This is a genomic window from Achromobacter sp. K91 (assembly GCF_003576205.1).
Lineage (GTDB): Bacteria > Pseudomonadota > Gammaproteobacteria > Burkholderiales > Burkholderiaceae_B > Achromobacter > Achromobacter aegrifaciens.
The window spans coordinates 166,850-217,266 of the sequence record NZ_QWFB01000086.1; the positions used below are offsets into that span (position 1 = coordinate 166,850).

General features: G+C 67.5%; 49 protein-coding genes (1 of these 49 cut by a window edge). 21 read left to right on the forward strand and 28 right to left on the reverse strand.

Features of this window, described 5'->3' with window-relative positions; all coding sequences use genetic code 11:
• Positions 1–1,875 carry the final stretch of a methionine synthase gene (metH, locus tag DXK93_RS31485; protein WP_119452179.1) on the forward strand. It extends 1,899 nt beyond the left edge of the window, so the window shows 1,875 of its 3,774 coding nt (coding positions 1,900–3,774); its start codon lies off the left edge, out of view; the stop codon is at positions 1,873–1,875.
• A gap of 62 nt (positions 1,876–1,937) precedes the next feature.
• On the opposite strand, the gene DXK93_RS31490 is transcribed toward metH, so the two are convergent.
• Genes DXK93_RS31490 through DXK93_RS31500 form a run of 3 tightly spaced genes read right to left on the reverse strand, consistent with a single transcriptional unit; the run spans position 1,938 to position 5,231 of the window.
• Positions 1,938–2,723 carry a citryl-CoA lyase gene (locus DXK93_RS31490; RefSeq protein WP_054454971.1) on the reverse strand — a complete coding sequence of 262 codons (786 nt, stop codon included), beginning with the start codon at positions 2,721–2,723 and terminating at the stop codon, positions 1,938–1,940.
• A complete protein-coding gene (locus tag DXK93_RS31495; RefSeq protein ID WP_119452180.1) occupies positions 2,720–4,237 on the reverse strand; it encodes a class I adenylate-forming enzyme family protein in 1,518 nt (505 codons plus the stop codon). Before DXK93_RS31495 ends, DXK93_RS31490 begins: the two co-directional genes overlap by 4 nt.
• Before the next feature lie 10 nt (positions 4,238–4,247).
• On the reverse strand, positions 4,248–5,231 hold the full coding sequence (locus tag DXK93_RS31500) for a tripartite tricarboxylate transporter substrate binding protein (protein WP_119452181.1): 984 nt from the start codon (positions 5,229–5,231) through the stop codon (positions 4,248–4,250).
• Positions 5,232–5,333: 102 nt separating this feature from the next.
• Here DXK93_RS31500 and DXK93_RS31505 point away from each other — a divergent pair, with 102 nt between their 5' ends.
• Complete coding sequence (locus DXK93_RS31505) at positions 5,334–6,131, forward strand: IclR family transcriptional regulator (RefSeq protein WP_054454964.1); 798 nt, start codon at positions 5,334–5,336, stop codon at positions 6,129–6,131.
• Here the strand turns inward: DXK93_RS31505 and DXK93_RS31510 are convergent.
• From DXK93_RS31510 to DXK93_RS31525, 4 genes are all read right to left on the reverse strand, one after another.
• Positions 6,128–6,673, reverse strand: coding sequence for a DUF934 domain-containing protein (locus DXK93_RS31510; protein ID WP_119452182.1), 546 nt, complete (start codon positions 6,671–6,673; stop codon positions 6,128–6,130). The genes DXK93_RS31505 and DXK93_RS31510 overlap by 4 nt on opposite strands.
• Positions 6,666–8,408, reverse strand: a complete 1,743-nt coding sequence (locus DXK93_RS31515; RefSeq protein WP_119452183.1) for a nitrite/sulfite reductase — start codon at positions 8,406–8,408, stop codon at positions 6,666–6,668. The genes DXK93_RS31510 and DXK93_RS31515 overlap by 8 nt, the downstream gene beginning before the upstream one ends.
• Before the next feature lie 239 nt (positions 8,409–8,647).
• Positions 8,648–8,839, reverse strand: a complete 192-nt coding sequence (locus DXK93_RS31520; protein ID WP_013391270.1) for a DUF2970 domain-containing protein — start codon at positions 8,837–8,839, stop codon at positions 8,648–8,650.
• Positions 8,840–8,915: 76 nt separating this feature from the next.
• Positions 8,916–9,851 (reverse strand): LysR family transcriptional regulator, encoded by a 936-nt coding sequence (locus DXK93_RS31525; RefSeq protein ID WP_119452184.1) that lies wholly within the window; start codon positions 9,849–9,851, stop codon positions 8,916–8,918.
• Between the two features lie 291 nt (positions 9,852–10,142).
• Here DXK93_RS31525 and DXK93_RS31530 point away from each other — a divergent pair, with 291 nt between their 5' ends.
• Positions 10,143–11,480, forward strand: a complete 1,338-nt coding sequence (locus DXK93_RS31530; protein ID WP_054454954.1) for a DUF3100 domain-containing protein — start codon at positions 10,143–10,145, stop codon at positions 11,478–11,480.
• Between the two features lie 55 nt (positions 11,481–11,535).
• Here the strand turns inward: DXK93_RS31530 and DXK93_RS31535 are convergent, their stop codons facing one another.
• The 11 genes from DXK93_RS31535 to DXK93_RS31585 all read right to left on the reverse strand — a co-directional run bounded on the left by DXK93_RS31535 (position 11,536) and on the right by DXK93_RS31585 (position 21,620).
• Complete coding sequence (locus tag DXK93_RS31535; protein WP_054454952.1) at positions 11,536–12,042, reverse strand: hypothetical protein; 507 nt, start codon at positions 12,040–12,042, stop codon at positions 11,536–11,538.
• A gap of 200 nt (positions 12,043–12,242) precedes the next feature.
• Positions 12,243–12,842, reverse strand: a complete 600-nt coding sequence (locus DXK93_RS31540; protein ID WP_054454949.1) for a glutathione S-transferase — start codon at positions 12,840–12,842, stop codon at positions 12,243–12,245.
• Positions 12,843–12,867: 25 nt separating this feature from the next.
• Entirely contained in the window at positions 12,868–14,574 is a 1,707-nt protein-coding gene (locus tag DXK93_RS31545; RefSeq protein WP_119452185.1) for an FAD-binding protein, read from the reverse strand.
• 5 nt (positions 14,575–14,579) lie between these two features.
• A complete protein-coding gene (locus DXK93_RS31550; RefSeq protein ID WP_054454945.1) occupies positions 14,580–15,308 on the reverse strand; it encodes an SDR family NAD(P)-dependent oxidoreductase in 729 nt (242 codons plus the stop codon).
• A 9-nt stretch (positions 15,309–15,317) separates the two neighbouring features.
• Positions 15,318–16,070 carry an SDR family NAD(P)-dependent oxidoreductase gene (locus tag DXK93_RS31555; RefSeq protein ID WP_119452186.1) on the reverse strand — a complete coding sequence of 251 codons (753 nt, stop codon included), beginning with the start codon at positions 16,068–16,070 and terminating at the stop codon, positions 15,318–15,320.
• A gap of 19 nt (positions 16,071–16,089) precedes the next feature.
• Positions 16,090–16,809: an ABC transporter ATP-binding protein gene (locus tag DXK93_RS31560; protein ID WP_119452187.1), complete on the reverse strand. Its 720-nt coding sequence runs from the start codon at positions 16,807–16,809 to the stop codon at positions 16,090–16,092.
• The gene (locus DXK93_RS31565; protein WP_054454939.1) at positions 16,802–17,566 is read right to left on the reverse strand and encodes an ABC transporter ATP-binding protein; all 765 of its coding nucleotides are present in this window, start codon (positions 17,564–17,566) and stop codon (positions 16,802–16,804) included. Before DXK93_RS31565 ends, DXK93_RS31560 begins: the two co-directional genes overlap by 8 nt.
• Positions 17,563–18,561 carry a branched-chain amino acid ABC transporter permease gene (locus tag DXK93_RS31570; protein WP_054454937.1) on the reverse strand — a complete coding sequence of 333 codons (999 nt, stop codon included), beginning with the start codon at positions 18,559–18,561 and terminating at the stop codon, positions 17,563–17,565. The genes DXK93_RS31565 and DXK93_RS31570 overlap by 4 nt, the downstream gene beginning before the upstream one ends.
• Complete coding sequence (locus DXK93_RS31575; protein WP_054454934.1) at positions 18,558–19,460, reverse strand: branched-chain amino acid ABC transporter permease; 903 nt, start codon at positions 19,458–19,460, stop codon at positions 18,558–18,560. Before DXK93_RS31575 ends, DXK93_RS31570 begins: the two co-directional genes overlap by 4 nt.
• A gap of 67 nt (positions 19,461–19,527) precedes the next feature.
• Positions 19,528–20,742 (reverse strand): ABC transporter substrate-binding protein, encoded by a 1,215-nt coding sequence (locus DXK93_RS31580; RefSeq protein ID WP_054454932.1) that lies wholly within the window; start codon positions 20,740–20,742, stop codon positions 19,528–19,530.
• 83 nt (positions 20,743–20,825) lie between these two features.
• Positions 20,826–21,620 (reverse strand): SDR family NAD(P)-dependent oxidoreductase, encoded by a 795-nt coding sequence (locus DXK93_RS31585; RefSeq protein WP_119452188.1) that lies wholly within the window; start codon positions 21,618–21,620, stop codon positions 20,826–20,828.
• A 204-nt stretch (positions 21,621–21,824) separates the two neighbouring features.
• On the opposite strand from DXK93_RS31585, the gene DXK93_RS31590 reads away from it, so the two are divergent.
• Positions 21,825–22,502, forward strand: coding sequence for a GntR family transcriptional regulator (locus DXK93_RS31590; protein ID WP_013391284.1), 678 nt, complete (start codon positions 21,825–21,827; stop codon positions 22,500–22,502).
• A gap of 20 nt (positions 22,503–22,522) precedes the next feature.
• Here the strand turns inward: DXK93_RS31590 and DXK93_RS31595 are convergent, their stop codons facing one another.
• Entirely contained in the window at positions 22,523–23,176 is a 654-nt protein-coding gene (locus DXK93_RS31595; RefSeq protein WP_054455866.1) for a carbonic anhydrase, read from the reverse strand.
• Positions 23,177–23,373: 197 nt separating this feature from the next.
• Positions 23,374–23,712: an FxLYD domain-containing protein gene (locus DXK93_RS31600; RefSeq protein WP_119452189.1), complete on the reverse strand. Its 339-nt coding sequence runs from the start codon at positions 23,710–23,712 to the stop codon at positions 23,374–23,376.
• 364 nt (positions 23,713–24,076) lie between these two features.
• Between DXK93_RS31600 and DXK93_RS31605 the strand changes: the two genes are divergently transcribed.
• Complete coding sequence (locus DXK93_RS31605; RefSeq protein ID WP_059377545.1) at positions 24,077–24,412, forward strand: PsiF family protein; 336 nt, start codon at positions 24,077–24,079, stop codon at positions 24,410–24,412.
• 80 nt (positions 24,413–24,492) lie between these two features.
• Here the strand turns inward: DXK93_RS31605 and iaaH are convergent, their stop codons facing one another.
• Both iaaH and DXK93_RS31615 read right to left on the reverse strand, forming a co-directional pair.
• Positions 24,493–25,968 (reverse strand): indoleacetamide hydrolase, encoded by a 1,476-nt coding sequence (gene iaaH, locus DXK93_RS31610; protein WP_119452190.1) that lies wholly within the window; start codon positions 25,966–25,968, stop codon positions 24,493–24,495.
• Between the two features lie 93 nt (positions 25,969–26,061).
• Positions 26,062–26,832: a class I SAM-dependent methyltransferase gene (locus DXK93_RS31615; RefSeq protein WP_054459418.1), complete on the reverse strand. Its 771-nt coding sequence runs from the start codon at positions 26,830–26,832 to the stop codon at positions 26,062–26,064.
• 115 nt (positions 26,833–26,947) lie between these two features.
• Here DXK93_RS31615 and DXK93_RS31620 point away from each other — a divergent pair, with 115 nt between their 5' ends.
• Positions 26,948–27,772, forward strand: coding sequence for a helix-turn-helix transcriptional regulator (locus DXK93_RS31620; RefSeq protein WP_119452191.1), 825 nt, complete (start codon positions 26,948–26,950; stop codon positions 27,770–27,772).
• A 4-nt stretch (positions 27,773–27,776) separates the two neighbouring features.
• Here DXK93_RS31620 and mutY read toward each other — a convergent pair whose 3' ends face one another.
• Positions 27,777–28,847 carry an A/G-specific adenine glycosylase gene (gene mutY / locus DXK93_RS31625; protein ID WP_199728357.1) on the reverse strand — a complete coding sequence of 357 codons (1,071 nt, stop codon included), beginning with the start codon at positions 28,845–28,847 and terminating at the stop codon, positions 27,777–27,779.
• A 168-nt stretch (positions 28,848–29,015) separates the two neighbouring features.
• Between mutY and DXK93_RS31630 the strand changes: the two genes are divergently transcribed.
• Positions 29,016–32,627 carry an indolepyruvate ferredoxin oxidoreductase family protein gene (locus tag DXK93_RS31630; RefSeq protein ID WP_119452193.1) on the forward strand — a complete coding sequence of 1,204 codons (3,612 nt, stop codon included), beginning with the start codon at positions 29,016–29,018 and terminating at the stop codon, positions 32,625–32,627.
• A gap of 16 nt (positions 32,628–32,643) precedes the next feature.
• Here DXK93_RS31630 and DXK93_RS31635 read toward each other — a convergent pair whose 3' ends face one another.
• Positions 32,644–33,630: an AraC family transcriptional regulator gene (locus tag DXK93_RS31635; RefSeq protein WP_119452194.1), complete on the reverse strand. Its 987-nt coding sequence runs from the start codon at positions 33,628–33,630 to the stop codon at positions 32,644–32,646.
• Between the two features lie 280 nt (positions 33,631–33,910).
• Between DXK93_RS31635 and DXK93_RS31640 the strand changes: the two genes are divergently transcribed.
• Genes DXK93_RS31640 through DXK93_RS31665 form a run of 6 tightly spaced genes read left to right on the forward strand, consistent with a single transcriptional unit; the run spans position 33,911 to position 39,667 of the window.
• Positions 33,911–35,089, forward strand: a complete 1,179-nt coding sequence (locus DXK93_RS31640; RefSeq protein WP_054459409.1) for an ABC transporter substrate-binding protein — start codon at positions 33,911–33,913, stop codon at positions 35,087–35,089.
• A 28-nt stretch (positions 35,090–35,117) separates the two neighbouring features.
• A complete protein-coding gene (locus tag DXK93_RS31645; protein WP_054459407.1) occupies positions 35,118–36,362 on the forward strand; it encodes a dienelactone hydrolase family protein in 1,245 nt (414 codons plus the stop codon).
• Positions 36,363–36,371: 9 nt separating this feature from the next.
• A complete protein-coding gene (locus DXK93_RS31650; RefSeq protein WP_054459406.1) occupies positions 36,372–37,715 on the forward strand; it encodes an aromatic ring-hydroxylating dioxygenase subunit alpha in 1,344 nt (447 codons plus the stop codon).
• Positions 37,706–38,239, forward strand: coding sequence for an aromatic-ring-hydroxylating dioxygenase subunit beta (locus tag DXK93_RS31655; protein ID WP_054459404.1), 534 nt, complete (start codon positions 37,706–37,708; stop codon positions 38,237–38,239). Before DXK93_RS31650 ends, DXK93_RS31655 begins: the two co-directional genes overlap by 10 nt.
• Complete coding sequence (locus DXK93_RS31660) at positions 38,236–38,847, forward strand: cysteine hydrolase family protein (protein ID WP_054459402.1); 612 nt, start codon at positions 38,236–38,238, stop codon at positions 38,845–38,847. The genes DXK93_RS31655 and DXK93_RS31660 overlap by 4 nt, the downstream gene beginning before the upstream one ends.
• A 13-nt stretch (positions 38,848–38,860) precedes the next feature.
• Positions 38,861–39,667, forward strand: a complete 807-nt coding sequence (locus DXK93_RS31665; RefSeq protein WP_054459400.1) for an SDR family oxidoreductase — start codon at positions 38,861–38,863, stop codon at positions 39,665–39,667.
• A gap of 18 nt (positions 39,668–39,685) precedes the next feature.
• Here the strand turns inward: DXK93_RS31665 and DXK93_RS31670 are convergent, their stop codons facing one another.
• Positions 39,686–41,428: a DUF342 domain-containing protein gene (locus tag DXK93_RS31670; protein WP_119452195.1), complete on the reverse strand. Its 1,743-nt coding sequence runs from the start codon at positions 41,426–41,428 to the stop codon at positions 39,686–39,688.
• Between the two features lie 266 nt (positions 41,429–41,694).
• Here DXK93_RS31670 and DXK93_RS31675 point away from each other — a divergent pair, with 266 nt between their 5' ends.
• Complete coding sequence (locus DXK93_RS31675) at positions 41,695–42,447, forward strand: lytic transglycosylase domain-containing protein (protein WP_054459396.1); 753 nt, start codon at positions 41,695–41,697, stop codon at positions 42,445–42,447.
• 34 nt (positions 42,448–42,481) lie between these two features.
• Here DXK93_RS31675 and hemL read toward each other — a convergent pair whose 3' ends face one another.
• The 3 genes from hemL to DXK93_RS31690 are packed head-to-tail and all read right to left on the reverse strand — an operon-like array spanning position 42,482 to position 45,236.
• Positions 42,482–43,759 (reverse strand): glutamate-1-semialdehyde 2,1-aminomutase, encoded by a 1,278-nt coding sequence (hemL, locus tag DXK93_RS31680; RefSeq protein WP_054459395.1) that lies wholly within the window; start codon positions 43,757–43,759, stop codon positions 42,482–42,484.
• A 5-nt stretch (positions 43,760–43,764) separates the two neighbouring features.
• Positions 43,765–44,430: a thiamine phosphate synthase gene (gene thiE, locus DXK93_RS31685; RefSeq protein ID WP_054459393.1), complete on the reverse strand. Its 666-nt coding sequence runs from the start codon at positions 44,428–44,430 to the stop codon at positions 43,765–43,767.
• The gene (locus DXK93_RS31690; protein WP_119452196.1) at positions 44,427–45,236 is read right to left on the reverse strand and encodes a bifunctional hydroxymethylpyrimidine kinase/phosphomethylpyrimidine kinase; all 810 of its coding nucleotides are present in this window, start codon (positions 45,234–45,236) and stop codon (positions 44,427–44,429) included. Before DXK93_RS31690 ends, thiE begins: the two co-directional genes overlap by 4 nt.
• Before the next feature lie 155 nt (positions 45,237–45,391).
• Here DXK93_RS31690 and DXK93_RS31695 point away from each other — a divergent pair, with 155 nt between their 5' ends.
• From DXK93_RS31695 to DXK93_RS32070, 7 genes are all read left to right on the forward strand, one after another.
• Positions 45,392–45,556: a rubredoxin gene (locus DXK93_RS31695; protein WP_003814980.1), complete on the forward strand. Its 165-nt coding sequence runs from the start codon at positions 45,392–45,394 to the stop codon at positions 45,554–45,556.
• Positions 45,557–45,708: 152 nt separating this feature from the next.
• Entirely contained in the window at positions 45,709–46,296 is a 588-nt protein-coding gene (locus tag DXK93_RS31700; RefSeq protein WP_054459390.1) for a YqgE/AlgH family protein, read from the forward strand.
• Positions 46,289–46,690, forward strand: coding sequence for a Holliday junction resolvase RuvX (gene ruvX, locus DXK93_RS31705; protein ID WP_054459420.1), 402 nt, complete (start codon positions 46,289–46,291; stop codon positions 46,688–46,690). Before DXK93_RS31700 ends, ruvX begins: the two co-directional genes overlap by 8 nt.
• 21 nt (positions 46,691–46,711) lie before the next feature.
• Positions 46,712–47,644, forward strand: a complete 933-nt coding sequence (locus DXK93_RS31710) for an aspartate carbamoyltransferase (protein ID WP_054459388.1) — start codon at positions 46,712–46,714, stop codon at positions 47,642–47,644.
• Positions 47,641–48,930 (forward strand): dihydroorotase, encoded by a 1,290-nt coding sequence (locus tag DXK93_RS31715; protein ID WP_119452197.1) that lies wholly within the window; start codon positions 47,641–47,643, stop codon positions 48,928–48,930. The genes DXK93_RS31710 and DXK93_RS31715 overlap by 4 nt, the downstream gene beginning before the upstream one ends.
• Positions 48,927–49,667, forward strand: coding sequence for a 1-acyl-sn-glycerol-3-phosphate acyltransferase (locus DXK93_RS31720; protein ID WP_119452198.1), 741 nt, complete (start codon positions 48,927–48,929; stop codon positions 49,665–49,667). The genes DXK93_RS31715 and DXK93_RS31720 overlap by 4 nt, the downstream gene beginning before the upstream one ends.
• A 428-nt stretch (positions 49,668–50,095) precedes the next feature.
• Positions 50,096–50,254 carry a hypothetical protein gene (locus DXK93_RS32070; protein ID WP_158598603.1) on the forward strand — a complete coding sequence of 53 codons (159 nt, stop codon included), beginning with the start codon at positions 50,096–50,098 and terminating at the stop codon, positions 50,252–50,254.
• Positions 50,255–50,417 lie beyond the last annotated feature (163 nt).

Sequence of the window (50,417 nt, forward strand, 5' to 3'; positions counted from 1 at the left end):
CGCGCCGAGCCCGTGGGCAAGACGGAAGCCGACGACGAGCGCACCCCGACCGAGCGCCTGGTGCAGTTCGCCGACAGCGTGAAGGGCTCTGGCGCCAAGAAGGAAGAGGACCTGACCTGGCGTAATGCCGAGGTCGAGGCGCGCCTGTCGCATGCGCTGGTGCACGGCATCACCGCCTTCATCGTCGAGGACACCGAGGAAGTGCGCCAGAAGATCGCCGCGCGCGGCGGCCGTCCGATCGAAGTGATCGAAGGCCCGCTGATGGACGGCATGAACGTGGTGGGCGACCTGTTTGGCGAAGGCAAGATGTTCCTGCCGCAGGTGGTGAAGTCGGCCCGGGTCATGAAGCAGGCCGTGGCCCACCTGATTCCCTTCATCGAGGAAGAAAAGCGCCAGATCGCGGCCGCGGGCGGCGACGTGCGCGCCAAGGGCAAGATCGTCATCGCCACCGTCAAGGGCGACGTGCACGACATCGGCAAAAACATCGTATCGGTGGTCCTGCAGTGCAATAACTTCGAAGTCGTGAACATGGGCGTGATGGTGCCCTGCGCCCAGATCCTGGAAAAGGCCAAGGAAGAGAACGCCGACATCGTCGGCCTGTCCGGCCTGATCACGCCCAGCCTGGAAGAAATGGCCTACGTGGCCAGCGAAATGCAGCGCGACGAGTACTTCCGCAGCCGCAAGCTGCCGCTGATGATAGGCGGCGCCACCACCAGCCGCGTGCACACCGCCGTCAAGATCGCGCCCAACTACGAAGGCCCGGTGATCTACGTGCCGGATGCCAGCCGTTCCGTGGGCGTGGCGACGAACCTGATGTCGGACCAGTCCGCAACGTATCTGGCGGAGTTGGCCGAGGAATACGAAGAGGTGCGCCGCCGCCACGCCAATCGCAAGGCCACGCCCATCCTGCCGCTGGCGGAAGCGCGCGCCTCGCGTCCCGCGATCGACTGGGACAACTACACGCCGCCGCGCCCGAAGTTCATCGGCCGCCGCACATTCAAGAGCTACGACCTGGCCGAAATCGCCAAGTACGTGGACTGGGGCCCGTTCTTCCAGACCTGGAGCCTGTTCGGCCCGTTCCCCGCCATCCTGGACGACAAGGTCGTGGGCGAGCAGGCGCGCAAGGTCTACGCCGACGGCCTGGCCATGATGAAGCGCATCATCGAAGGCCGCTGGCTCACCGCCAACGGCGTGGTGGGCTTCTATCCGGCCAACAGCATCAACGACGAAGACATCGAGGTCTACAAGGACGAGACCCGCAGCGAAGTGCTGTTCACCTACCGCAATCTGCGCCAGCAGGGCGCCAAGCGCGAAGGCGTCAGCAACAAGTGCCTGTCCGATTTCATCGCGCCCAAGTCCAGCGGCAAGCTGGACTACATCGGCATGTTCGCCGTCACGGCGGGCCTGGGCATCGAAAAGAAGGAGGCGGAATTCGAAAAGGCCCTGGACGACTACTCCAGCATCATGCTGAAGTCGCTGGCCGACCGCCTGGCCGAAGGCTTCGCCGAATGCCTGCATGCCCGCGTGCGCCAGGATTTGTGGGGCTATGCGCCCGACGAAGCCCTGTCCAACGACGACATGATCGCCGAGAAGTACGTGGGCATCCGCCCCGCGCCCGGCTACCCGGCCTGCCCCGAACACGTCATCAAGACCGACATGTTCCGCGTGCTGGACGGCGCCGATATCGGCATGATGCTGACCGACAGCTATGCCATGTACCCGGCCTCCAGCGTGTCCGGCTTCTACTTCAGCCACCCGCAGTCGCAGTACTTCAACGTGGGCGTGATCGGCGAAGACCAGTTGCAGGACTACGCCGCCCGCAGTGGCCGCAGCATCGAAGACCTGAAGCGTACCCTGGCGCCGAACCTGGGTTGAGCGCTGCGGGGGAGCGGTCAGGCGTACTCGCTGGCCATTCCCCCGTCCATGCGGCTGCGCCGTTACGCCTGCTCTCCGTCTTGATGCGTCTTGCCTTTGCCCACATAGGGAATGGCCTGGTCTATGGTTTCCCAGATGTAGCGTCCCGATGGACTTTGCTGTTCCTCGGCCACGTGCGACACCAGGCCGGCCGCGCGCGAAATGACGGCGAAGCCGCGCATCAGTTCGGTCGGCACGCCGATCTCGCTGAGCAGCGCGGCCACCGCGCCGGTGGCGTTGATGGTGATGTGCTTGCCGTAGGTCTCGTCGATCGCGGCCGAGAGCAGGCGCAGCGCCTTGAGCGAGTCGCCCTTGAGTTCCGGTTCGGCCTCGGCCAGCGCCAGCAGCTTGATCGAGCGCGGGTCGTCGGGCTTGTGCAGATGGTGGCCGAAGCCGGGTAACGCGCTGCGCGATTCACGGAACTCGCGGGCGATCGCCAGGGCTTCTGCGCGGCCGTCGTCGGCCTGGCGGATGCGGTCCAGCAGGCGCGAGCAGTTTTCCATGGTGCCGACGAACTGGCTGCCTACCGCCATGAGGCCGGACGCCACCGCGCCCTGCAGGTTTTCCGGCGCGCTCATGTAGATCAGCCGGGTGGCGATGGCGCTGGGCGTCAGGCCATGCTCCATCAGCGTGACCAGCACCGCGTCGACGATGCGCAGGTCCACTGGGCGCGCCTCGCGGCCCAGGATCTGCATGATCATGACTTCGGTGAAGGTCTTCTTGCCGATCAGGTCTTCGACCAGATCCACGTCGCGGTAGGACATGCCGGTAAGGTGATGCGCGCAGAGGCGGGTTTCGGGCGTTTTCATGAGGTCTCCTTCAGGGCCGCGTCGCGCACGGCGTTTTTCAGTACCTTGCCCACGCTGGAGCGCGGCAAGCTGTCATGGATGTGGAATTGCTTGGGCGTGGCCACGGGGCCGAGCAGGGCGCGCACGTGCGCTTTCAACTCGTCCGCGCTGGCCTGCGCGCCGGGATGGAACTGCACGGCGGCATGGACCGCTTCACCCCACTTGTCGTCGGGCAGTCCGAACACCGAGCACTCGTAGACGGCGGGATGCGCGGACAGCGCGTTCTCCACGTCCACCGGGTAGATGTTGAAGCCGCCGGTGATGATCACGTCGCGCAGCCGGTCCTTCAGGAACAGATAGCCGCGCGCATCGATCAGGCCGGTGTCGCCGGTATGCAGCCAGCCGTCCACCACCGTTTCGGCGGTTTTTTCGGGCAGGCGCCAGTAGCCCGACATGACCAGGTCGCCCTGCACCACGACCTCGCCGATCTCGCCGCGCGGCAGCAGCGCGCCGTCGGGCGACATGATGGCCACGTCGCTGAGCCAGGTGACGCGTCCGACTGAGGCGCGGTTCTCCGGCGCTTCCAGGTCGGCGGGGCGCAGCACCGTCATGATCTGCGGCGCCTCGGTCTGGCCGTAGGTGGTGCCCAGCACAGGGCCGAAGAATTCGCGCGCCCGATCGATCTTTTCCACGGGCATGGGCGCGCCGCCGTAGATCAGGTTGCGCAGCCGCGGGAAGTCGGTGCGCGAGACGCCGGGCTGCGCCATGATCATGTAGATCAGGGTAGGCGGCATGAAGCTCAGCGTGCCGCCGCGCTCGCGGAAGGCGGCGGTGATGCTGGCCGGCGTGACGCCATCCAACAGCAGATGGGCGCCGCCGCGCGCCAGCACCGGCAAGAGGTATGTGCCGGTGCCGTGCGTGATGGGGGCGGCCACGACATAGCGGTCTTCGTGGGTCAGGCCCCAGCTCATGATCTGGTTGATGATGCCCGCGTTCCACGCGTGGTACGGCTGCATCACGCCCTTGGGCAGGCCGGTGGTGCCGCCTGTGAACTTGATGGCCTGGGTGGCGTCGCGCGGTTGCGCGTGGCGCTGCGGCTCGCGTCCGGCGCAGCGGGCCAGCAGCTCATCCAGCGCCAGCGGCGCCGATGCGTCGTCCAGATGGATGTGGCGGCGGCCTTGCGGCGCCTGGGCCGGAGGCGCCAGCGGCGCGCCCACGCCGTCCACGATCACGATGGACGGCTCGGTGGCGTCCAGGATGCGCCCGATCTCGCGTTCCGTGCTGCGGTAGTTGAGCGGCACCCACACCTTGCCGCTGGCCAGCACGGCCAGCAGCGCCAGGATGTGCCGCGCGGAGTTGCCGGCGCAGATCGCCACCCGCGTCTGCGGCGCGGGATCCAGTTCTTGCAAGGCCGCGGCCAGCGCCCGCGTATCGGCGGCCAATTGCGAGTAAGTGACCTGGCCTTCGGGACCGTCCAGCGCGATGCGCTCCGGATACTGCTCGGCGGCGCGGAAGAAGAAATCTATCGGGTACATCCTGGTGTTCCTAGTTGGCTTTGAGGTTGGCGCTCTTGACGACCTTGCCCCATTTGTCGATCTCGCTGGCGATCTTCTGGGCGTAGGTCTCGGGGGTGTTGGGCTGCTGTGGCGCGTAGAAGCCGGATTGCTGGTAGGACGCCTGCAGCGCCGGGCTGGCCAGCGCCTTGTTGATGGCCTGGTTCAAGCGCTCGACGACGGGCTTGGGGGTGCCGGCCGGCGCCATCACGCCGAACCAGGATTCCACCTCGAAGCCGGGCAGGCCGGATTCGGCCAGCGTGGGCGTGTCGGGCGCGGAGGGCAGGCGCTGCGGCGAGGTCACGCCGATGGCGCGCAGCTTGCCGGCCTGCACGTGCGGCAGCGACGAGGGCAGGTTGTCGAACATGGAATCCACCTGGCCGCCCAGCAAGTCGGCCACGGCCGGGCCGCTGCCGCGGTACGGCACGTGCAGGATGTCGGTGCCGGTCTGCATCTTGAACAGCTCGCACGACAGGTGGATGGACGAGCCGCTGCCGGAAGAGGCGCAGGTCAGCTTGCCCGGATTCTTCTTCGCGTAGGCCACGTATTCCTGCACGGTCTTGATCGGCAGCTTGGGGTTGACGACCAGGATGTTCGGAATGGTCGCCAGCAGGCCCACGGGCTCGAAGCCCTTCACGAAGTCATAGTTGAGCTGGCTGTACAGCGTGCGGTTGATGGTGTTGGCGATGGAACCCACATACAGCGTGTAGCCGTCTGGCGCGGCGCGCGAGACGATTTCCGCGCCTATGTTGCTGTTGGCGCCGGTCTTGTTCTCCACCACGATGGTCTGGCCCAATTCTTCCGAGAGGGACTTCGCCATCAGGCGCGCCACGATGTCGGTGGCGCCGCCCGCCGCGTAGCCGACGACCAGCGTCACGGGACGCTCGGGATAGGGCTTGGCCGCCAGGGCCGGGGCCGCGAGCAGCGCACCCAGGGCGGCCGCCGCGGCGGCCCACCGCTTGCTTTGCATCTTCATTGTTGTCTCCGTCCTGTTTGTCTAATATTTGGACAGCTCTGCGTCTGCCCGGATTCATATTGGGCTTTGATAGGGGCCTCATCAACGTAAGCTGTCCAAAAAATGAACAAACCAGAATCCGAAGGCTCGGGGCCGCGCGTATTGCGCCGCGGGCTGCGCGTGCTGGGCGTGCTGCGGCAGGCGGGGGCGGCGGGCATGCACGTGGTCGACATCGCGCGCGCTGCGGGCATGCAGCGGACCACGGCCTATCGCTATCTCGACGTGCTGGTGCAGGAGGGCTACGCCTTGCGCGAGTCCGAGGCGCCGCGCTGGCGCGTGGCCGAGCTGGGCGTGATGATGGCGGGCGATCCGCATGCGCAGGCTGTGCGCGACCTGCGGCCGGTGCTGCGCCAGATCAGCGACGTCAGCGGCGATTCCGCTTTTCTCATCTGCCGCGCGGGCAACGATTCGCTTTGCCTGCACCGTGAAGTGGGCAACTATCCCGTGCAGGTGCTGGCGGTCACGGTGGGCCACCGCCAGCCGCTGGGCGTGGGGGCGGCCGGGCTGGCGCTATTGGCCGCGCTGCCGCCGGACGAGTCGGAAGAGGTGATTGCGCAGAACGAGCAGGCGCTGCGCGCCTACGGCGGCATGACGGTGGCGCAGATGCGGCGCCTGGTGGAGAACACGCGCGGGCGCGGCTGGTCGGTGGTGGGCAACGCGGCGGTGCCGGGCGTGTTGGGGGTGGGCGTGGCCTTGTGCGACGCGGGCGGATATCCGCGCCTGGCCGTCAGCGTGTCCAGCCTGATCGGCCGCATGCAGGCGGCGCGCCAGCGCAATATCGCCGACCTGATCCGCGCCCAGTTGGCGCAGGATGAGGTCAGGACGCAGCGCTGGGCGCTGCCGGGATTTCCCGCGGCTTAGGCGGCTGCCGGCGTCGGCACGCGGTAGGTCTTCTGGTAATGCACCGTGAAGGTCTTGAACGCGTCCAGAGCCTTGTGCGGATCGTGGCCGGGCTTGACCAGGAAGCTGTCGAAGCCGACGCGCGCCTGGTAGTGGATGGTATCGATCATCACGTCGCCGACCGCGCGCAGTTCGCCTTGCCATTGGTAGCGCGTGCGCAGCAGCTGCGCCAGCGAATAGCCTCGGCCATCGGTGTAGACCGGGAAGTCGACGGCGATGAAGGCGATGCCGGCGGGGTCCAGCGTGCCGCCGGCTTCTGCCAGGTCGCGCAGGTCGGCGTCGGGGTCAAGCAGTACCGCGACCGGATGCTGGTGGCGGCGCAAGGTGGCGCGCGAGGTCTTCCAGATGGAAAGCGGCACGATCCAGCCCGGCGCGTCGCCAGGCACCTGGCCTTCGGCGGGGACCTCGGGTTCAGGCGTGAAGACGCGCGAGGCGTCGGCTTCCAGGCGGCCGTTGCGGATCAGGTGCGGGCCGGGGGCGTCGTGCGGATAGATTTCAGACATGGGCGGCCTCGGCTTGCTGCGCGGGTTTGGCGAAGGCGGGATCGGAGTAGACGTCCTGCTTGAAGGGGTCGATGCCGACCCGGTCCACCACGTCGATGAAGCGTTCCTCTTCGCTGTCGCGCAGGCCCAGGTAAGTGCGGATCAGGCGGTCCACCACGCCAGCGACCTGCTCGCGCGCGAACGACGGGCCGATGATGCGGCCGATGGCGGCGCCGCCGCCGCGCGTGGATTCGATATCGGGCAACGGCTTGGCGGCGCCGTTCTGGCGTCCGCCGATGGTGACCTGGTACCACTCTTCGCCGGCCTTATCGACCCCGAGGATGCCGATGTGGCCCACGTGATGGTGGCCGCAGGAGTTGATGCAGCCCGAGATGTTCAGGTCCAGCTCGCCGATCTCGAAGAGATAGTCGAGATTGTCGAACTGGCGCTGGATGGCTTCGGCCACGGGGATGGAGACGGCATTGGCCAGCGCGCAGAAATCCCCGCCCGGACAGGCGATGATGTTGGTCAGCAGCCCGATGTTGGGCGTCGCCAGGTTCAGCGTCTGCAGCGTGGTCCAGAGCTCGTGCAGGCGCGCGCGGCGCACGTCGGCCAGGATCAGGTTCTGCTCGTGCGAGACGCGCAGTTCGCCGAAGCCATAGTCGTCGGCCAGGTCGGCCACCGCGTCCATCTGGTCGGCGGTGATGTCGCCCGGGGGCACGCCGGTGGGCTTGAGCGACACGGTGACTGCGGCATAGCCGGCCACCTTGTGCGGGTGCACGTTGGTGCGCAGCCAGCGCGCAAAGCGCGGATCGGCGGCGGCCAGCGCGGCGGTGTTGTCCACGTCCTGCGCGGCAGCGGCATCGTATTGCGGCCAGACGAAACGGGCCTTGATGCTGTCGACGAATTCCTGGGTGATGGTGTCGGGGCCGCCCTTGATGAGCTGCCACTGTTCATCCACCTGCTGCGCATAGACTTCCGGCGTCAGGTCCTTGACCAGGATCTTGATGCGCGCCTTGTACTTGTTGTCGCGGCGGCCGTGCAGGTTATAGACCCGCAGCGCGGCCTGCAGATAGGTCAGCAGGTCCTGCCATTCGACGAAGGGATTGATTAGCTTGCCGACGATGGGCGTGCGGCCCAGCCCGCCGCCCACCCAGACGCGAAAGCCCAGCTTGCCGTCGCGTTCGACGGCTTGCAGGCCGATGTCGTGCACGCCCACGGCCGCGCGGTCCTGCACGGCGCCGCTGACCGCGATCTTGAACTTGCGCGGCAGGAAGGCGAACTCCGGGTGCAGCGTGGACCACTGGCGGATGATCTCGCACCAAACCAGCGGATCCACCAGCTCGTCCGGCGCGACGCCGGCGAAGTGGTCGGTGGTGGTGTTGCGGATGCAGTTGCCGCTGGTCTGGATGGCATGCATCTGCACCGTGGCAAGTTCGGCCAGGATGGCCGGCACGTCTTCCAGCTTGGGCCAGTTGAACTGGATGTTCTGGCGGGTGCTGAAATGGCCGTAGCCGCGGTCCCATTTGCGGGCGATGTGCGCCAGCGTGCGCAATTGGCGCGACGCCAGGATGCCGTAGGGAATGGCGACGCGCAGCATGGGCGCGTGGCGCTGGATGTACAGGCCGTTCTGCAGGCGCAAAACGCGGAATTCATCTTCCGTTAGTTGGCCATCGAGGAAGCGGCGCGTCTGGTCGGAGAATTGCGCCACGCGTTGCTCGACTAGCTGCTGGTCGACGGGGTCATACACGTACATGTCTACTGCCCTTGAAGTCTTCTCGGTCTGGATCCCGGCGGTCGCCCGGCGCAATGCGGCAGGAGAAAGGGGTTCATAACCGTAACAGGCAGCTGTAGCGACCGTCTAAGTCATTCTGGTAATAAGATAATGGGGCCCCCACGCTGCACGCGCTTGCGCGCGCTTGCTGCCCCCCGAGGGGGCTGTCCCGCCTTGGGGCGGCCCGGCGGCGGGACGGCCATTCTTGCGGGACGGTGGATTTACAACGCGGCGTTCACCGCCCAGCGCGCGACCAGCACCAGAATGACCACCAGACAAGCCGCCATCAGCAGCCCGGTCAATATCAATGGCGCCGGCTTGTTGTTGGCGATGTCGGCATCGTAGCCGCGCCCGCGGCGCACGCCGAAGAATCCCCACAGCACGGATTTGACCGTGCGCAAGAAACTCAGCATGTTGTCTCTCCTGGCGTCGTGGCGGATAGCGCCAATGTAGGCTGCCGGACGTCGGGGAAACAGATGCAGATCCGCCTTACCTGACCGTATCAGACGCCGAACCGGCCGGGGCGCCGATGCCGCGCACGATGTGGTCCAGCAGTTCGCGCGCGGCGGGGGACACATGGCGGCCGGCGCGGCTCAGCACATGCAGGCTGCCCTGGTTGAGGATGGGGTTGGCCAGCGGCAGGCTGGCCAGGCGCTGGGCGCGCAGGTCGGCCGTGACCGCGATGGGCGGCGTCAGCGCATAGCCGATGCCGGCGGCGGCGAATTGCCACAGTGCCTTGAAGGACGAAGTGGTGAGCACGTTGCGCAGCCTGACCTGTTCGCTGATTTCGGCGGCCTGGATGTGCTGGCGCACGCCGAACCCCTCCTGCATGGACGCGCCGGGATACTCGGCCAGGTCGGTCAGCAGCAGGGGACGGCTCAGCAGGGTCAGCGGGTGGTCCTCGCGCACGATGGCGCGGATGGGTTCGGGCCGCGAATAATGGGTGCGCAGGCGGGCGTCGTTGGGCGGCTGGAACACCAGTCCGATATAGGCGCGGTCATCGACGATGCGCTGCACGATCTCGGACGTGCGCGCGACGTCGATGTCCAGCGTGACCTCCGGGTGGCTGCGCCAGTAGCCCGGCAGCACGCGCTCGAACATCAGCTCCACGAAGCCCTCGCCCAGCACCAGGTCTATGTGTCCCCGTTCGGCCTTGCGCAAGCTGTCGATCTCGGAGAAGAAGCTCTCCTGGATGTCCTGCTGGCGCTTGATGTAGCGCGCCAGGATGTGGCCCGCGTCGGTCGGCACCACGCCCCGTCCGCGGCGTTCGAACAGGGCGATGCCGCAGTCGCGTTCCAGGGCGGCTATGGCACGGCTGACGGCAGACGGGTCCATGTCCAGCACTTCGGCGGCGCCGCGCACCGAGCCGCGGCTCATGACCTGCATGAAATAGTGGGTGCGGCGGGCGTCGAGTTTTTCGTCCATGGCGGGGCTCCGTGGCGGGGAGTGCGGCGGCAGATCCACAGATACAATCTAGGGTTTACCCTTGCATGAATCGAGATCATGCAAAATTTTCCCTGGAAAAGCCTGTCCGTTGCATTTTACGCAACGTTTATGCGCCAGCCCTGTCATGGTTGCGCGCCGGGCCCCCGGCGAAAATCGGCCCTGCTGCGCGCGCCGTCGCCGCCGCCGCGCTGCGACGCCCATTGCGGGCGCCGGCCGGCCGGGATCGCGGCGGGCAGCCACGACGACTATTCACGTACTCAGGGGAATCCGATGTCACACGCCAGCGCCAGCCTGGCCGCGCCTTCCATGCCGCTATCCGGGCGCATCCGCATGCTCGCCGCCATCTTGCTGGTGGTTGTCGTTTCGGAGGCGATCGGCAGCGCCACCTTCAACGTAGGCCCGGGCAAGATCATCCTGCAGCCGATGCTGTGGGCCATCTTCATCGGCGCCATCGTGGCCGCCTTGGGCCAGCGCCTGCCGGCGGGGCTGAACATCGACACCGCCATGCAGACCCGCATCAGCGGCTATCTGCAATACGCGCTGCTGCCCTTCCTGGCCAAGCTGGGCCTGATGGTGGGCGGCGCCTTGCCGCAGGTGCGCGAAGCCGGCTGGGCCCTGGTGTTCCAGGAATTCGGCCACTTCTTCGGCACCATGGCCGTCGGCCTGCCGCTGGCGCTGCTGCTGGGCATCAAGCGCGAGGCCATCGGCGCCACTTTCTCGGTGGGCCGAGAGCCCAGCCTGGCCATCATCGGCGAACGCTACGGCATGAACTCGCCCGAAGGCCGCGGCGTGATGGCCGAGTACATCACCGGCACCGTGATCGGCGCGCTGTTCGTGGCGTTGATGGCCGGCTTCATCACCAGCCTGAACATCTTCGATCCGCGCTCGCTCGCCATGGGCGCCGGGGTGGGCTCGGGCAGCATGATGGCCGCCGGCGTGGGCGCGATCGCGTCCCAGCAGACGCCCGAAGTCGCGCACCAGGTGGCCGCGCTGGCCGCCGCCGCCAACCTGCTGACCACGGTGGTGGGCGTGTACTTCACGCTGTTCATTTCGCTGCCGACCACCATCTTCCTGTACGGCAAGCTGGAACCGGTGCTGGGCCGCTTCTCGCGCGGCAAGGCCGAGACCGTCGCCGCTGATGACGAGGTCACGCAGGACGCGCCCGCGCACGGCGTCAAGATGGGCTTCGGCGATCGCCTGACCGCCTATGTCATCTGCGGCCTGTTCGCGCTGGTGGGCAACCGCCTGGGCTACAACGTGCCGTTTGCCGACGCCTTGCCGGGCATGGGCATCATCATCCTGCTGGTCGTCATCACCGACCTGGTGCTGCGCGTGGTGCCCAAGTTGCCCGCCGTGTTCGTGCTGTCGCTGATCGCCATGACCGCGGGCTGCCCCGGCGTGCTGCCGTACTCGGACCAGATCATCGCCATGGTAGGCAAGGTGAACTTCCTGCCGTTCACGACCGTGATCCTGGCCATGGCCGGCCTGTCGATCCTCAAGGACCTGCCGGCGTTCCGCAAGCTGGGCTGGAAGATCGTGGTGGTATCCCTGGCCGCCAACGCCGGCACCTTCCTGGGCGCGACCATGATCGCGGAATTCTTCCACTGATCGCCGTTCGTTCCCGAATCAAGAACCGCCTGATGCGTCAGGCGGTTTTTTTTGGTCAGGGCGCGAAACCCGGTCGGTAACGCGCGTTGTCAGTGACATTCTCGGTCGCGCCGATGTTGGCGACCTTGGGAACGCCCAGGCCCGCCGCCTTCATGGCGACTGCGGTCTGCAGTTCCTGCACTTGCGGATTGCCCATCGCGACGCGGTAGGCCTGCAGCGGCATCAGGCCTTCGATGGTGCCCAGGTCGTTGGCGGAGCCGGCGCGCTGGGCCGCGGGGTCGGGCTGCGCGGCAAAATCCTCAACGGCGCGGCGCATGCGCGATGCCGCGTGCAGGTCGCGTAGCGCGTCCGCATTCGAGGCGTCAAAGACGGCCAGCGCCAATGGCAGACTGTCGCGGTCGCGTTCGACGCGCAGCGCGTGGGCGGCAGCCGTTGCCCGGGCCGCGTGGACGTGGGCCACGCGTTGGGTTTCGGGAAATGCGCGGGTGGCGTCCAGCGCGGCCGAGCGCGCGGGATAGGGCGCATCAGCCCGGTGGATGGCGGAGATCGCAGCGACGTTCATGCTGGGCCCCTTCTGGTGATGGCCGGCGGATCGGCCCGCCTGCCGACTTCACTGTAACAGCTGGGGGCGATCCGGGCGAAAAAAAGGCCCCTGCACGCGTCAGGGGCCTAGCGACGCGGCTCGGGGCCGCGCCGTACCAGGGCAGGTGATGGCCAGGGAGCCCGGCGGGTTCTCCCGGCCCTGCGCCTGCCCAAACCGGATCAGGGCTTGGTGGCCTGCATGGACGGACGCTGGCTGAAGGTCTCGTACCAGGCGGCGGTGGCCGGATGTTCGGCGCGCCAGTCCAGGTCGGGGAAGCGGAAGTCCAGATAGCCCAGCGCGCAGCCGATGGTGATGGTGCCGATGTCCAGGCGGCCTGCCAGCGCGGCGGCGTTCTTTTCCACCAGCGCGAGGCCGTCGCGGACCTTGCCCAGCTGGCCCTCGACCCAGCCGTCCCAGCGCAGCGCTTCCGGACGCAGCACGGTTTCGTAGCGGGCCAGCAGTGCCGCGCCCAGCATGCCGTCGGCCATGGACTGTTCCGTCAGCACCTGCCAGCGGGTCTTGCCCGACGGGAACAGAGAACCGCCGCCCAGGTCGTTCAGGTATTCGCAGACCACGCGGCTGTCGTACAGCGCCTGGCCGTCATCCGTGATGAAGGTGGGCACCTGGCCCAGCGGATTGGTGGGGATGATGGTCTGGTCGCGGGCCACGGGGCCGGCTGCGCTCGGAAGCTTCTCGATGCGGTCGGCCAGGCCGAGCTCATGGGCGATGACCATGCATTTGCGCACGAAGGGCGAGGCGGGCGAGTAGAAGATTTTCATGGGGATCCTTGTCGGTGGAGAGGCGTCAGTGTTGTGCATGGGCCAGATGTTGTCCAGCGATCCAGCCGAAGGTCAGGGCGGGACCAAGCGTGATGCCGGGGCCGGGATAGGCGCCGCCCATCACCGACTGCATGTCGTTGCCGGCCACGTAGAGGCCAGCAATGGGCGCGCCCGTGGCGTCCAGGGCCTGGGCATGCGGATTGGCGGCGATGCCGCAAGCGGTGCCGATGTCGCCGGGATAGACCTTGACGGCGTAGTAGGGGCCCGCCGCCAGCGGCGCGAGGCAGGGATTGGGAGCGTGTTCCGGATCGCCCAGGTAGCGGTTGTAGGCGGTCGATCCCTTGCCGAAGTCCGGGTCCTGGCCCTGGGCGGCGTGGGTGTTGTAGCGTTCCACCGTGGCCTGCAGCGCATCGGCGGGCACGCCCAGCCGGGCCGCCAGGGCGGCCAGCGTGCCGGCTTGCAGCAGGTAGCCGGCGTCGATCAGATGCTGGCGCGGCCGGCCCCCTGGCAGCGCCAGGCCCAGGCCCCAGGTGTCGATGAAGCGCTGGTCGCAGATCAGGAAAGCGGGAATGCTGGGCGTCGTGCCATGGCTGCGGTACATGGCCTGCACGAACTCATGGTACGAGGCGGATTCGTTCACGAAACGCCGGCCCGCGCCATTGACCGCGATGAGGCCCGGCTTGGCCCGGTCCCACACCAGGTGCGGGTAATGCAGGGGCTTGCCGTCCGCGGATTCCAGCAGCGAGACCGGCGCCCAGAACGCGGGGCTGGCGTGGCCCGAGCCGAGCGCGGCGCCGGCGGCTTCCGACAGGCGGATGCCGTCGCCGGCGTTGTCTCGCGGCGACATGGACCACAGACCCGTGGGCTGAGGATAGCTCTGCGCGCGGCGCGCCGGATCCCAGGGAAAGCCGCCCGTGGCCATCACCACGCCGCGGCGCGCGCGGATGTTCAACGACTTGCCATTGCGCCGGACCGCGGCGCCCAGCACGCGGCCCGCTGCATCGCGGTGCAGCGCCAGCGCCGGCGTGTCCAGCCAGTATTCGATCTTGCGCGCCAGCATGCCGTGGAACAGCTGCGCGGCCAGCGCATTGCCCAGCAGCAGCCGGGTGCCGCGGCGATAGCCGCGCGCGCGGTCGGCGGCATAGCGCAGCACCAGCTTCATGCTGTGGCGCCAGGCCGCGAACGAACGCGTGGCGCGCAGCAGATGGCGCACGTCGGTGATGTTGACCATCATGCCGCCCAGCACCGTGAATTCCTTCAGGGGATCCCGCAGGAAACGGAAATCGCCGCCGAGCTTGCGGCCGTCGAACTCCAGCGGGTCGAGCGAACGGCCGCCCATCGCGGCGCCGGGCAGGTCGGGGTAGTAATCGGGCGAGGCCGTGCGCGCGGCCAGATCCAGGATGCCGCGCGACACCAGGTAATCCATCATGCGCGGGCCGGCTTCGAGATAGGCGCGCTTCATGTCGTCGGGGGCCGCCGCGCCCACGGTCTGTTCCAGATAGGTCCAGACCTTTTCAAAACTGTCCGGATGGCCGGCGGCTTCTGTCTGCGCGTTCAGCGGTATCCACAGCGCGCCGCCTGAGATCGCGGTGGAACCGCCGATGCGGCCGGTCTTTTCCACCAGCAGCACGTCCAGTCCTTCCTCGCGCGCCGTCAGCGCCGCGGCCATGCCGCCCGCGCCCGAGCCGACGACCAGCGCGTCGACTTCCTTGTCCCAAGTAATGCCTTCCATGCTGCCTATGCTCCCGAGCCGCCCAGCGATTTTCCGCCGTCCACGAAGATGACCTGGCCGGTGATGAAGTCCATGTGCGGCGCGGCCAGGAAGGACACGGCATAGGCGATGTCTTGCGGCTGGCCCGCGCGGCCGGTGGGCTGCAGGGCCAGTTGCGCCGCAAGGCGTTCGGGCGTGAGGTTGCGCAAGAGCGGGGTGTCGATGAGGCCGGGGGCGATGGCGTTGACCAGGATGCCGCGCGGGGCCAGTTCCATGGCCGAAGCGCGCGTGTAGCCGACCAAGGCCGCTTTCGAGGCCACGTAGTGCGGGTGGTTCTTTGCGCCCAGGTAGGCGCGCGAGGCGATGTTGACGATCTTGGCGCCCGGCGCCATGTCGCGCGCGGCCTCCTGCGTCAAGGTCGCGACCGCCAGCAGGTTGACGTCAAAGGCGCGGCGGTAGTCGGCGCTGTCCACCTCAAAGAACTTGCGCTCGTCGAAGAGTCCCGCGTTGTTGACCAGCGCGGCCAGCGGCGCAAGCGAACGCGCCAGCGCGCGCGTGGCGGCTTCGTCCGTCAGGTCCACCACGCGGTGTTCCACGTCCAGCCCTTGCGCCCGCAGCGCGTCGGCCTCCTTTTCGGCCAGTTCCGCGTTGCGGTCGGCCATCACGACGCGAAAGCCATCGCGCGCCAGCCGCTCCACGATCGCAAGACCCATGCCGCTAGCGCCGCCCGTAACCAATGCCGTGCCCAGATTCATGATGTTTCCTCACACGGCCAGGTAGCCGCCGTCCACGGGCAGCACCACGCCGTTCACGTAGCTGGCCATGTCCGAGGCCAGGAAAAGGACCGGACCCACGATCTCGTCGGCCCGCCCCGCGCGGGCCATGGGCGCACGCTGCATGTACCAGTCCGTGCCCTGCGCCTGCGCGCGCTGGCCCGCCGTCATCTCGGTTTCCATCAGGCCGGGAGCCACGGCGTTCACGCGCACGCCATGCGGAGCCAGGTCGCGCGCCAGTACCTCGGTGAACGAGCGCACGCCGCCCTTGGACACCACATAGCCGGCGGTCGAGATGCTGCAGCCGTAGGCCACGATGGAGCACAGATTGACGATGGCGCCGCGCGTGGCTTTCAGCTGTTCGACGAAGGCGTGGGTGACGTTGAACGTGCCTTGCAGGTTCACGCTCATCAGACGGTCCCAGATCTCGGGCGTCTTGGGATCGTCGAACGGGGCGCGCGCCGAAATCCCGGCGTTGTTGATCAGGATGTCCAGATTGCCGTGTTCGGTGGCGGACCGTTGCGCAAAGTCGCGCACGGCGGCGGCATCCGTCACGTCCAGCACCGCGTCGGCGGCCTTGCCGCCCGCGGCGCGGATGGCTTGCACCGTGGCTGCGGCCAGCGCCGCATCCACATCTGCGACGATGACGGCAGCGCCTTGCCTGGCGAAGCCTTGTGCGATGGCCGCGCCCAGGCCGCGGCCCGCGCCCGTCACGAGCACCCGCTTGTCTTGCATCGATATCATGGTCGGTCCTTTCGGCGCGTCAGGCGCCCAGATAGGCGCGCTGCACGCCTTCGTCGCTGGCGAGCGCGGCGGACTCGCCTTCCAGCGCGATCTCGCCGTTTTCGAGGATGTACGCATAGCTGGACACCGACAGCGCCAGCTTCACGTTCTGCTCCACCAGCAGGATGGTGATGCCTTGCTCGCGGTTCAGCCGCAGCACGATGTCGAAGATCTGTTCGACCACCAGCGGCGACAGACCCATCGAGGGTTCGTCCAGCAGGATCATGCGCGGGCGCGCCATCATGGCTCGGCCCGTGGCCAGCATCTGCTGTTCGCCGCCGGACAGCGTCGCGGCTTTCTGTTCGTAGCGTTCGCGCAGGCGCGGGAAGGTGTCGCACACCATGTCCAGGTCCTGCCGCACCGCGGCCCGGTCGGTGCGCAGGTAGGCGCCCATCTCCAGGTTCTCGCGCACGCTCATTTCGCGGAAGATCTCGCGGCCTTCCGGCACCTGCACGATGCCCCGTCCGACGATGGCGTCCGCCGCCAGGCGGTGTATGGGTTCGCCCGCAAAGCGCACGCTACCCGCGGTGGGCGCAACCAGGCGCGAGATCACGTTCAGCGTGGTGGACTTGCCGGCGCCGTTGGCGCCCAGCAGCGCCACGATGGCGCCCTGTGGCACTTTCAGCGATACGTCCTGCAGCGCGCGGATATTGCCGTAGGCGGCCGATACCGCATCGACTTCAAGCAAATAATCAGCCACCGGCCGCTCCCTTGCCCAGATAGGCTTCAATGACCCGCGGGTTGCTGCGCACCTCGGCGGGCGTGCCTTCGGCGATCTTCTCGCCAAAGGACATGACGGTGATGCGATGCGAGATCGACATCACCAGCTGCATGACGTGCTCCACCAGCAGCACCGTGATGCCGTCGCGTTCGCACAGTTCGGTCAGCAGGCGGTCCAGCGTTTCGATTTCGCGGTTGCGCAGGCCGGCCGCCGGTTCGTCCAGCAACAGCAGCTTGGGCGATATGGCCAGGGCGCGCGCCAGCTCCAGCATCTTCTGGCGGCCGAAGTCCAGGCTGCACGCCGGCGTGTCCAGGAAGTCGGCCAGTCCGACGCGCTCCAGCAGGTGCTCGACGCGCTCGCGCGTCTGCGCGGCAGCGGGGCGCAGCAGCTTGCCTGCGCTGTCGGCGCCATGCGCATAGGTGCCCAGCAGGGCGTTTTCGCGCACGCTGAGCGCGCCGAACAGCTCCAGGTTCTGGAAGGTGCGGGCCACGCCCAGCGCCGCCATTTCATGCGGCTTCTTGCGGGTGATGTCCGCGCCGTCGAACCGGATGCTGCCGCTGCTGGGACGGTAATAGCGCGAGATGCAATTGAAGGTGGTGGACTTGCCCGCGCCGTTGGGGCCGATCAGCGCGTGGATGCGGCCGCGCTCGACCTGCATGGACAGGCCGTTGATGGCGGTGAGGCCGCCGAACTTGACGGTCAGGCCTTGCACGTCCAGATAGGGATGGCTGCTCATGCGGCGCTCCTTTGGGTCGGTTTGGCCGCAGCCGGGCGCGTGGCGGAAGGCAAGGGCGCAGCCGGCGCCGGTGCCCGTCCGCGCGCGCCGCGGCCGGCGAACAAGCCCTTGGGCGCGAACATCATGAAGCCCATCAGAATGACGCCGTAGATGATTTCCTGGAACGACAGGGCCTGGCGCAGCAGCTCGGAGATCAGGCCGAAGGCCAACGCGCCCGCGATGGCGCCGCGCACCGACCCGATGCCGCCAACCACCACCATCGTCAGGATCAGGATGGTGGTCTGAAAGCCCAGGCTCTCCGGGTGGATGAACGAGGCGAAGGTCGTGTACATGCCGCCGGCGATGCCGGCATAGGCCGCGGACAACGTGAAGGCCGTGCGCTTGATGGCGTTGACGTTCACGCCCATGGCCTGGGCCGCCACGTCGCTCTCGCGCACGGCGCGAAAGGCCGAGCCCAGTTGCGAGCGCGACAGCGCAATGGTGGCCCACAGCAACAGCGCGGCGATCAGCACCACGAAGGGATAGGCCTTGGCGTCCGACACCAGTTCGTAGCCGAACAGCGTGGCCGGCGAGATCCGGAAGCCGTTCGAGCCGTTGGTGACCGATTGCCAGTTCAGGAACACCCACTGCATCGCTTCGCCGAAGGCGAAGGTGGACAGCGCCAGGTAGATGTCGCGCATGCGCAGCGCCAGCGCGCCGATCACATAGCCGAGCACGGCGGCCAGCAGCCCGCCCGCGATGATCGAAATGAAGAAGGGCGGATGCCACAGATTGTTGATGAGGCCCGCGGTATAGATGCCCACGCCGTAGAAGGCGGCGTGCGATAGCGCGAACTGTCCGGTTTCGCCGATGACCAGATGCAGGCCCAGCGCCAACACCACGAACACCATCAGCAGGTTCACCACGTAGATGACATAGCCGCTGGCCGCGAAGGGCAGGATCGCCAGCACGATGGCCATCAGCGCCAGCAGCGCATGGTCTATTTTCTTGCTCATACTTTCTTCACCTGCAGTTTGCCGCCCAAGAGCCCTTGCGGACGCAGCAGCAGCACGACCATGATGGCCACGAAAGGCGCAACCACGATGGCATTGGTCGAAATGAACAGCCCCACCAGGTTCTCGGCCACACCGATCACGAAGCCGCCGACCACCGCGCCAGGCAGGCTGGTGATGCCGCCCACGATGGCCGCGGCGTAGGCCAGGATGGCGATGTGGCCGATGTCGGGGGTGATCAGGATCTTGGGCGTGATGAGCAGCGCCGCGACCGCCGATATCAGGCCGGCCAGCGCCCACACCAGCATGCGGATGCGGGTCAGGTTCACGCCCACCAGCCGGGCGGCCTTGGGATTCATACCCACGGCGCGCATGGCGCGGCCGACCCGGGTATAGGTGAACATGCCGAAAAGCAGCAGCATCACCGTCACGGCGACCGCGAAGATCACAAGGTCCAGCTGGGTCAGCACCGCGTCGCCGATGATGATGGCGTCGGTTGATGCCAGCGGCGGCAACGAGCGCGGCGTGTCGCCCAGGCCGGTCTGGCGCACCAGGCCCTTGAGCGCATAGGCCAGGCCCAGCGTGGCGATCACCATCTGCACGCCCACGCCCTTGGAGGCGATGACGCGCTCCATCACGACGCGCTGGAACAGGCCGGACAGGATGGCCACGGCGGCGAGCGTGATGGGAATGACGACGAGATAAGGCCAGCCCATCACCAGGGTGAGGAACAGGGCGATGTAGCCGCCGACCATGAAGATCTCGCCCTGGGCGAAATTGGGCACGTCGGTGGTCTTGAAAATGATCACTACGGCGACCGCCAGCAGCGCGTACACGCTGCCCGTCACCAGTCCCGACAGCACCCCCTGCTGCAGGAACAGCCAGATATCGGCAAAGCTCATGATGTTCTCCGGCAGCCCGCGCGCTGCTGCGCCAGCGCGCGGGCCAGGCCCAAGGCGGGCCGCTGATTTACTTCTGGTACTGCCAGACGCTCTTGAAGGCGCCGGGCACGAGCGACATGTTGGTGCCGTCGAACTTGATGTAGATGGCGGATTCCTGCGCCGCGCGGTCGTTCGGGCCGAACTCGATCGGACCGGCCATGACGCCGGAGTCGAATTTCATGGTTTCCAGCGCCTGCAGCACTTTTTCGCGGGTGGGCTGCGGGCCGGCGGCCTTGAGCGCGTTGACCACCGCCATCGCGGGCGGCAGGCCGTAAGGCATGTAGGTCTGCGGATGGCCCGGCTTGGCGGCCAGGTCGGGGTAGGCCTGCTTGTACATGTCGTACACCCAGGTCAGCTTGGCGCCGCCCGGCACGTCGGACAGCACTTCCTGGATGTAGACGTTCTTGAAGGCGTCCTTGTTGCCCACGTTTTCCACCAGTTGCTTCAGGTCGGCCGTGCCGTTCACCGCCAGGACGATAGGCTTGTTCCAGCCCAGTTCCTGTGCCTTCTTGATGATGAGCGCGGCGGGGCGGGCGTATGTCGTCAGCAGAAGCACGTCGGCGTTGGCGGCGCGGATCTTCAGCATGGGCGCGGTCACGTCGGTGATGTTCGGGTTCACCGACTGGACTTGCAGCGATGCGTCGCCCAGCTGCTTGACCTGGGCCTGCGCGGCCTCCAGGTTCCAGCCGCCGTAGGCGTCGTCATGGTTGATGTAGCCGATCTTCTTGGCCTTAAGGTGCTCGGCGGCGAACTGCACCATCGAGCCGCCCACGGCGTGCTGGGAGATGGAGAAGGCGCCGTAGATGTATTTGGACGGCGGATACAGCGCGCCGTCGCCCGAGGCGTTGAGCATGACCAGCGGCACCTTTTCGCGTTCCACGTATTCGCGCGAGGCCACCACCGCGGCCGAGCAGGAACCGCCGTTCAGCAGGAACACCTTGTCCTGTTCGTTCAGCTTCTTCACCGCGGCGACCAGGTCGTTGGCGTTGCAGCGGTCGTCCTCGATCACCAGTTCGATCTGGCGGCCGTGCACGCCGCCTTCCTTGTTGACCTTGGCGTACCACATCTTGGCGGCGTTCAGCACGTCAAAGCCGTAGGCCATGCCGCTGCCGGACAAGGGCGCGAACAGACCGATCTTGATGGTCTTGTCGGTGATGCCCGGTTCCTGCTGCGCTTGCGCGCCCGTGCTCAGCGCCCATGCGCATAGCGCGGCGGCGGCTGCGTAGCGACTGCTTTTCTTCATCTTTGTCTCCCGTTCTTTTTTGATGCGCGCCTTTGTTTGGGTGTGGCGCTTTGCTGCGTTGCCGGCCTGGCCGCCGGAATGCCTTACTGCATGCGGTAGCCGCCGTTGACGTCGATGACGCTGCCGGTGATGTAGCCGGCTTCTTCGGACGCCAGGAAGCGCACGGCGGCCGCGACATCGTCCACGGTGCCGATGCGGCCCAGCGGAATGGCCTGCGCCGCGGCGGCCAGCGCGCCGCTGCTTGTGACGGTGCTGCGCAGCATGTCGGTGTCGATGAGGCCGGGGGCAATGCCGTTGACCGTCACGCCCAGGTGCGCGGATTCGCGCGCCATGGCCTTGGTCAGGCCCAGCACCGCGGACTTGGCCGCGATGTAAGACGCGCTGGAGCGGTAGCCGCCCAGCTGCGCCGCAACCGAGGTGAACGTGACGATGCGGCCGTGCGCCAGCGGCGCGGCCTCGCGCCGGCGCAGGTAGGCGCGGCCGCACAGGAACACGCCGCGGGCGTTGACGGCGAAGCTGCGTTCCCAGATGTCCAGCGAGGTGTCCTTGATGAGCGGGCGTTCGCCGTTTTCCTGGAACAGCAGCAGGCCGGCGGCGCTGACGAGCACGGCGATGGGGCCGTGCTGCGCTTCGATCTGTTCGAACGCGTTTTCGACCGAGGACTCATCGCTGACGTCGAAGGCGAGCGACGCGTGCGGCGCGCCCAGCTCGTCGGCCACGCGGCGGACGCGCCCGGCGTCCACGTCCGAGACGACGACGCGCAAGCCGGCGCTGGCCAGTTCCTGGCAGATGCGGGCGCCTATGCCGCCGCCGCCGCCCGTGACGAGCGCAAGACGGGGAGCCGGGCCCTTGCCGGCCGGCGTGGATACATTGGACATGCTGTCTCCTGGTAGCGTGCTGTCCGCCTAGGGTGGGACCTGGCCGCTGGTTTGAATTTTTTGCGATTATGTATACATGGATGATTCGCAGGTATAGGGGCTTACCCGGAGTGTTGCTTGATTTACATCGTGTTTTACGGAGATGTTCCGAAAACTAATAAGGCGTATGACGCCCTATGTATTCTTCATGTATACAATGCGGCTATGGACACGCTATCTCAACACGTTACCGACACGCTGCGGGACTGGGTGCTGCACGGCAAGTTCAGCCCTGGCGCCCGCCTGGAAGAAATCCCGCTGGCGGAAAAACTGGGGGTGTCGCGCACGCCGGTGCGCGCGGCGCTGGCGACGCTGGGCAATGAAGGTTTGCTGGAGCATCTGCCCAAGCGCGGCTACACGGTGCGCGCCTACGACATCGGCGAAATCGTGGCGGCCTACGAGGTGCGCGCGGCGCTGGAAGGGCTGGCCTGCCGGCAGGCGGCCTTGCGCGGGCTATCGAACGACGCCGTGGCGGTGCTGAAGAATTGCCTGGACGAAGGGGACCGGATCCTGGGAAAGGGGGTCTTGCTGGCCGAGGACCATCTGCCGTATCAGCAGGTGAACATCACCTTGCATAACGGCATCCTGGAAGCGGCGGGCAACCCCTGGGTGCGGCGCTTCGCGACGCAGGCGCAGGCTATCCCCTACGCCTCGGACCGGATCATCCTGTGGGAAGACCACGGGATCATCCTGCGATCGCATGACGACCATCACCGCATCGTCAATGCGATCATCGCCCGCGACGGCGCGCGGGCCGAGGATCTGATGCGCGAACACGTGTACTACGCGGGCATCATCCTGAAGAACAACTACGAGAGGCTGGCGCAGGCGTACCGGGTGTAAGGCCCGCCCGCGGTCCAACCTCAGGCTGCGGCCGCAGGCGCCTCGAGGCAGGGATTGAATTCGCCGGTGGCGGGGTCGCGCAGGTACAGCAGGCCGGTGGCCACGCCGAAGTAGGTGCCGTGCAGTTCCAGTTCGCCCTTTTCGACGCGGCGGCGGATGGAGGGGAAGGTCATCAGGTTGTTCAGGCTGTGCTCGACCACGGCCAGTTCCAGGCGCTTCAGGTTGGCCTGGCGGTCGCCGGTGCCGGGGCCCAGGCGTTCGGCCACGGGTTCGATCTGCGACATCCACTTGCCGATGAAATCGCCTTTGGTCAGGGGCTTGGCGTCGTCGAAGAATGAGCGGATGCCGCCGCAGGAAGCATGGCCCAGCACCACGATGTGCTTGACGTTCAGGCCGTTGACCGCGAATTCGATCGCGGCGCTGGTGCCGTGGTACGAGGATTCCGAGTCAGGGTCACAGGGCGGGACCAGGTTCGCGACGTTGCGCACGACAAACATTTCGCCGGGGCCGGCGTCGAAGATGACTTCAGGCGACACGCGGGAGTCGCAGCACCCGATGATCAGGATTTCCGGGTTTTGCCCCGATTCGGCCAGCTTCTGGTATCGGCTGCTTTCCGAAGGGAAACGGCCCCCCAGGAAAGATTGATAGCCTTCGGTAAGTCTTTTTGGAAACATGATCTTTTCTTCCTCGTAGCTGGAGCCAGGCGTGCTGGCGCGTCGGCGCACGCAACAAGGGGCTTCGTGTGGAAGCCCCTTTTATTGAGTCGACGAACGGAATTTTCCCATATTTGACCTTGCGCCACGCTGTCTAAACCCTGAAGTAATCAGGGTTTTTTCCGGCAGGCGGGCCATAACGGGCGCCTGGCGGGCGCCTAGCGGGCGTCGACGTCCAGCGCGGTGACGCGGGCGAATTGCAGCGGCGTGACGGCCCGGATCTGCTTGATCTGGCCGGGCGCCAGCGGGCCGATGACGTCGTCGCGAACGCGGCCGATCTCGCGCCCCTGCGAGTCGTACAGCACGAAGGTCAGCATGGCGCTGTTGATGTGCCGCGCCGACTGGTTGGACAGCAGGCCGGTGATGGCCGACACGTTCTGGTTGACGTCGCGCACGGCCTGGACATTGCCCAGCGTGACGCCGTAGACCAGGCTCTGCGCGCCGGCGGCGCCGGACAGGCCGGCAAGCAGCGCGAACGAAGCAAGGGCAAGTTTCATCATGGTCTCCTGTGCAGCCGCGCAGTCGGACGCCGTTCGGGTCCGCAGGGCGGTCAATGCCTCCTCTACCTTGGGGGCATGCTTATCTCACACCTTTCCCGCCGTGTACACAACGGGGCAAAGGGATGAATGGGTAACAGGGTGCTTGGATTGGTCGCAAATTCGCCTGCGTGGATGGCCTGTCCACGAGGGAAGCGGCCGGTGGTTTCAGGGGCATGTAAGGCCTTGGCGATTCTTGACTTTCCGCACTCTTGCGCAGGGTTCGGGTTTGTTCGATCATGACCGGGCCGGCGATTGGGCCGGCGGATCGTGCGGCCCGCCTTTGCGACTGAGTCCAGGCGCGCGGGCGCCAAGGGAGGAACCCATGCTTTCCCGTACCAGCCAGTTGGCCTCGGCCTTTCTGTTGACCGCTTGTTTTGCTGGCGCAGCCCTTGCCCAGACCCCCGCAGCTCCCGCCACCGCCAAGACGCCTACGCCGCAACAGCAGCGCATGGCCGACTGCAACAAGTCCGCTGAAGGCAAGAAGGGCGACGACCGCAAGGCCTACATGAGCAGCTGCCTGAAGGGCGAAACCGCCGCGCCCGCCAAGGAGCTTACGCCGCAGCAGCAGAAGATGAAGGACTGCAACGCCAAGGCCACCTCGCAGCAACTGACCGGCGACAAGCGCAAGACCTTCATGAGCACCTGCCTGAAAGGCTGATGCCGACGCCACGCGTCATCTCGCGAAGAAAATCGCCAGCCCGTGAACCGGCTGGCGATTTTTTTTGCATGAGGCGCCTCTCAGCCGCCGGAACGTCCCGGCCCCTGCAAGCGCCCCAGCACGCTTTCCAGCGCCAACCCGACCGCCAGCACCTTGCGGTCCTCGCCCGGCAGCCCGTCGACTTCCAATCCCACCGGCAGTCCGTCCGCTGCCAAGCCCGCAGGCACGCTCAGCCCCGGCAGGCCGGCGTTGCTGCCCGGATCGACGTTGCGCGCCAGGCGGCCGAAGCTCTCGAAGCTGCTGGCCTCGGGCGTGGCGGCCATCGGCGGGATCGGCACGGTGGGAAACAGCAGGCCGTCCAGCGCATGCTCCTGGAACGCGCGGCGGTACACGCCGATGAGCTCGTCGCGGTGCGTCGCCATGGCGCGTTCATAAAGCGGCTGCAGCGGCAGCGCCTCGCCCGTGGGCAGGGGCAGCACGCCAGGCACGATGAGGCCGTCGAAAATTCCTTTGACGTCCGGGCTGGAAATTTGCGCCACCACCTGTTCGAAGCTGAGGCCCGTGCCGTAGCGGCTGAGATAGTCGGTCAGGTCGCCCTTCTGTTCGTACAGGCAGACCGGCATGCCGACCGCGGCGTTGCTGGCTTCCAGGCCCGGCATTTCCAGTTCGACCAGTTGCACGCCGGCCGCGCGCAGCTTGGCCAGCGCGGCATCCGTGACGGCCTGCACCTTCGGATCCAGGTCCTTCCAGAAGTAGTCGCACAGGCCCAGGCGCATGCCGGCAGGCGGCAGGGCGGACAAGGGCTGGCGGTCGCCCGTCAGCACCGCGTCCAGCAGCACGATGTCGTCCATGCTGTTGGCGATGGGCCCCGGCGTATCGCGGGTGTGCGAGATCGGTGTGATGCCGGCGCCGTCGTAGCGTCCCACCGACGGGCGAAAGCCCACCGCGCCGTTCACCGCCGCAGGCAGGCGCACCGAGGCGCCCGTGTCCGTACCCAGCGCGGCCGGCGTCAGGCGCGCGCCCACCGCCGCGCCGCTGCCCGAAGACGAGCCGCCAGCGATCAGGCGCGCGTCATAGGCATTGCGCGTGCCCTCGCCGTGCGCGCCGGGAAAGGCGGTGTTGTACCCCGACACGCCGAAGGCCAGTTCATGCATGTTGGTCTTGCCCACGATGACGGCGCCCGCCTCGCGCAGGCGGCGCACCACCGGCGCGTCCTCGGCCGGACGGAAATTCTTCAAGGCGGGCGTGCCGGCCGTGTTGGGCAGGCCGGCAACGTGGATGTTGTCCTTGATGGCGATGGGCACGCCCGCCAGCGGCAGCGCGGCCTGGTCCGCCTGGCCGCGGGCGGCATCCCGGGCGCGGGCCTGGGCCAGCGCGCCTGCGCGGTCCACGGTGATGAAGGCGTTGAGATCGGCGCGCGCCTCGATGCGGTCCAGGCAGGCCTGGGTCAGCGCAACGCTGGTGAGGCGGCCCTGCCGGATCAGGGCCGCGGCCTCGGTGACGGTCAGGTCCGCAGGGGACGCGGCGGGCAATGACTGTTTGGACGTATCGGACATGACGCTTCCTTACCTGTGCGGGATTCTGTCGAACCTGTACCTATACAGGGGGAAGCGGGCGCTGTCGAGCAGGTCCCGCCGCCGCTGCAGGAATCAGCCCGGCTTTCTCACCACGATGGTCGCCGTGTCGCTGGTGAAGGATGCGTCGTCCTGCACCTCGAAGTGCGCGCGCACCACGTCCGGCGCGATGCCGAACATGTGGCGCAGCGCCGCCACCAGCGTCTCCGGGGTGCGCATGCGCACAACCCAGGACTGGAACTCCAGCGGCAGGCGGCGCGGCGTCAGACCCTGCAGGGTGAAGCCGGCCTCGGTCAGCATGCGGGTCCACTCGGCGACCGAGTAGTCGCGCACGTGCGAGGTGTCGCGCAGCACCTCGATGGTCTGCAGCCACGTATCCAGCAGCGGCTCGCCCGGCGACACCACGTCGGCGAACACGGCGATGCCGCCCGGCTTCAGCACGCGGAAGGCTTCCCGCAGGCCGCGCCCGGCGTCCTGCCAGTGGTGGGTGGAGTAGCGCGACATCACCAGGTCGAACTCGCCGTCGCCGAAGGGCAGGTACTCCGCCTTGCCCTGGCGGGTGGCCAGATTGGCCAGCCCGCGCTTGGCGGCCTCGCCGGCGACCACGTCCAGCATCTGCTGCGACAGGTCATAGGCGGTGACGTGTTTGACCTGCGGCGCCACGTGAAAGCTCACGTGGCCGCCGCCACAGCCCAGGTCCAGCAGCCGGGCTTCGGGATGCTGCGCGGCGATGTCGGCCATCTGCAGCAGGTCTTCGCCCTGCGCGTGTACGGCGCTGGTCAGATAGGCGGTCGCGCGCGGGCTGAATTGGCGATCGACGGCGGCGTCATGGGTACTGGCGGTCATGGGAATCCTTGGGTGGCTGGGGCCGGTACAGGGGCGGAAAGCATTTGGAAGCGGCGGCCCAGGCGCTAAGATAGGCGGCCGCCCATACACGTACAAGTCCATTGCTCATCCTGGTATGACTACTTCCCCCCAAGCCGGCGCCGCCGGTCACGAAGGCTCCCCCCTGCGCCGCCAGGCGCTGGGCGAATTCGTGCGCAGCGCCCGCTCCCGCATCACGCCCCAGATGGCCGGCCTGCCCGAAGGCATGCGCCGCCGCACCCCCGGACTGCGGCGCGAGGAAGTCGCCCAGCTTTGCGGCATCAGCGTCACCTGGTACACCTGGATCGAACAGGGGCGGGAAGTGTCGGTATCGCCCTCGGTCTGGTCGCGCATCGCGGGCGTGCTGCAACTGGCCCGCGCCGAACGCGCGTATCTGTTCGACCTGGCCGACTGCGCCGACCCTCAGCATGCCCGCGACGACGCCGGCGCGCCGGGTCCCTTGCAGGAATGCGTGAACGCGATCAACGCCCCGGCCTACGTGCTGGACCGCGCCTGGAATGTGCTGGCCTACAACGAGCCCCTGCGCGACCTGTTCGACAACTGGCCGGCGCGCGATGCCGAGCCCAACCTGCTGCGCTATATCTTCCTGGACCCCGCCGCCCGCGAGCTGGTGGTGGATTGGGACCAGCGCGCTCGCCGCGTGGTGGCGGAATTCCGCGCCGACGCCGGCGCGCATCTGGACGAGCCGGCCGTGCTGGCGCTCTTGGACAACCTGAACCGGCAAAGCCCGGTGTTCGCCCACTGGTGGACGCGCCACGCGGTGGTCGAGCGCGAAGGCGGCCTGCGTGAGTTCCAGCATCCGGGCCGCGGCAAGCTGGCTTACCAGCAGATCACGTTCCGGCTGGCGACGCATCCGGACCTGAAGCTGGTGATGTTGTTGGGCGGGGGCGCGCAGCCCTGAAAGATCAGCCCTTGAACAGGCTGTCCTGCATCCCGGCTTCGACCAGTCCTTGCAGCAGTTTTTTCACCGGCGCCGGCAGCGCCATCGACGGCAGTTCATCCGCCGGCACCCAGCGCTCCGGCCTTGCGGACTCGCGCAGCCCGGCTGCGCGCACCGGCACCAGCCAGGGCCGGATGTGCAGGCGGTAGTGCGTGAAGGTGTGGGCGAAGGCCGCCAGCTCGAAGCGCTGTTCAGGCTCCAGGCCCAGCGCGCGGGAAGCGCTGTCGGGGTCTTGCGACACGTCGAATTCGGGCAGGCTCCACAGTCCGCCCCAGATGCCGGGTTCGGGCCGCTGCTGCAGCAGGAAGGCGCCTTGGTGCCGCAGGACCAGCATACAGGTCTCGCGTTCGGGGATCGCCTTGCGCGCCTTGGGCGTGGGCAGTTCGGCCTGGCGGCCTTCGCGCTTGGCCACGCAGCTGTCCGCCACGGGGCAGGCCTCGCACGCGGGCTTGCCGCGCGTGCATAGCGTGGCGCCCAGATCCATCAGCCCCTGCGTGTAGGCGGCCATGTCCAGGCCGGGCGCGGCCTCGACCTGCGCATCGGCCAGCGCCCATAGCTTCTGTTCGACTTCACGCTTGGCGGGATCGCCGGCGATCCCGAAGTGCCGCGTGAATACGCGTTTGACGTTGCCGTCCAGGATGGGCGAGCGCTCGCCGTAGGCGAACGCGGCGATGGCGGCGGCGGTGGAGCGGCCGATGCCGGGCAGCGTGGCGATGGCTTCGGCCGTGGGCGGGAAACTTCCGCCCCAGTCGCGCGCGATTTCTTGCGCGCAGCGGTGCAGGTTGCGGGCGCGGGCGTAGTAGCCCAGTCCGGCCCAGTAGGGCATCACGTCTTCCTGCGCGGCCGCCGCCAGCGCGGCGACGTCCGGAAAGCGCTGCAGGAAGCGTTCGTAATAGGGAATGACCGTCGCCACCTGCGTCTGCTGCAGCATGATCTCGGAGAGCCAGATGCGGTAAGGATCCCGGGTGTTTTGCCAGGGGAGATCGTGGCGGCCATGGCGGCGCTGCCAGTCGACGATACGAGGGGCGAAGTCCATGGCGGCAATTATCGCATCGCCCTATTGCCCGGGTTGGGGCTAGCGGTTACAAACAATGGAAACAGAAGCGCGCCAGCGCCCGCAATTCACGTCCCTTGCTCGCCCGCGTGCGCTTCAAGAGGGTGTCGCGCGTAGCCGGCCGGGGTTCCTGGATCCCTTGGAGTCGACATGAACGCTCCTGTTTCGCCCGCCTTGCGTGCCGCGCTTGAATCCGTCCAGCTGGACGACAAGTACACCCTGGAATCCGGGCGCGCCTGGATGAGCGGCATCCATGCCCTGGTCCGCCTGCCCATGATGCAACGCGTGCGCGATGCGCGCGCCGGCCTGAACACGGCGGGCTTCGTGTCGGGTTATCGCGGCTCTCCGCTGGGCGGCGTGGACCAGAACATGTGGAAGGCGGCCAAGTACCTGAAGGCGCATCACGTCGAGTTCCAGCCCGGCATCAACGAAGACCTGGCCGCCACCGCGGTGTGGGGTTCGCAGCAGGTCAACCTGTTCCCCGGCGCCAAGTACGACGGCGTGTTTGGCATGTGGTACGGCAAGGGACCTGGCGTGGACCGCTGCGGCGATGTCTTCAAGCACGCGAACGCGGCCGGCACCTCGCGCCACGGCGGCGTGCTGGTGGTGGCGGGCGATGACCACCCCGCAAAGTCTTCGACCCTGCCGCACCAGAGCGACCACATCCTCAAGGCCTGCATGATTCCCGCGCTGTTTCCGTCCAGCGTGCAGGAAGTGCTGGACTACGGCCTGCATGGATGGGCGATGAGCCGCTACGCGGGCGTCTGGGTGGGCATGAAGTGCATCACCGACATCGTCGAAGTCTCGGCTTCCGTGGACGTGGATCCCCATCGCGTGGAGATCCTGCTGCCGCAGGACTTTTTGCTGCCGGCCGACGGCCTGAACATCCGGCTGCCCGACACGCCGCTACAGCAGGAAGCCCGCCTGCTGGACTACAAGCTCTATGCCGCGCTGGCCTATGCCCGCGCCAACAAGCTCAACCGCGAACTCTGGCACGTGCCGCAGCGCGATGCGCGCTTCGGCATCATGACCTCGGGCAAGGCTTATCTGGACACGCGGCAGGCGCTGTCCGACCTGGGGCTGTCCGAGTCCGTATGCCAGCGCATCGGCCTGCGGTTGTTCAAGGTCGGCATGGTCTGGCCGCTGGAATCCACCGGCATGCAGCATTTCGCCGAAGGCCTGGACGAGATCCTGGTGGTCGAGGAAAAGCGCCAGGTGCTGGAGTACCAGCTGAAGGAAGAACTGTTCAGCTGGATCGGCAGCGGCAAGAAGATTCCGCGCGTGGTCGGCAAGTTCGACGACAAGGACGGCGGCGAATGGTCGGTGCCGCAAGGCAACTGGCTGCTGCCGGCGCACTACGAGTTCTCGCCCGCGATGGTCGCGCGCGCCATCGCCGCGCGCCTGCTGCGCTTTGAACTGCCCGAGGACGTGCGCGCCGGCATCGAGGCGCGCCTGGCCTTCATCAGCGGCCGCGAACAGGCGCTGGCGCGTCCGCGCGTGGTCGAAGAGCGCAAGCCCTGGTTCTGTTCGGGCTGTCCGCACAACACCTCGACCCGCCTGCCGGAAGGTTCGCGCGGGATGGCAGGCATAGGCTGCCACTACATGGTCCGCTGGATGGACCGCAGCACCGATGTCTTTACACAGATGGGCGGCGAGGGCGTTCCCTGGGTGGGACAGGCTCCGTTCACCGAGGAAAAGCATGTGTTCGCCAACCTGGGCGACGGTACCTATTTCCATTCGGGCTTGCTGGCCATACGCGCGGCGGTGGCGGCCAAGGTGCCCATTACCTACAAGATCCTGTTCAACGACGCGGTGGCGATGACGGGCGGGCAGCCGGTGGACGGCCCCTTGAGCGTGCCCATGATCAGCAGCCAGGTGGCGGCCGAGGGCATCGAGAAAATCATCGTCGTCACCGACGATCCCGACAAGTACAAGCATGTCGAGGGACTGGCCCCAGGCGTGCCGGTGCGGCATCGCGACGAACTCGACGCGGTCATGCGCGAACTGCGCGAGCATCCCGCGGTATCGGTGCTGATCTATGACCAGACCTGCGCCACCGAGAAGCGCCGCCGCCGCAAGCGCAATGCCTACCCGGATCCGGCCCGCCGCGTGCTCATCAACGAGCGCGTGTGCGAAGGCTGCGGCGATTGTTCACAGAAATCGCACTGCCTGTCGGTGGAACCGCTGGACACCGAGTTCGGCCGCAAGCGCACGATCAACCAGTCCAGCTGCAACAAGGATTTCTCCTGTCTGAAGGGCTTTTGCCCCAGCTTCGTGACGGTGGAAGGCGGCAAGCTCAAGAAGCCGGACGCCCTGGCGCAGGACGGCGCCATCGACGACGACGTGCCGCATCCGGCGGCGCGCGAACTGCATCAGCCCTACGGCGTCTTCATCGCGGGCGTGGGCGGCACGGGCGTGGTCACCATAGGCCAGTTGCTGGGCATGGCCGCGCACCTGGAAGGCAAGGGCTGTTCGGTGCTGGACATGGCGGGCCTGGCGCAAAAGGGCGGCGCGGTGTACTCGCACGTGGTGCTGGCGCAGACGCCGGACCGCCTGCTGAATACGCGGGTCGCCATGGGCGAGGCCGACCTGCTGCTGGCAGGCGATCTGGTCGTGGCCACCAGCGCCGAATCCATGGCGCGGGTGAATCCGGAGCGCACCCGCGTGCTGCTCAACAGCGACACCGCGCCGACCGCGGCCTTCGTCGGCAATCCGGACTGGACGCTGCCGGGCGCCAACCTGACCGCAGACCTGGCGTCCGCCTGCGGCAAGGAGCACCTGGCCACCGTCGATGCCGCCGCATTGGCCCTGGGCTTGCTGGGCGACGCGATCTACTCGAATCCGCTGATGATGGGCTACGCCTACCAGAAGGGCTGGATCCCGCTGTCGCAGCAGGCGCTCTTGCGCGCCATCGAACTGAACGCCCAGCAGGTGCCGAACAACCTGGCAGCCTTTGCCTGGGGCCGCCGCGCCGCGCACGACCTGGCGGACGTGAAGCGCCTGATCGCCAACGGCGGCGCGCCGTCGCGGCCGGAAGGCATCATCGAACTCAAGCGTCCGCGCGCCGTCAGTCCGGTGATGGAACTGAAGAAGCCGACCGGCGAACTGGAGCGGGTGGTGGCGGTGCGCAAGGCTTTCCTGACCGACTACCAGAACCAGGCTTACGCCCTGCAATACACCGAACTGGTGGACAAGGTGGCGCGCGCCGAGCGCGAGGCCACGGGCACCAACCGGCTGGCGCTGGCGGTGGCACGCTACTACTTCAAGCTGATGGCCTACAAGGACGAGTACGAAGTCGCGCGGCTGTATTCGGACGGAGAGTTCCTCAAACGGGTGCAAGCGCAGTTCGAAGGCGACTGGAAGCTGCGTTTCCACCTGGCGCCGCCGCTGTTCGCGCGGCGCGACCAGGAAGGCCGCCTGATCAAGCGCAGCTATGGCCCGGGGATGTTGCGCGTGTTCCGGGTGCTGGCGCGGATGCGGAGATTGCGCGGCACGAAACTGGACCCGTTCGGTTACACGGCCGAGCGCCGCGCCGAACGCGAACTGATCCGCGAGTACCGGGAGACGATCACGGCGATCCTGTCGAAATTGAATCGCGGGAATCTGGATCGTGCGGTGGCGCTGGCGAGCTTGCCCGAGGACATCCGGGGGTACGGGCATGTGAAGGAGGCCGCGATGGAGAGCGTGGCGGCGCGCAGGGAGACGTTGCTGAAGGACTTCAGCGCGACGGTGGTTTCCATCGGAGGAGCGCGGGTGGCTTGAGTTACTCCATCACCCGTCACTCCATGACCCGCCGCGTCTCGCGCGGCAGTTCCCCGAAACGTTCCCGGTAATACTCCGAGAACCTCCCCAGATGTCCGAACCCTACGCCCAGCGCCACTTCGGTGACGCTGGCGCCTGTCTGCGTGCGCAACCGGTTCCTGGCTTCGTCCAGCCGCAGCGCCCGCAGCGCATTCATGGGCGTGGTGTTGCGGTGTTCCTGGAACAGGCGCGTCAGCGCGCTGGCGCTGGCGCCGGCGTGACGGGCGATGTCGGCCAGGGTGAGCGGAGCAGCGAGGCGGTCGCGCATATAGGCTTCGGCGGCGCTCAGGCGGCGCGGGACGGCGGGGGCGATGCCGGCGTGCGCCTGCCAGCTGTTGGGCTGGTTGTAGAGCAGGTGCAGCACCAGCGTGTCTTCCAGGTGCTCCAGCCAGGCCGCGGGCGGACGGGGGGCGCCGTCGTCCAGGGTGGGCAGCAGGTGGATCAGGCTTTCGACCATGCTGCGCCAGACGGCGCCCACGGGATTATCCAGGCGCAGGGCGGGGCTGAAATCCAGCGGCCGGGTGGCGGCCTCGCCGAATGCGCGCTGCCCGATGGCTTCGAGCTTGCCGCGGGGGATCTTGAGCAGCAGCTGTTCGCAGCCGGCTTCCCAGTGCAGCTTGAGCGGGCGGTTGGGGGCGATGACCGCGGCGCAGTCGGGGTCGGCGTCGACGCGGTCGTTGCCGCATTCGATACAGGCGCGGCCGCTCAGGGGGACCTGGACCAGCATGAAATCCTGCAGGCGGTCGGGTTCGATGTGGACTTCGGCGCCGTAGCGCAGCGTACAGACCGTCAGCGACCCGAAGCGGCCCCGGTTCAGTTCGGCATCGACGCGGCCACCCTTCCAGGTGAGACGGTGTTCCTTCAGGGCTTCAGATACGAGGGTGCGCGTCTCGTCCTGCTGGGTGGAGCTGAAGACGCGCCGCTTGAACAGCGGCGCAAGCGTAAGTCGGGACCAGCCGTGCATGGATGCCTCCGGGACGGGAACGCTCCCGTGTCACTGCCGAGGGTAATTTAAACGTCAAGGACTTGGAATTAAGTGATTCCCGGATAAGGCTGACGGAATCCGGATAGAGCGGCCCCCTGGCGCGGCCTAATCTAGCCGGCAGGCCCTTCGCGTGCAGGTTGGAGGGCGCCGCCGCGGCGCGTAAGCTGGCGGCGTTGTTCGGCAGCATGCGTTAACCGACGGCAGACGGGTTCTGTCAGCTTTCCGCCGGCGTGGCCAGGCGGGGATAACGGGGTGGCTCATGAATCGGAATCTATGGAGCCGGCGCGCGCTGGCTGCGCTGGTGTGCATGACGGCGGCGGCGGGCGCGACGGCGGCGGACAAGGTCAAGGTCGGCTTGCTGACCACGCTGTCGGGGCCGGGCGCGGCGCTGGGCAACGAGATCCGCGACGGCTTCAACCTGGCGCTGCAACATACGGGCGGCAAGCTCGGCGGCTTGCCGGCGGAAGTCGTGGTGGCGGACGACCAGCAGAAGGCGGACACGGGCCGCCAGGCGGTGGAGCGGCTGTTGAAGCGCGACCGCGTGAACGTCATGACGGGCATCGTGTTTTCGAACGTGCTGCTGCCGGTGATGCCGGCCATCCTGCAGTCGGGCACCATCTACCTGAGCACCAATACTGGCCCGGAGAACTATGCGGGTGCAGGCTGTAATCCGAATTTCTTCGCAGTGGCATGGCAGAACGAGGACATCCCGGCCGCGATGGGCAAGTACGCCACAGACCAGGGCTACAAGAGCGTGGCGCTGATCGCGCCGGATTATCCGGGCGGACGCGAATCGCTCAACGGTTTCAAGCGCCTGTACAAGGGCGGGCTGTCCGAAGAGATCTACACCCAGCTGGGGCAGTTGGATTATGGCGTGGAGATCACGCGCCTGCGCGCCAGCAAGCCGGACGCGGTGTTCTTCTTCCTGCCCGGCGGCATGGGCGTGAATTTCATCAAGCAGTTCAACGGCGCCGGCCTGTCCAAGGAGATCGCGCTGCTGGCGCCGGGCTTCTCGGGCGACGAGGACACCATCGCGGCGGTGGGCGCGCCCATCGAGGGCATGCGCAATACCTCGCAGTGGGCCTCGGACCTGGACAACCCCGCCAACCGCAAGTTCGTCGAGGACTTCCGGAAGACCTACAACCGCAGTCCCACGCTGTATGCCTCGCAGGGCTATGACGCGGCCATGCTGCTGGACAGCGCGGTGCGCCAGACCGGCGGCAAGCTGGAGGCGGACGCGCTGCGTCCGGCGCTGCGGCGCGCGGACTTCAAGTCGGTGCGCGGCGATTTCAAGTTCAACCGCAACCAATATCCGGTGCAGAACTATTACCTGCGCATCGTCGAGGCCGGGGCGGGGGGCAAGTTGTCCAATAAGCTGTCGGGCACGGTGCTGACCCAGTATCAGGACCCTTTCGCCGCAGCCTGCCAGATGAAGTAGGGCGGACATCCGCAACAAGGAGATACGTATGACCCAGAACATTACGACGCGCGAAGTGACGGTGGCCTCGCATGACGGCAAGTCCTTCGGCGCCTATCTGGCCGTGCCGGCGTCCGGGCATGGCCCGGGCCTGGTGCTGTGCCAGGAGATCTTCGGCGTGAACGATTTCATGCGCCGCGCGGCGCAGCTGCTGGCCGAGGAAGGTTATGTGGTGCTGGTGCCGGACCTGTTCTGGCGCCAGCAGCCGGGCATCCAGCTGACCGATGGCCCGGCCGACATGCCGCGCGCCTTCGAGCTTTACCAGAAATTCGACGTAGAGCTGGGCCTGAAGGACATCGCGTCCACTATCGCCGCGCTGCGCGGGCTGCCTGAGCAGCAGGGCGGGGTGGGCGTGCTGGGCTACTGCCTGGGAGGCAAGCTGGCCTACCTGGCCGCCTGCCGCACCGATGTGGACGTGGCCATCGGCTACTACGGCGTAGGCATCGAGAACAGCCTGGACGAAGCGGCGCAACTGCGCGGCCGGCTGGTGCTGCACATCGCGGAGCAGGACGGCTTCTGTCCGCCCGAGGCGCGTCAGCGCATCCTGGAAGCGCTGGGCAACAAGCCCGGGGTGCAGATCTACGTCTACCCGGGCATGGACCATGCGTTCGCGCGCACGGGCGGGGACCATTACGACAAGCCTTCGGCGCTGATGGCGCATCAGCGCAGCATGGCGGCCTTGCAGCGCGCCATCGGGCCGGAGTTCGACTATTCGTACTTGTGGGACAAGCACTGCGAGTACGAATTCGGCACGCGCGATGTGGCGGCGACCATGGCGACCATGGTCGCCGAACCCTACGTTAACCACATCCCCACCATGACCGGGGGCGTGGGCCACAAGGAGCTCAGCCGCTTCTACCAGCATCACTTCGTCAACAGCAATCCGCCGGATACGCGCCTGGTGCCGCTGTCGCGCACGGTTGGCGCCACGCAGATCGTGGACGAGCTGCTGTTCTGCTTCACGCACACCACCGAGATCGACTGGCTGCTGCCGGGCGTGAAGCCCACGGGCAAGTACGTGGAGATTCCGCTGATCGCCATCGTCAAGTTCCGCGGCGACAAGCTCTATCACGAGCACATCTATTGGGACCAGGCCAGCGTGCTGGTGCAGGTGGGCCTGCTGGACCCCAAGGGCCTGCCCGTGGCCGGTCGCGAGACCGCTGCCAAGCTGCTGGACGAGACCCTGCCGTCGAACACGTTGATGGCGCGCTGGAAAGAAAGCGAGAACAAGTAGGAGCCGGACATGTCATACACCGAAGAGCAATTGGCCGCGATGGTGCGCGGCGACAGCGTGCACCGCGGCGTCTACACCGACCCCGCCATCTTCGACCTGGAGATGCAGCGGATCTATGGCCGCGCCTGGATCTACGTGGGGCACGAAAGCCAGGTGCCCAAGACGGGCGACTACCACACCACGCGCCTGGGCGACCAGGACGTGCTGATGGTGCGCGCCACCGACGGCCGCGTGCATGTGCTGTACAACCGCTGCCCGCACAAGGGCGCCAAGGTAGTGGCCGACGGCGAAGGCTGCGTCGGCAAGTTCTTCCGCTGCCCCTACCACGCCTGGACCTTCAAGCTGGATGGCAGCCATCTGGGCGTGCCGTTGAAGCAGGGGCTGGAGGGTACGGCCTACGATCCCGCCGATCCGTCCTTTTCGATGCGCCGGGTGGCGCGCGTGGAAAGCTATCGTGGCTTCGTGTTCGCCAGCCAGGCCAAGGACGGCCCGGCGCTGGAAGACTTCCTGGGCGGCGTGCGCTCGTCGATCGACAATCTCTGCGACCGTTCGCCGGTGGGCGAGGTGGAAGTGGCCGGTGGCATCTTCCGCGTCATGCAGCGTTCCAACTGGAAGGTGTTCTACGAGAACCTGCACGACACCATGCATGCCCGCGTCACGCATGAATCGTCGTATGCCGCGGCCCGCGACGAAGCCAAGGAAATGGGCGAGATGCCGCTGGAGCTGCACATCATGGACGGCAACGGCGAACCCTACGAATTCTGGGAAAAGCTGGAGCTGCGCGCCTATCCCAACGGCCACGGCTACATGGAAGGCATCTTCAATCCGGGCGCGGCCGAGCGCGACCCGGTGTCGCGCGCGCATTTCGAAACCCTGACCGCCGCCTATGGCGAGACGCGCGCCCGCGAGATCCTGGGCATGAACCGCCACAACACGGTGATCTACGGCAGCGGCTCGCCCCACACGGTGTTCCAGCAGTTCCGCGTGATCCGACCCATCGCCGTCGACCGCACCATGATCGAGATCCAGACCTTCCGCTGCAAGGGCGCGCCGGACGGCGTTTTCAAGCGCGCCATGCTGTACGCCAACGTCATCAACTCGCCTTCGTCCAACGTCATGCCGGACGACATCGAACTCTACAACCGCTGCCAGGAAGGCAACGCCACGAGAGGCGGCGAATGGGTCAGCATGCACCGCTACCACGGCAGCGACCGCAGCGATAGCGAAGGCCTGGTGTCGGTCAACGGCACCAGCGAGCTGCCCATGCGCAACCAGTTCGACGCCTGGAAGACCTATATGGAAGCCGGCCCCGCCGCCGCCGAAGCCGCCACCGGAGACCGCTCATGCTGCTAGACCTTGATTTCGACGTGAGCACGGAAGGCCTGTCGCCGGCAGAGGTCCCGGCCGACGCCTATCACCGCATCGCGCAGTTCCTGTACCGCGAGGCCCGCCTGCTGGACGAACGCCGCTACGACGACTGGCAGGCGCTGTGGACCGCCGACGGCATGTACTGGATGCCGCGCACGCCGGGCCAGCAGAGCCCCTACGACCACATCTCGCTGTTCTGGGAAGACCGCATGCTGCGCGACGTGCGCATCCGCCGGCTGGAGCATCCGCGCAACTGGTCGCAGCAGCCGCCCACGCGCAGCGCGCGGCTGGTGGGTGCGGTGGAGATCGAGGGCGTGGACGCCGGCGGTAATCTGGTGGTGCATTCCACCTTCCAGATGACCGAATGGCGCAAGCGCCAGCCGCGCCAATTGGCGGGCCGCTATACCCACAAGCTGGCCGCCGAGGGCGACAGCTGGCGTATCCGCATGAAGCGGGTGGATCTGGTCAATTGCGACGACGTGCACGACGTGTTCGAGGTGTTCGTGTGACTGCGACCGACGCCGCGGTGCTGGCGCTGCACTTCCAGAACGACGTGCTGCACCCCGAGGGCAAGATCCGTGTCGGCCTGGATGCGGACAGCGGGGCGCGCCAGCGCCTGCTGGACAACGCGGCGGCCCTGCTGGCGGGGGCGCGGGCGCATGATCTGCCCATCGTGCACGTGCGCATCGCATTCCGGCCGGATTACGCCGACCTGATGGCCAATTGCCCCATCTTCCGCAACGTGGCCGCCATCGGCGCGGTGCCGGAGGGGCAGTGGGGCAGCGCGTTTTACGAGGGGCTGCAGCCGCTGGCCGGCAGCGCGCGCGAGTTCGTGGTGAAGCACACCCGCATCAGCGCCTTCTACGGCACGCCGCTGGAAGAGACCCTGCGGCTCTTGGGCGCGCGTCGGCTGGTGGTGGCAGGCGTCGCCACGCATTCGGTGGTGGAGGGCACGGTGCGCCATGCGGCCGACATCGGCTTCGAGGTCATGGTGGCGCAGGACGCCTGCGCGTCCGCCGACCCGGCGGTGCACGACGCGTCGCTGGCCAGCATGCGCCTGATTGCGCAAACCGGGCCGGTGGCGGAAGCTGTGCGCTGGGCCGCCGCGCCTCATTGATCAAGGATTCATCATGGATTTCACAGGCTTTCCCGGGCTGGCCGGCAAGACCGCCATCGTCACTGGCAGCACCCAGGGACTGGGCGCGGACATCGCGCGCGGTCTGGCCGCGGCTGGCGTCAACGTGGTGCTGGTCGGGCGCAACGCCGAGGCCGGCCGCAAGCTCGAAGACGAGCTGGACGGCCGTGCGCTGTACTGCGAAACCGACATCGGGCAGGACGCGCAGATACAGCGCTGCATCGACGCTGCCGTGGCGCGTTTCGGACGGCTGGATATCCTGGTCAACAACGCTTGCCAGTACGCGGACCGGGGCCTGGCCTCGTCGCGCGAGGAATGGCACAACACGCTGGACACCAACCTGGTGTCGGCGGCCATCTTCACGCAACTGGCTGCGCCGCTGCTGCCGCGCGGCGGCGTGGTGGTGAACATGGGCAGCACCGGCGGCAAGTTCGGCGCGGCCGGGCGCGCGCTTTATCCGGCGTCCAAAGCGGCGCTGCTGCAGATCACCAAGAACTTCGCGGTGGAGCTGGCGCCGGCCGGCGTGCGCGTGCTGGCGGTGTCGCCGGCCTGGACCTGGTCGCCGTCGGTGGAACAGTTGTCGGGCGGTTCGCGTCCGGCGGCGGACGCGGTGGGAGCGCATTTCCATCCGCTGGGGCGGGTAGGGTCGGGCGAGGAGATCGCCGCGGCGGTGTGCTTCGCCTGCTCCGACGCGGCTTCGTGGATGACGGGTGTGGACATACCCGTGGACGGCGGCTTTTCCATCCTGGGGCCGGACCGCGGCATTTCGCCGCGCGCCTGGTTCAAGGAACTGGCGCCCTGAGGGCGCCAGCGGGCAGGGTCAGCGGATGACGATCTGCCCTTCTTCGACGGCGGCCTTGCCGCCGATCTGGTCTTCCAGGAATTCCTGCACCTTGTTGCCCACCTGAATCGTCGCGCCGCCGCAGAAGCGGCGCGCGGCCTGGATGGTGGCGCTGGCCAGGGGCTGCAGGTCCAGCACCAGCTGGGCTTCCTCCGCGTCCAGCGCCAGCAGGTCCTGGCTGAGCTTGACGTGGGTGTTGCGGGCGCGGTCGGCTACGTCGCCCGGGGCGCGTTGAGGATTGGCCTTCAGGAACATCAGCAGTTGCTCCAGCTTGGATTTTTCCTCGTGCATCTTCTGGCGCTTGCGCGCCAATGCCGAACGCTTGATGTCGGCATGCGGATCCAGGCCGGCCTGCACCAGCGTCGGGATGCCCGAGGGCGAACCAATGGTGCCGGCGCGTACGGCCTGCATGGCGCGGGTCTGGCCGCCGGTGATGGCGCTTTGCTGGGTGTTGGGCGGGCCGACGTTGACGCTGCCGCCGGCCGCGATGCTGCTCTGGCGGATTTCGCGCTCCACGTCTACGTCCTTGCCTGCACTGATGACGGCGTTTTCGATGAACTTGGCGCGCAGTGCGCCGCCACAGACGACGCGCGCGGTGCGCGCGGCGGCGGTGGCGTCTTGCAGGGCTTCGGCCAGGCCGATGATGCCACCCTTGACCGTGACGTTGCCGCCGGCCTCGACCAGCGCAGCTTCCATGGTGCCGTTGACCATCACGTCGCCCGTCACGTGGACTTCCATGGTGGCGGCGATGTCGCCGCGCACCAGCAGCGAGCCTTCGAAATGGATGTTGCCGGTGCTGAGGTTGACGGCGTCGACTTCGACCAGCGGATTGACCTGCACGCCGTGGCTGACCAGGGTGGGCGTACCGGCGATGGTGGCGCGCAGCAGCAGCGGATCTTCCGGGTCGACGGCGGCGCCGGACAGGTCGCTGGCGAACGGCGTGTCAGGCAGTTCGTTGGGCAGGATCGGTTCGCCCAGCACGGTGCTGCCGTCCACGCCGGGCAGGGGCGGCGTGCGCCGCATCAGCGGCATGCCGGGCGTGACCAGGAGCAGGCTGCCGAGGTCGCGGTAGTCGACCTGGGCCAGTTCGTCGATATCCTGGCCGCGGGGCTTGAGGCGGTCCAGCAGGCTTTCGAAGCGCGTCGGGGTGCCGCGGGTGGGCGGCGTGCCGCGGGCGATCTGCGTGGTTTCGCGGCGGCCCTGCGTGACGGCGTCGATCAGCTCCTGTTCCAGGATCCCGTGGACAATGCCGCGTTCGGCCAGCACCTGGCGCACGGCTTCCAACGTGACGGGCTTGCCGCCCTTGGGCGGGAGCAGGGTTAGCAGGGCGGACATGCGCTCGGCGTCCAGTTCCAGCTCTAGTGAGCCGTCGATGACCTGGCCGACCGGGGCCTTCACGGTTTCGTTGGCGTGGCGGCACAGGTCGATGAAGGTCAGGACGGCCTGGCTGTCCAGCGCCTCGGCACCCCAGCCCTGAGCGACGGCCGCCGCTGCCAGGGTGTCCCAGCTGGGCAGGTCGGCATTGACGTTGGGACGCGGTTCGTCGTCGTCGACCGCGACGCTGACCTCGGTGTCCAGGGCGGTTGCGCCGTCTGTCTCGGCTGGCGAGGCGGGCGCCAGGGCGGAATCCGCCGAGTCGGGACGCGCGGGCGGCGTGTAGACCGCCGTCAGGACGTTGGTCGTGGCGTCCAGCGTCAGCCGGAGCGTGTTTTCTGCGTCCATCTTGCCTCTCTCCAGCCTGGTGTTTCTGCCAGGTGAAATTATTTGGTAATCATAGGAAATATTAAGTCATATTCTATCCCAAGCGTTATAGGCTACTGGAAAGTAGGTGAGGCAAATTCCGCCGCATGCCCTAGTTCTGCCCCTGTTTGCCCCTGGGATGGCGACCGTCCGGGCAGGACTAGGGCGTCGGTACTAGCGACAAAAGGGCGTTGCCGCAGCAGCATAGGAGCTCGATTCCGCGTCTTCGGACGCCGCCGGAGCCGCCCATGCACCGCCATCCCTGTCCCGTCCTGCCGGCCCTGCGCGCCTTCGCGGCGCGCGCCGCGGGCATGGCGGCGCTGGCGGCCCTGGTGAGCGGCGTTCTGGCCCTGGCGCCCGCCGGTTCCGCCCAGGCGGCCGACATCTATCGCTACAAGGATCCCTATGGCGTGTGGCGGTCGATGAAGGTGCCCACGGGTTACGCCAAGTATTACAAGCGGGCGCAGGCCAGGACCGCCTGGCGCGGCAGCAGCATGAAGGTCTGTCTGGACTGCGAGCCCAAGTCCGGCGATGGCGCGCGCCTGGTGACGCTGGCCTCTGCCTCGCGCGCGCAGCGTTGGGAAGACCTGAAGGTGCCGCAGGCGCATGACGGGCTGATTGCCCGGGCGGCCCGGGAGTCGGGCGTGGACCAGGCCTTGCTCAGGGCCGTGATCGCAATCGAATCGGGCTTTCGCAGCGATGCGCGTTCGCCCAAGGGGGCGTTGGGCCTGATGCAGTTGATGCCTGCCACCGCGGCGCCGCTGCTTTCAGTGGCTGACGTGGAGACGGCGCTGGTGGATCCGGCGACCAATGTGAACGCGGGCTCGCGCCATCTGCGCCGGCTGATCGACCAGTATCCGGGCCGGCTGGATCTGGCGCTGGCGGCCTATAACGCGGGGGAAGGGGCGGTGCGCAAATATGACGCCGTGCCGCCCTATGCGGAGACCCAGGCGTACGTGCGGGATGTGACCGCCTTGTACGAGCACTACAAGGCGCCTTGAAGGGGAGCGGCCGCGGGCCGGCTCCCCGGCGTCGTTACATGGACGCGAAGACCTTTTCGGCGATGTCCAGGGTGGACTTGATCACCGCGTCGTCGTGCGTGGCCGAGACAAAGCCCGCTTCGAAGGCGGACGGCGCGAAGTGCACGCCGTGGTCCAGCATGGCATGGAAGAAGCGATTGAACGCCGCCGTGTCGCAGGCCGAGACTTCGGCGAACGAGGTCGGGACCTTATCGCTGAAGTAGATGCCGAACATGCCGCCCACCGAGTCGGCCGAGAAGGCCAGGCCCGCGGCGCGGGCGCGTTCCTGCAGGCCCTGGGCCAGCTTGGCGGTCTGGGCCGACAGCTTGTCGTAGAAGCCCGGAGCGGCGATCAGGCGCATCGTGGCCAGGCCCGCGGCCACGGCCACCGGGTTGCCCGACAGCGTGCCGGCCTGATAGACGCCGCCCAGCGGGGCGATGTGCTTCATGATCTCGGCGCTGCCGCCGAAGGCGCCCACCGGCATGCCGCCGCCGATCACCTTGGCCAGCGTGGTGATGTCGGGCTTGACGCCGGTCAGGCCTTGCACGCCTTGCGGGCCGACGCGGAAACCGGTCATGACTTCGTCGAAGATCAGCAGCGCGCCGTGCTGCGTGCAGACCTCGCGCAGGCCTTCCAGGAAGCCAGGGGCCGGCTTGATCAGGTTCATGTTGCCGGCGACCGGCTCGACGATGATGCAGGCGATGTCGGCGCCATGCTGGGCGAAAGCCTCGCGCACGGCGTCCAGGTTGTTGTATTCCAGGGTCAGCGTGTGCGAAACGAATTCCGGCGGCACGCCGGCCGAGCTGGGGTTGCCGAAGGTCAGCAGGCCCGAGCCCGCCTTCACCAGCAGGCTGTCCGAATGGCCGTGGTAGCAGCCTTCGAACTTCACGATCTTGGCGCGGCCGGTGGCGCCGCGGGCCAGGCGGATGGCCGTCATGGTCGCTTCGGTGCCCGAGCTGACCAGGCGCACCTGCTCCAGCGAGGGCAGGCGCGAGATCAGCACTTCGGCCAGCTCGATTTCCGCTTCGGTGGGAGCGCCGAAGGACAGGCCGTTGACCGCCGCGTCCTGCACGGCGCGCACCACTTCAGGATGCGAATGGCCGAGAATGGCCGGGCCCCAGGAACCGACGTAGTCGATGTACTGCTTGTCTTCCGCGTCCCACACGTACGGGCCCTGCGCGCGCTTGATGAAGCGCGGCGTGCCGCCCACGGAACGGAAGGCGCGCACGGGCGAGTTGACGCCGCCGGGGATGCTGCGGCAGGCGCGTTCGAAAAGCTGAGCGTTACTGGACATGGCGTTCAAGGCTTGCGGTTGGGGTTTGCGGAATAGGGCGCGGAGCATGCGGCCGCGGCGGCGCGGATGCTGGGCGCTTCGAATAGCGCGGTGATGACGGCGATGGCGTCGGCGCCCGCTTGGGCCACCAACGGCGCGTTGTCGGGCGTGATGCCGCCGATGGCGACGACCGCGGGCCGGGGGGCGTCGCAGGTGTCCGTCAGGCGGCGGGCTTCGGTCAGCACCGACAGCGGCGCGCGCACGGTGTCGGGCTTGACGGTGGAGGCATACATGGCGCCGAAGGCGATGTAATCGGCGCCCGCGGCCAGCAGTTCCTGCGCGCGGCCCAGGTCGTCGTAGCTGGAGCCGCCCAGGATCAGGTCGGGACCGGCCTCGGCGCGGATTCGCGCCAGGCTTTCGTCCTCGCGGCCGACGTGCGCGCCGTCGGCGCCCACTTCCAGCGCCAGGCGCCAGTCGTCGTTGATCAGGAAGACTACGCCCAGCTCGCGGCACAGCGGCGCCAGCGCGCGGGCCTGGGCGGCGCGCACGGCGTCAGGCACGTTCTTGCGGCGCAGCTGCAGCGAGCGCATGCCGCCCGCGGCGGCCTGGCGCACCGCCAGCAGCAGGCGATCGGTGTCGTCCCATTCGGGGGTGACGCCATACAGGCCAGTGGGGAAGCGCAGCGCTTTCATTGGGAGGGAATCCGGTTGGGAATGCGTCGGCCCATGCCCGGCAGGAAGCTGGCGGCGACTGCCGCGTCGGCGTGCGCCAGCCCCTGGCGCACGGCTTCCGGCATTTCCAGGCCGCGAGCCAGCATGGCCGCGATGGCAGTGGCGGCCACGCCGCCGGCGTCGCCGTTGCGGTCCGGGGGCGCCTGCCAGGGCAGGGTGGCGGTCTGACCGTTGGGGCCTAGCAGCATGTTGGCGTAGTGGCCGGGCCGCTGCGGGCTGCCCAGAACCAGGACCCATTCCGCGCCCGCCGCCAGCAGGGCGTGCATGGGTGTCGGTGCGTCCCCGATATCAATGTCGCCGTCGGCGTGCCACTGCGCCAGGCGCAGGTGCTCGATGATCAGCAGGTCCGTCTGCGGCAGCACCAGCTCCAGGGTGGCGGCCAGCAGGTCGTCGGCATCGTCCTCGTCAGCGGCGTCGGCCGGCGGCTGGGCGCGCTGGCCCAGATGCAGGACCAGCGGCACCTGGCTGTAATCGGCGGCGATCTGCGCTGCGACGCTGGCGGTTTCCGCGGTGTATAGTCCGCCCACCTTGATGGCCTGCACGGACATGTCTTCGAGCAGGCAGCGCGCCTGATCGTCCAGCAGGTCGGGTGTAACGGGATGGATTTCTTCGATGCCGGCGGTATCCCGCACGGTCAGCGCGGTCACGGCCGCGAGGCCATGGCAACCCAGGCCGGCACAAGTGACGGCATCTGCCGGCAAGCCGTCGGAACCCGAGGGATCGAGCGGACCGAAGACCAAAACGAGAGGGGGAGTAACGGGGGCCACTTGGACAGCGTTAGAGTGGGGGGGCGCCCGGACTCATTTGCGGTGAATCAGGGGAACCCCTATTGGGTTTCGGTAAGATTGTCCCCATTCTAATGGAAGCCCCTCACCTTTGCCCTGATGCCGGGCAAGGGCCTGGATTGATGTAAGAGAGAACTATGCGTACTTGGATGTGTTTGATTTGCGGCTGGGTCTATGACGAAGAGGCCGGCCTGCCCGACGAAGGCATTGCGCCCGGCACCCGCTGGGAAGACGTGCCCCCGAACTGGGTCTGTCCTGAATGCGGCGCCCGCAAAGAGGACTTCGAATTGATGGAAATCTGAGGCCATAGCGCCGACATATTCCGCCAAGGCTCGTAAGATGGGGCTAGGCCCCATCCCTCGCAACCGTGGACCCGACTGCCGCCAGGCATGATGCTTGCTGGATACGCGCGGCCTCCCCACGGTTCTTTCAGATTACCCATGTAGGGGTTGCCATGACGGAAAAACATCACGAAGACGCCGCGACGCAGGCAGCCAATTTTGCCAACCAGTTCCTGATCGCCATGCCCGGCATGGTGGAAGGCAGCCTGGCGGGTTCGGTCATCTATGTCTGCGAACACACCGAACGTGGCGCGCTGGGCCTGGTCATCAACCGGCCCACCGACCTGACGCTGGGCACCTTGTTCGAGCGCATCGACCTGACGCTCGAGATCGGTCCCGTGAAGGACACCCTGGTCTTCTTTGGCGGTCCGGTGCAGACCGACCGCGGTTTCGTGCTGCACGCGCCGGCCGGCGACTACAGCTCCAGCATCAAGCTGGGCGACATGGCGCTGACCACCTCGCGCGACGTGCTGCAGGCCGTGGCCGACGGCAAGGGGCCGGCCCGCATGCTGGTCACGCTGGGTTATGCCGGTTGGGGCGCGGGCCAGCTCGAGAGCGAGATGGCGCAGAACGCCTGGCTCAGCGTGGGCGCTGACGACGACATCATTTTCGACGTGCCCCCCGAGGAACGCTATCCGGCCGCGCTGAAGCTGCTGGGCATCGATCCGGTGATGCTGGCGGGCGATGCCGGACATGCCTGAAGAGACCCTGCTTGCCTTCGATTTCGGCGAGAAGAAGATCGGCATCGCCATCGGCAATACGCTGACGCGCCAGGCGCGTCCGCTGGAAATCATCTTCAGCGAAGTCCGCGAGGCGCGCTTCGGCCGCATCGCGGCGCTCTTGCAGGAGTGGCAGCCCCACCGTGTCGTGGTGGGGCTGGCCCTGGACGCCGACGGCGGCGAGCAACCCGCCACCGCGCGCTGCCGCCGCTTTGCCAATCAATTGCACGGCCGCTTCGGCCTCGCCGTCGAACTGGTCGACGAACGCGGTTCCAGCATGGAGGCGCAGCGCCTGCTGGGCACCCATGCGGCGGACGACGCGATGGCGGCGGCTGTTATCCTGCAACGATACCTGGACACCCTGCCTGCGGCTTGATGCACGCGGTCCGGACTGCCTATGCTCAATCCGCAACTCGATCGCCGCGGCGAACTGATACACCTGTTGACCACCGAAGGGCTGCCCCGCAGGCACGTCGAACGGCTGCTGGACGCGGCGCGCGCCTGGGCGGCGCGCGGCGATACAACGGGAGAGGCGCCAGCCGGCCCGTCGTCCGCGATGCCGGTATTCCTGTGCCTGCCCGATGAGTCCACGCAAGACCGCGATGCCTTTGCCGCCGCCGCGCAGCGCGTGTCGCTGTCTGCGGTCATGCTGGATCCGCAGGCTGGCGACGCGCTGGCCGCAACCGTCTCGCGCCTGGCCCCGGGCCTGCTGGTGCTGCGCCATGGCGCCAGCGGCGCGGCGCATTGCGCGGCCGCGCACGCGGCGCCGGGCCTGCGCATCCTCAACGCAGGCGACGGCTGCCACGCCGATCCCTTGCCCGCGCTGGCGCTGGTGCAAGCCATGCTCGACGCGCGGCAGGACCTGACCAACCTGGCCGTGACGCTGGTGGGCGACATCCGCCACTCGCGCGTGGCGCGTTCCGTCATCCATGCCATGACCACGCTGGGCGTGCCCGAAGTCCGCGCCGCCGCGCCGCGCACCCTGTTGCCCGACGGACTGCCGCAGCTCGGCGTGCGCGCCTGCGCCTCGCTGCGCGAGGGCTTGCAGGATGCAGACGTCATCATCGCGCTGCCCTTGCAAGTGGAAGGCATCAGCGGCGCGCAACTCCCTTCCGCACGCGAATACGCGCAGGCCTACGGCCTGACGCCGGATGCCCTGGCCGCGGCCCGCTCCGATGCCCTGCTGCTGCCGGCGGGCGTGTTGACGCCCGGCATCGAGGTCGACGGCGATGTGTCGGCCAGCCTGGCGCCCATCGAGGCGCGGCTGGAGGATATCGAGCAGCATCTGCGTCTGGCCGCCTTGGAATTGCTGACCGGAGACGCGTCGTGAGGCTGCATATCGCCAATGGCCGGCTGATCGATCCCGCCAACGCGGTGGACGGACAGCACGACCTCTACATCGCCGACGGCCACGTCGTCGCCGTGGGCCGCGCGCCCGACGGTTTTCAAGCGGATCGCTCGCTGGACGCCAGCGGGCTGGTGGTGTTGCCGGGCCTGATCGATCTGTCCGCGCGCGTCACGCAACCGGGCGCGGCGGCCTTCGCCGCTGCCGAACTGCGCGCGGCGCTTGCCGGTGGCGTCACCCGGCTGGTGCTGCCACCGGACCCTGGCGCGCCGCTGGATGAACCCGGCAAGGCCGAGGCCTTGATGCGCCACGCCGAGGCCGGGCAATGCCGCGTCCATCCCTTGGGCGCGATGACGGTGGGACTGGCCGGCGAAACGCTGGCCGAGATGGGCCTGCTGGCGCAGGCGGGCTGCCTCGCCTATACGCACGGCGAACAAGGCATCGCCGATACGCGCGTGTTCTGGGGCGCGATGCGCTACGCCAGCGGCATGGGCCTGGCGCTGTGGCTGCGACCACAGGATCCGTGGCTTGCGCGCGGCGCGGTCGCCGCAAGCGGCGCCTACGCCGAGCGCCTGGGCCTCGAAGGGCTGCCGCCGCAGGCGGAAACCGTGGCCCTGCACACCATTTTTGAACTGCAGCGCGCCACCGGCGCGCGCGTGCACCTGACGCGGCTGTCCTCGGCCGCTGGCCTGGAACTGCTGCGCGCCGCCCGGCGCGAGGGCCTGCCGGTCACGGCCGACGTGTCCGTCCACAGTCTGCACCTGACTGACGTGGACATCGGCTTCTTCAATACGGACTTCCGCCTGAACCCGCCGCTGCGCGGCCAGCGCGATCGCGACGCGATCCAGGCCGCGTTGGCCGACGGCACTGTCGATGCGCTGTGCTCCGATCACAATCCGATCGACGACGCCGCCAAAGCCGTGCCGTTCCCGTTGGCCGAGCCCGGCGCTACCGGACTGGAGCTGCTGCTGTCCCTGGCCCTGAAGTGGGCGCGCGACCACCGCCGACCTCTGCCCGAAGCACTGGCGCGGGTCACTTGCGGCCCCGCCGCGGTGCTGGCCAGCGTTTCTCCGCTGGCCGCATCCGCCGGCCATCTGGGCGTGGGAGCGTCAGCGGACCTGTGCCTGGCCGATCTGGAAGCCGAATGGCTGGTGATGCCCGGCGCGCTGCAAAGCCGCAGCGGCCATACCCCGTTCGCGGGTATGATGCTGCCCGGCCGCGTACGCGCCACCGTGGTAGGTGGCAGCCTGGCCTGGGAGACTCCGGTTTGAAGCTGCTGCGCTTTGTCCTTAGGCTGTTCCTCGTGGTGCCCTGGATTCTCTTCGGCCTCTTGTGTGTAGGCCTGGTATATCCCCTGATCGGCCCCAAATCACGTGCCTGGCTGAACCGCCGCTGGTCGCGCTGCCTGATGGCTTTCTGTGGCCTGCGGGTCGTCCTCAAGGGTGAGCCGCGCCTGACCGGTCCGGTGCTGCTGGTGGCCAACCACGTGTCCTGGATCGACATCTTCGTGCTGAACTCGGCGCGCGCCACGTCCTTCGTCGCCAAAAGCGAAATCCGCAGTTGGCCGATCATCGGCTGGCTGGTGGCCGGCGCCGGTACGCTCTTCATCGAACGCGGCCAGCGCCACGCGGTGCACGCCATGGGTGAATCCATGCAAGCCCGCTTCAAGCAGGGCGACGCGGTGGGGCTGTTCCCCGAAGGCACGACGAGCGCGGGTTTCGAGTTATTGCCCTTCCACGCCAGCCTGTTCGAACCGGCGCGTTCGGCCGCCGTCGAGATCCAGCCCGTGGCCTTGCGCTTCCTGCAGCATGGCAAGCGCAGCGGTTACGCGGCGTTCGTTGGCGAAGAGTCCTTGGTCGCGAATCTCTGGCGGGTGCTGGGGGTGACGGGACTGGCCGTCGAAGTGGTGTTCCTGCCGCCGTTGGCGGCGCGGCATCCGGACGGGAGTTTGCCTACGCGGCTGGAGCTTTCGCATCAGGCTCGGGATGCGATTTTGAGTGTGCTTTAGCTAAAGCTAAAGCGCTTCGTAGGTCGTCCGTCGTCGCGGGCGGCGTGGCGGCTCGCGCCCACGATTGCGGTCCGGAGCGTTCGCTCCGGACTGCCCCGTCGTCATCTTCGTCCAGGCCTTCGGCCTTCCCTTCAGATTCCCTCGGGCGCATCGAGGTTGCGAGCCGCCACGCCGCCCGCGACGACGGACTACGTGCGTCTTGGCTTGTCGTGCCGCTAGAGCAGTGGTTGGGGGCGTGTCTTGCGGGGCCCGCCCCAGGCCGGCCGCGCGGGCGGCCTTTTGGGGCTTACGCGGTGTCTTGCGTCGCGTGTTGGCGCTGCGCGCTGGTGGTTGGTGATTTTGAGTATGCGGGACGTTGAAGCGCGTCGGTTGGCCAACCATCGTCATTCAACGTCAGTGCGGGATGGGTGGCGCGCGTGACGGTCAGCATGCGCAAGCAGTTCGCCACCGCGCGCCATCCATCACCGCCCATCCCTCATGAGCTGGCGACCATTAGCAAACCACTCGCCGCATTCGCGCAAGCGAACACAATCGAAATTCAAGAAATCACGTATGTCATTCTCGGCCGCCCGCGCGGCCGAGAATGACGGGCAGCCCAAGAATCGTCCCTGACCACAGCTCTAGCAGCGCATCAGTCCAAGATTCAAGTAGCCCATCGGCGCGGGCGCCTGAGTGGCGGGCAACCTCGATGCGCCCGAGGGAATCTGAAGGGAAGGCCGAAGGCCTGGACGAAGATGACGACGGGGCAGT

What these genes read in the sequence shown, in the direction of transcription:
- DXK93_RS31490 (WP_054454971.1), bottom strand. Translation starts at nt 2,723, where the DNA reads ATGAAAACGCCCGAAACCCGCCTCTGCGCGCATCACCTTACCGGCATG.
- DXK93_RS31495 (WP_119452180.1), bottom strand. Translation starts at nt 4,237, where the DNA reads ATGTACCCGATAGATTTCTTCTTCCGCGCCGCCGAGCAGTATCCGGAG.
- DXK93_RS31500 (WP_119452181.1), bottom strand. Translation starts at nt 5,231, where the DNA reads ATGAAGATGCAAAGCAAGCGGTGGGCCGCCGCGGCGGCCGCCCTGGGT.
- DXK93_RS31505 (WP_054454964.1), top strand. Translation starts at nt 5,334, where the DNA reads ATGAACAAACCAGAATCCGAAGGCTCGGGGCCGCGCGTATTGCGCCGC.
- DXK93_RS31510 (WP_119452182.1), bottom strand. Translation starts at nt 6,673, where the DNA reads ATGTCTGAAATCTATCCGCACGACGCCCCCGGCCCGCACCTGATCCGC.
- DXK93_RS31515 (WP_119452183.1), bottom strand. Translation starts at nt 8,408, where the DNA reads ATGTACGTGTATGACCCCGTCGACCAGCAGCTAGTCGAGCAACGCGTG.
- DXK93_RS31520 (WP_013391270.1), bottom strand. Translation starts at nt 8,839, where the DNA reads ATGCTGAGTTTCTTGCGCACGGTCAAATCCGTGCTGTGGGGATTCTTC.
- DXK93_RS31525 (WP_119452184.1), bottom strand. Translation starts at nt 9,851, where the DNA reads ATGGACGAAAAACTCGACGCCCGCCGCACCCACTATTTCATGCAGGTC.
- DXK93_RS31530 (WP_054454954.1), top strand. Translation starts at nt 10,143, where the DNA reads ATGTCACACGCCAGCGCCAGCCTGGCCGCGCCTTCCATGCCGCTATCC.
- DXK93_RS31535 (WP_054454952.1), bottom strand. Translation starts at nt 12,042, where the DNA reads ATGAACGTCGCTGCGATCTCCGCCATCCACCGGGCTGATGCGCCCTAT.
- DXK93_RS31540 (WP_054454949.1), bottom strand. Translation starts at nt 12,842, where the DNA reads ATGAAAATCTTCTACTCGCCCGCCTCGCCCTTCGTGCGCAAATGCATG.
- DXK93_RS31545 (WP_119452185.1), bottom strand. Translation starts at nt 14,574, where the DNA reads ATGGAAGGCATTACTTGGGACAAGGAAGTCGACGCGCTGGTCGTCGGC.
- DXK93_RS31550 (WP_054454945.1), bottom strand. Translation starts at nt 15,308, where the DNA reads ATGAATCTGGGCACGGCATTGGTTACGGGCGGCGCTAGCGGCATGGGT.
- DXK93_RS31555 (WP_119452186.1), bottom strand. Translation starts at nt 16,070, where the DNA reads ATGATATCGATGCAAGACAAGCGGGTGCTCGTGACGGGCGCGGGCCGC.
- DXK93_RS31565 (WP_054454939.1), bottom strand. Translation starts at nt 17,566, where the DNA reads ATGAGCAGCCATCCCTATCTGGACGTGCAAGGCCTGACCGTCAAGTTC.
- DXK93_RS31570 (WP_054454937.1), bottom strand. Translation starts at nt 18,561, where the DNA reads ATGAGCAAGAAAATAGACCATGCGCTGCTGGCGCTGATGGCCATCGTG.
- DXK93_RS31575 (WP_054454934.1), bottom strand. Translation starts at nt 19,460, where the DNA reads ATGAGCTTTGCCGATATCTGGCTGTTCCTGCAGCAGGGGGTGCTGTCG.
- DXK93_RS31580 (WP_054454932.1), bottom strand. Translation starts at nt 20,742, where the DNA reads ATGAAGAAAAGCAGTCGCTACGCAGCCGCCGCCGCGCTATGCGCATGG.
- DXK93_RS31585 (WP_119452188.1), bottom strand. Translation starts at nt 21,620, where the DNA reads ATGTCCAATGTATCCACGCCGGCCGGCAAGGGCCCGGCTCCCCGTCTT.
- DXK93_RS31590 (WP_013391284.1), top strand. Translation starts at nt 21,825, where the DNA reads ATGGACACGCTATCTCAACACGTTACCGACACGCTGCGGGACTGGGTG.
- DXK93_RS31595 (WP_054455866.1), bottom strand. Translation starts at nt 23,176, where the DNA reads ATGTTTCCAAAAAGACTTACCGAAGGCTATCAATCTTTCCTGGGGGGC.
- DXK93_RS31600 (WP_119452189.1), bottom strand. Translation starts at nt 23,712, where the DNA reads ATGAAACTTGCCCTTGCTTCGTTCGCGCTGCTTGCCGGCCTGTCCGGC.
- DXK93_RS31605 (WP_059377545.1), top strand. Translation starts at nt 24,077, where the DNA reads ATGCTTTCCCGTACCAGCCAGTTGGCCTCGGCCTTTCTGTTGACCGCT.
- iaaH (WP_119452190.1), bottom strand. Translation starts at nt 25,968, where the DNA reads ATGTCCGATACGTCCAAACAGTCATTGCCCGCCGCGTCCCCTGCGGAC.
- DXK93_RS31615 (WP_054459418.1), bottom strand. Translation starts at nt 26,832, where the DNA reads ATGACCGCCAGTACCCATGACGCCGCCGTCGATCGCCAATTCAGCCCG.
- DXK93_RS31620 (WP_119452191.1), top strand. Translation starts at nt 26,948, where the DNA reads ATGACTACTTCCCCCCAAGCCGGCGCCGCCGGTCACGAAGGCTCCCCC.
- mutY (WP_199728357.1), bottom strand. Translation starts at nt 28,847, where the DNA reads ATGGACTTCGCCCCTCGTATCGTCGACTGGCAGCGCCGCCATGGCCGC.
- DXK93_RS31630 (WP_119452193.1), top strand. Translation starts at nt 29,016, where the DNA reads ATGAACGCTCCTGTTTCGCCCGCCTTGCGTGCCGCGCTTGAATCCGTC.
- DXK93_RS31635 (WP_119452194.1), bottom strand. Translation starts at nt 33,630, where the DNA reads ATGCACGGCTGGTCCCGACTTACGCTTGCGCCGCTGTTCAAGCGGCGC.
- DXK93_RS31640 (WP_054459409.1), top strand. Translation starts at nt 33,911, where the DNA reads ATGAATCGGAATCTATGGAGCCGGCGCGCGCTGGCTGCGCTGGTGTGC.
- DXK93_RS31645 (WP_054459407.1), top strand. Translation starts at nt 35,118, where the DNA reads ATGACCCAGAACATTACGACGCGCGAAGTGACGGTGGCCTCGCATGAC.
- DXK93_RS31650 (WP_054459406.1), top strand. Translation starts at nt 36,372, where the DNA reads ATGTCATACACCGAAGAGCAATTGGCCGCGATGGTGCGCGGCGACAGC.
- DXK93_RS31655 (WP_054459404.1), top strand. Translation starts at nt 37,706, where the DNA reads ATGCTGCTAGACCTTGATTTCGACGTGAGCACGGAAGGCCTGTCGCCG.
- DXK93_RS31665 (WP_054459400.1), top strand. Translation starts at nt 38,861, where the DNA reads ATGGATTTCACAGGCTTTCCCGGGCTGGCCGGCAAGACCGCCATCGTC.
- DXK93_RS31670 (WP_119452195.1), bottom strand. Translation starts at nt 41,428, where the DNA reads ATGGACGCAGAAAACACGCTCCGGCTGACGCTGGACGCCACGACCAAC.
- DXK93_RS31675 (WP_054459396.1), top strand. Translation starts at nt 41,695, where the DNA reads ATGCACCGCCATCCCTGTCCCGTCCTGCCGGCCCTGCGCGCCTTCGCG.
- hemL (WP_054459395.1), bottom strand. Translation starts at nt 43,759, where the DNA reads ATGTCCAGTAACGCTCAGCTTTTCGAACGCGCCTGCCGCAGCATCCCC.
- thiE (WP_054459393.1), bottom strand. Translation starts at nt 44,430, where the DNA reads ATGAAAGCGCTGCGCTTCCCCACTGGCCTGTATGGCGTCACCCCCGAA.
- DXK93_RS31695 (WP_003814980.1), top strand. Translation starts at nt 45,392, where the DNA reads ATGCGTACTTGGATGTGTTTGATTTGCGGCTGGGTCTATGACGAAGAG.
- DXK93_RS31700 (WP_054459390.1), top strand. Translation starts at nt 45,709, where the DNA reads ATGACGGAAAAACATCACGAAGACGCCGCGACGCAGGCAGCCAATTTT.
- ruvX (WP_054459420.1), top strand. Translation starts at nt 46,289, where the DNA reads ATGCCTGAAGAGACCCTGCTTGCCTTCGATTTCGGCGAGAAGAAGATC.
- DXK93_RS31710 (WP_054459388.1), top strand. Translation starts at nt 46,712, where the DNA reads ATGCTCAATCCGCAACTCGATCGCCGCGGCGAACTGATACACCTGTTG.
- DXK93_RS32070 (WP_158598603.1), top strand. Translation starts at nt 50,096, where the DNA reads ATGCGCAAGCAGTTCGCCACCGCGCGCCATCCATCACCGCCCATCCCT.